Genomic DNA, 53,740 nt, shown 5'->3' on the forward strand with positions numbered 1-53,740 from the left:
GATATGACAGATGCCCAAAGGTATTCCTCTCGGCTATCGCTCTAGCAGCTACCGTGCTGTTCTGGCTGTAAATCAATGAGTCTGGAGCCTAAGCGGTGAGACCGTTACTCAGGAAAATTCAGGCATGACAGCGCGAGAGTGGCGCGAGTTCGAAGGCGTTATCCGCGAAAGCTGAATAGTCAGGAAAAAAGAAAATAGCGCGTCCCGAGGTGGGCGCGTTTATTAGGGGTAGCTAACGGTTAACGGCCGGAAATTGGCCGCCAACCTTATTTGTCTTTCCCGCCGGGGCGGGGCTTGCCTTACAGCGGCTTCAAATCAGACGCCATCTGTCGGCCATCACGTCCGTCTTCCAGCTCGTACGAGACCTTCTGATTGTCAGCGAGTCCGGTCAGGCCGGATCGTTCTACGGCCGAGATATGTACAAACACATCTTTGCCACCCTCATCGGGCGCAATAAAACCATAGCCTTTGGTTGTATTAAACCATTTCACGGTGCCAGTTGGCATTTCCCGTGTCTCCTTCTACTTACACGTTGTCCCACAAATTGGTGGGGGTAGTGGTTGGCAATACCGCAACACATCACTGTTCGCCCACACGATACAGCCCGGGTCGCGTGTTTCGCCTTTTTCAACATTGCACGGTGAAGTAAAAAATCAAGAATAACTGGGCCATACCAATGGAATTGCCCGATTTTGCAGCGAAGACAGGATCAATCAAACTATGCGGCTCTATGGATTGAAGAATTGCGACACATGTCGCAAGGCATTGAAATCGCTTTCGAATGCGGAGTTTGTCGACGTGCGGGGGCAAGGTGTTCCCGAAAATATCCTGTCGGAGGCGTATGAGACTTTCGGCAAAGCCTTGCTCAATACGCGATCAACTGCCTGGCGCGGATTGGATGAGGATACACGAAATCGGCCGGCGCTTGAGCTGTTGGTTGATCATCCGACCTTGATGAAGCGCCCATTGATCGAGACTGATGGCCGGATGTATTTGGGCTGGACGCCTGAAACGCGTCAGGCCCTTGGTCTTACCTAATCAATTGCCTATGTGACATGGGCAACAAGCGGAGACCTGTGAATGCGAAACGCTGCCATGATACTGGGTGTGATTGCCGGGCTAATCGGAATGGTCGTCGGATTTTTCGGCTATGGATTTGTGGAACTGATCGACCAATTTGGTGAGATCGAAGGGATTGCCGAGCAGGTCGATAACCCGGAACTGATCCAGACCGCTTCGATTGTGGCACCGCTATTGGCGATAGTGGGTGGAGCGATGGCCCATTCACGTGCTCTGGTCGCGGGCATATTACTACTTATTTCTGCGGCGGGCATGTACTACGCCTTTGGCTTTGGCGTCTTTACGATGTTCCCAATAGCCTTTGCCGGAGCAGCAGGAATGCTTGGGCTCGCGGCTGGAAAACCGGACGAGCCCAAGGCGCATTTCTAAGTCATTTCAGGCGCAGCAGCCGATCCAGCGAAAGCGGGCCTGCACCGTTGATGACAATCACTAGCAGCAGGAATGTCCACATCACGCGCTGATCCATCAGCGTGATTGCGTTGTCAAACAAGCCACCTAGTTTGACACCATGTCCGGTAACATCGGTGAGGGTCTGCACCCAGACAAATCCAATCATGCCAAGTGCGGCAAGACGGGTTAGGAGGCCGATCAGCAGCAGTACAGGCAATACAAACTCAGCCACGGTTCCAAAGAAGATGACAATCCGCTGGAAGAAAGTCATCTGGCTGACGTCATACAGGACGGCTTCGGCTGCCTTGGGGAAGATTTGCCCAAATGCCCCGGCGGATGGCGAAAAGATTGAGCCGTCAATCTTCAGTGTTGCCGAGTTCCAATAATAAACGAACAGGACAGCGATAAAGACGACCCGAGCGAGGGTAGGCGTCAGCCAGCCGGACGTGTTCGCCACTTTGTCCATCGTGTCATTGTAGGTTGAGATCAGGGCAGTCATGTGTCCAGCCTTTCGATAGTCACAGAAGTTATTGCACCGCCCTGCAAAAGCAGTGCCAGAGTGGTTCCAAGGTCAAATTCGGGCGTTTCCGCGACAGTGGCTTCAAATGCTTCGCCGATGCTTTGCCCGTTTCGAATGCGTGCGATCCATGCCGCGCCGCCCTGTGGCAGCGGTTGCGGGGCAGGATCGTATTCGGGACGTGTAATCAGTACATCCTGAGCACCCGCTTCAGGTTTCGGGGCGTCGTCTTCAGTGTTGAACAACCAGATCGCGTGAACAGGCCATTCAGACCTTAAAACAGTTGCCGCAGCGGCGAGGGTCAGCTTGGCGCGCATCAAGTCTTCTGGTGGAACGTTCAGAGCCTCAGGGTCAATGGGCTGACAATCGGCAGCGTGATAGGCCCGCCGCAACGCCAGCTCCAGCCGCGCTACATCTGGCAGGTATCCCAGATGCGACAATTGCTCCATGCCTTCCAAAAAGGCAGGGAATTCATCACCGTAAAACATCATAAGTGGTGAGGTAGGCGGGTGCTGGCGCAGGAAAATCCCGGCAAGCCCATCCATGTTCTGTGATCCCAGCAACTTGGAAATGACTGGAAACGCCTGATGCATTGCCTCGGTCAATGAAACGGCGACATTGTTGCGATACACGCTGAAACGACTTCCCGCCGCGTTTGCTTGCGCGTCCAGCAATCCATCCGGAACCGACTTGTTGGCGTCCAGCAAAGCGTCATGGAATGTGGTCTGAGACACGTTCATGCCGGAATCTTGTCCAACGCAGATTGGGCACGTTCGGCCTCGGCCCTCAGGATTGGCCAGTCAGGTACGTCGGTATCCCATTCAATCAGCACCGGCTTCGGTCCCGATTTTTCCAAAACGTAGTCCAGCAATGCCCAGACAGGATCAACCACCTCGCGCCCGTGGCTATCGATCAGCAAGGGGTGGCCATGATCGTCTTCGTCTTCGTCGTGACCGCCCAAGTGAATCTCACCCACCTGATCCAGCGGGTAGGCGTCGATATAGCCCTGAGGCGAGAAATCCAGATTAGTGGCAGAAACAAAGACGTTGTTCACATCCAACAGCAAACCACATCCGGTACGGCGCGTTATTTCGCGCAGGAAATCAGGCTCGGACCAGGTGCTTTCTTCGAAAGCCAAATAGCTGGAAGGATTTTCCAACAGCATTTGCCGTCCAACGACCCCTTGCACCTGATCAATATGATCGCAAACGCGGGTCAGAGTGGTATCGGTATAGGGCAGCGGCAGCAGATCATTCAGGAAGTGACTGTCATGAGTTGACCATGCCAGATGTTCGGAGAAGCTTGCTGGGTTCAGCCAACCAACCAAGTGTTTCAGGCGTGCGAGGTGATCTAGGTCCAGCGGTGTTTCACCGCCAATTGAGAGGCCAACGCCGTGAACGGATATGGGGAATTGTTCGGATAGATGGCGCAATTGTGCCAAAGGACGTCCGCCATCGCCCATATAGTTTTCAGCATGAATCTCAAGCCATTCTACTGGCTTCGCATGCTCAAGGATTTGCGAGAAATGCTGCGGTTTGTATCCGACGCCTGGGGCGGCGGGCAATCGATTTGATCTGAGAGCATTGTCTAACATGTGCAAATCCCTTGATCATCACAGAAAGGGCGGGCGATGGTGCCCGCCCTTTCCGGTTCATTCGGGCAGACTTATGCAGGCAGATCGCGTTCCAGCGGCTCGAGCGAGCCTTTGCGGTCCGCACCATCTGCTGTTTTTGGCAGCTCAATGTCCGCGCAGGTGCCTGCGTCAACCAGAGTCCATGCATTACCCTGATAATCTACAGTTGACGTGCCCGCGCAGGTCGTACCGGGACCAGCCGCGCAGTCGTTTTGACCGGCCAGCGAAACGCCATAGCATTTCTCTTTGGCCTGAGCGGTCGCCGTTGTTGCAGCGCCGGAAACGGCGGCGGCAACTGCGCTTGCGATAACCAGTGTTTTTGCGGTGTTCGACATCTCGGATTTTCCTTTTGCTGACTTTACGTGTCTGCTTGTGACAATGACAAAGGTAGTAGCTTGATGCTCAGAGTTGAATTCACGAGCCCGTGTCTCACAACCCCGTCAAAGACCGTCATGGCCCCTTGAAGGTTAACAAACTGTTTTTGAAATGAAAAATGGTATTTGTTTCAATCCGGCCCTAAAATCAGGGCCGGATTTTCGGCAATTTGGCACCGAATGTTACAGCAGATCTGGCGGCGTTGCGGCCTGACCCAGCTCTTTTGTTACAGATTCAAGCGACTGAACTTGTGTCTGTTTTTCACCGAGACGGCGGACACTGACCGTGCGCTCATCAACTTCGCGGTGACCGACGGCCAGAATGATTGGGACTTTGCCAACCGAATGCTCGCGGACCTTGTAGTTGATTTTCTCGTTACGAATATCAGCTTCGGCCCGAACACCAGCAGCGCGCAAGGCTTCAACCACTTCGGCTACATACGCATCAGCATCGGACGTGATCGAGGCGACCACGACCTGACGCGGGGCCAGCCAGAAGGGCAGTTTGCCTGCGTGTTCTTCAATCAAGATGCCGATAAACCGCTCGAAAGAACCCAGTGTCGCGCGGTGCAGCATGACCGGACGGTGTTTGCCGCCATCGGCGCCGATATATGTGGCGTCCAGACGCTCTGGGAGAACAAAGTCTACCTGATGGGTGCCGCACTGCCAGTCCCGACCAATCGCATCGGTCAGAACGAACTCCAGTTTCGGGCCATAGAACGCCCCTTCACCTGGGTTGAGTTCCGGTTCGATCCCTGCGGCACGGGTCGCACTGAGCAGGGCGGCCTCAGCCTTGTCCCATACCTCGTCGGAGCCAGACCGCTTTTCGGGGCGATCCGAGAACTTGACCGAGAAGTTTTCGAACCCGAGGTCTTTGTAGATCTCGGACAGGAACCGAATGAACTCGGCGGTTTCAGATTCGATCTGGTCTTCGGTGCAGAAGATGTGCCCGTCATCCTGGGTAAAGCCGCGTACGCGCATGATACCGTGCAGAGCACCCGAGGGTTCGTACCGATTGCACGATCCGAATTCGGCCATACGCAAAGGCAAATCGCGATAGGATTTCAGGCCTTGATTGAATATCTGCACGTGACAGGGGCAGTTCATCGGTTTCAGGGCGTTAATAGCCTTTTCCCGCGCATGTTCCTCGTCGACTTCGACGATGAACATGTTTTCCTGATATTTGTCCCAGTGACCCGAGGCTTCCCACAGCTTGCGGTCGACAACCTGAGGCGTGTTAACCTCGACATAACCGCCCTTGCGCTGCTGACGGCGCATATAGTCCTGAAGTTGGGTGTAGACGGTCCAACCATTGGGGTGCCAGAAAATCTGCCCCGGAGCTTCTTCTTGCATGTGGAACAGGTCCATCTCGCGGCCCAGTTTGCGGTGGTCGCGCTTGGCCGCTTCTTCCAGCATGTGCATGTGAGCTTTGAGCTTTTCCTTGCCAGTAAAGGCCACGCCATAGATGCGTTGAAGCATGGCGCGGTCGCTGTCGCCGCGCCAGTAGGCACCGGCGATGGACATCAGTTTGAACGCATCACCCGGCAGTTGACCAGTGTGCTGCAAGTGTGGGCCACGGCAGAGATCCTGCCAGTGGCCGTGCCAATACATGCGCAGCGGCTCATCACCCGGGATGGATTCGATCAGCTCAACTTTATAGGGCTCATTGTTGGCCTTGTAGAACTCGATCGCGCGGTCACGGTCCCAAACCTCGGTGGTCACCGGATCACGCTTGTTGATGATCTCTTTCATCTTTTTCTCGATTAGGCCGAGATCTTCGGGCGTAAACGGCTCCTCGCGGTCAAAGTCATAGTACCAGCCGTTTTCGATGACGGGGCCGATGGTGACTTTGGTAGCGGGCCAAATCTCCTGCACGGCGCGCGCCATGACATGCGCCAGATCGTGGCGGATCAGCTCATTGGCTTGCGCCTCGTCCTTCATGGTGTGAATGGCGATTTGCGCGTCGGCTTCGATGGGCCATTGCAAGTCCCAATGCTGGCCGTTCACCGTGGCAGAGATGGCTTTTTTGGCCAGCGAGGTCGAGATGCCGGCAGCGACCTGAGCGGGCGTGACGCCTGCATCGAAGGATCGGGAATTGCCATCGGGAAAGGTAAGGGAGACTGACTGTGAGTCCAAGGCCATATCGGCTCTCCTCGTCGGTTTGACGCCCACTGAACGCCCGGTTGCGGGTTATGTGTGTTCGGCTCATGTGGCAGGTGGGGATGCGCGTGTCAAGGGTGGGAACGAGGGGCGCTGCCCCTCGCGCACCCCGGGATATTTTTGGCCGGATGAAAAGGGATCGGGGAATTGCGAAGCGCGTGATGACGTGCATGATGCGGGAAAAGAAAAGAGGATTTCATGGCAGAGACGAAATTTCTTGAGACAGCGCAGGGGCGACGGCTGGCTTATCACAAGTCTGAAGGAACGGGGCCAACCATCGTTTTTCTGGGCGGATTGAAATCGGACATGGAAGGCACCAAGGCTGTGCATCTTGAGGCATGGGCCAAGGCGCGAGGGCAGTCTTTCTTACGCTTCGATTATTCGGGGCATGGTGAAAGTTCCGGTGAGTTTACCGACGGGTGCATTGGGGACTGGCACGAGGATACGTTAGCTGCAATCTCTCGGTTGACCGCGGGCCCGTTGATTATTGTGGGATCATCCATGGGCGGATGGCAGGCGTTGTTGCTTGCGCGGGTCATGCCCGAGCGGATTGCGGGTATGGTAACGATCGCTGCAGCACCGGATTTTACCGAGGACGGGTACTGGGCTTCTTTTTCAGATCAGCAGAAATCTGATCTGGAGATCGTTGGGCATGTTGAGCTGCCTTCGGACTATATGGAGCCCTACGTCATTACCAAGCGGATGATTGAAGATGGGCGGCAGCGTCTGGTTTTGCGTACGCCACTTGAATTGCCCTTTCCGGTGCGTTTCCTGCAGGGAACGGCAGATACCGCAGTAACCACCGAAACAGCAGTAGGCTTGCTTAACCACGCGTCGGGTCAAGACATGCAGTTACTGCTAGTCAAAGACGCGGATCACCGATTCTCGGACGGACCGTGCCTTGGTTTGATCGAGCAGGCCGTTCGGGGTGTAATAGGAGGCACCTGATGCAGCGCTTTGGCTGGATTTTGGGGCGTCTGCTGCTGGGATTGGCCCTGATTGGTGGGCTGGTCTACGTATTTGGGCCCCGTGAGCCGGTAGACCTGCATCCCCGTTTCGATCCACGCAAATTTGGTGAAGGCGTTCAGGTCTATTTTGAAAGCATCGAAACTGCCTATGACGACATCGTGCCGGGCGTTGAAAGGCGTGTGATCTGGCAGGATGGGTTTTACGAGCAGCGAACACCGTATGCGGTACTTTATATCCATGGGTTCTCGGCCTCGTCAGAAGAGATCAGGCCGGTGCCCGATCGAGTTGCCGAGGCGCTGGGCGCCAACCTTGTTTATACCCGGCTTCAAGGGCATGGGCGTGATGGTGAAGCGATGATCGAAGGGACGGCCTCGGGCTGGATGCGAGATGCGGCCGAGGGGTTGGCAGCAGCCCGGGCAGTCGGAGAGCAGGTAGTTGTAATCTCGACATCTACTGGCGGAACTCTGGCGGCAGCTGCTGCGCTGGATACCGAACTGAGTGCGGATGTGGCCGCGTTGATTTTTTTCTCACCGAACTTCGGAGTGAACATTGCTGCGGCCTGGGTGCCAACATTGCCATGGGCGCGAGATTGGTTGCCTCTTTTGATGGGGGCCGAGCGGGATGTATCCAGTTCTGATGCTGAAAAGAATAGGTATTGGACAACTATCTACCCATGGGAGGCAGTTGTGCCGATGTCTGTCATCGTAGATGCAGTCCATGGGTTGGACTTTTCAGGTGCACGGATCCCCGCGCTATTCTGGTTCTCGGATGACGATCAAGTCGTGCGGCCGGACAGAACGCATGAGGTGGCAAAGGCATGGGGAGGCCCGGCCTCGGTTGCATTGGTGACCATGGGCCCCGGGGATGATCCAGCCTCGCACGTTGTGGCGGGGCGGTTGATGTCGCCCGGTCAGACTGATGCAACGGTCTCAGGTATGTTGGAGTGGCTATCGGAGCAGGGGATTCAGTGATGGAGCAACGTGTAAGTCTGATCACGATCGGCGTGGAAGACTTGGAAACAGCCGCAGTTTTCTATGAGAAACTGGGCTGGCAACGTGTTGAAAGTCCCGATGGGGTGATTGCGTTTGATCTGATCGGGCAAACGCTGGGCCTCTATCCACTTGCCGCTCTGGCTGACGAAATGGGAGTGGACGTCGCAACTCTGGGACGTGGTGCGATGACGTTAAGCCATAATTGCCGTGCGAAAGATGACGTGGCGGCGCTGATTGACCAGGCGGAACGTGCCGGAGCGGAGGTGCTCAAGCCCGCATCGGACGTCTTCTGGGGCGGACATCACGGGTATTTTCGCGCTCCGGACCAGACGATCTGGGAAATTGCGTTCAACCCCTTCTCGACCTTGGCAGCGGACGGTTCCTTTCGCTGGAACGGGTACTGATCGTGCGTCGGCCGGGCAGCATGTGGAGCCTCGAGAACCTGGGTCGTGTGCGCCTTTCCCGGCATTTTTTCATGCGTGATTTCCTCTATTCCGAAATTGGAAACTTTCACGAGTTGCAGAACATACCTGACAACCCCGATCTTGCGATCGAAACGGGGCGCGCGTTTTGTGAAACACTGATGGACCCACTGGAAGAGACTTTTGGGCGGGTTGCTGTACGCTCGGGCTATCGTTCGCGGTCCTTGAACCGGTTCGGGAACGAGAACAGGTTGAACTGCGCCCGCAATGACAATCCATTAGAGTGCCACATCTGGGACTGGGGTGAAGGCGACGCGCGTGTCGCGGGTGCTTCGGTCGTTATACCATGGTTTGCCGACCGGTATGAGCAAGGGCGCGATTGGCGGGATCTTGCGTGGTGGATGCACGACCATCTGGATTACTCTGAGATCTGGTTCTTTCCGAAACTCTGTGCATTCAATCTGGTGTGGCGGCCCAAGCCTGTAAGGCGGATCGACAGCTATATTGCGCCGCGTGGCTGCTTGTTGCGGGCCGGGGCCGATCCGGAAGAAACGCTGGCACAAAGGCAAGCGCGGTACGCGGATTTTCCGCCATTCAGAGCGATCAATTATCCCTGAAGTTTTGCTTGCCCGCCACTGGCAAACTTCTCATCTTGTAACAAAACAATAAACAACGAGCGGAGGGTGCCAGGGCGATCGAGCCATTGGTTTTGCAGCCCGGATTGATGTGTGACGCGCGGTTGTTTCAGGCGCAGATCACAGCGATGTCGCATGATCGTGCGGTCACGGTTGCACCAATCACCGGTGGTAAGCGGATAGAGGAGATCGCGTCGGGTCTGCTGGATCAGCCACCGCATCGGTTCGCATTGTGCGGGTTTGGCCTGGGTGGAGGCATCGCGCTTGAAATTGTGCGATGCGCGCCCGAGCGGGTGACACGATTATGTCTGATCACGGCAGAGGTGCAGGCGGACACGCCTCAGATCGCTGCAGACCGCGAAGAATTGATCATAGGGGCGCAGGCGGGACGGTTGGACGACGTCATACGCAGAGTGGTCGGTTCAGACATGCTGGCCCCAGGACCGAAACGAATTCCGATTCTCGATGATGTATTGCAGATGCCCGGGGCGTTGGGGCCGGAAGTGTTTGTGCGACAGATGCGAATGTTGCAGCGGCGTCCGGATCAGCAAGGCACGTTGCGACGGATCAAGACGCCGACCGTGATCATGTGCGGTGCTCATGATGCCGAAAACACGGCGCAGAAACACACTTTCATGGCAGATCTCATTCCGGATGCGGTGCTGCATGTAATTGATGGAGCTGGACATTTCCCAACACTGGAAGCTCCTAACACAGTAACTGAATCGCTGCTGGACTGGATTCAAACTCCGCTACGGCTGACCTAGTCGTAGAAAGCTGCTCGTTCTTCTTTTGTTAAAATGGTCGGTGGAGCAACGGGGGTGCCCGTCTCGGAATCGAAAAACGGTGTTTTCTTCCAGCTTCCCGACAGGCGCGATTTTAGAACCCGCTTCAGCAATCCCATGGCCGCATAGCGAATTTTTTCATGAGATTGTTTGCCATCAGGCCCGGGCACAAATCCGCGTGTGGTAACGGGACCAAGACTGTTGCTGTCGAGGATGCGTTTCACAATAACCCCCGCGAATGGAAATTTGGGGGTCAATGGCGTTGTTGCCAATGGCGCGTTGCAGCATTTGGCATACCACCGCAACATGCCCTTGGGACTAAGCTGCATCACAGCCAAGTGCTCGGCTCCTCGGTTAATCCCGATTTCTTCCGGGGCCATCTGAAAAATATCGACAGGGCCGGGGGCCGGGTCTGGCTGTTTGAAATACAGTTGAGCTGCGCGACAATCATGGCAGAAGCAGACGACATGGGTGCCTGATTTGACGCCGCGCTCTGTGATGCGGCCAGAAAGCGCGCCGCAGTCGCAGCTGAAGGAGAGTTCCTTAGCTGCGGTGCCGCTCAGGCCACTTTGTTGCGATTGGCGGCGCGACGGCGTGGCTTACGGCTATTTTCATTCATGAAATCAATCACAAGCGGGCGGATGTTGTCACGCCAACTGCGGCCCGCGAAAATACCATAATGGCCAGCGCCAGGTTCGACATGGCTGGCTTTTTTGCTGTCCGGCAGGCCGGTGCACAAATCAAGCGCTGCAATGCACTGACCAGGTGCCGAGATATCGTCATTCGCGCCTTCAACCGATTTCACGGCGACATCGGTAATCTTGCCGATATCCACCTTGTGTCCGGCGACAACAAATTCGTTCCTCGCAATCTCGCGGTTCTTAAAGACCCGTTCGACGGTTGAAAGGTAGAACTCGGCCGTCATGTCCATCACGGCAAGATATTCATCATAGAACCGGTTGTGGGCATCGTGATCCGAAGCTTCATCCCGGATCACCCGCTGGATTTGGTCCGAAAACGCCTTGCTGTGACGCTCGGCATTCATCGACATGAACGAGGCAAGTTGCAGCAGGCCGGGATAGACCATGCGACCGACCCCTTTGTATTTGAAACCAACGCGCTGGATCATGGTTTCTTCCAGTTGGCCCATTGTTACGCGGCGACCAAAATCCGTGACCTCGGTTGGTGTCGCATCGGGATCGACCGGCCCTCCGATTAGGGTCAGTGTACTGGGCTGCGCTTTTGGTTCGACTTCGGCCAGATAGGCCGTTGCCGCCAATGTCAGAGGGGCGGGCTGGCAAACAGCGACAACATGTGTGTCGGGCCCGAGCTCTTTCATAAAATCGACAAGGTAGAGGGTGTAATCCTCAACATCGAATTTGCCTTCGGACACGGGGATATCGCGCGCATTATGCCAATCAGTGATGTAAACTTCACAATTGACCAACAAGCTTTTGACGGTCGAGCGCAGCAGCGTTGCATAATGGCCCGACATGGGTGCCACCAGCAGAACTTTGCGAGGCTGCTCTTCGCGCCCGTTGACGCGGAAGTGGATCAGATCGCCGAACGGGCGCTCAATCACTGTTGTGACATCGACCAAATGGTCCTTGCCATCTTCGCAGGTGAAGGTGCGAATACCCCAATCGGGTTTGACGATCATACGTTGGAATGTTCGCTCGGTTACTTCACCCCAAGCTGCCATCCAGTTGAAGGCCGGATTGGGTGTCATCGAAAACAGGGGGTAGGACGCCATCGCGCTTGCGGTTGCACCAAGCCATTGGTTGGTGTTACGCATGGTTTCCATCAGGTCGTAAGTCATCATGTAGCGCATCGAATGTGCCTCCTGAGTATCAGCCTGAGAATTCGGACCATTCGCCGCTTTGCCCCCCGACGCCTACGACGTTATTCTGCACAGCAGCGAGACTAGGGGGGAATTGTTAAAATGACAACTACCGACGACCAGACGCCAGAATTGACTGAAGAACATATTGAACGACTTAAAGAAAATATGGGCAAAGTCGAAGAATTGTCCAAACGCCTCGTCGAAGTCATGGCGGGAAAAACGCCGCATACCCCTGCGTTAGACGGCCCGAATCAAGAGCTTTTTGCAAAAGCAGCAACAGCCTATTGGGCTGATGTTATGCAAAACCCTTCAAAGCTGCTGGAACAACAGATCGAGTATTGGGGAAAGTCAGTACTCAACTTTGCCGAAGCGCAGAAAGCGATGACTTCTGGCGAAAGCGAAGAGCCGGACGCCCCAGTCAAAGATAAGCGGTTTTCCAACCCGATGTGGGACACCAACCCCTATTTCCGCTTGATCCGCCAGCAATACCAGACCAATGCTGATGCGATCGCTCAGGCTGTCGCATCTGTTGATGACCTAGACACCAAAGACAAACAGCGCCTGCGTTATTTCTCGCAACAGATCATCGATATGATGGCACCGACCAATTTTCTGGCCACCAACCCCGATGCCCTGGAGAAAGCCGTCGAGACTGAAGGTCAATCATTAATACAAGGGCTTGAAAACCTCGTATCCGATCTTGAGGCCAATGACGGCGAGATGGTTGTTCGGCTCGCCGACGAAAGCGCCTTTGAGATCGGTGGCAATATCGCGACAACGCCCGGAGACGTCGTTTACCGCAACCGGATGATGGAACTGATCCAATATAAACCGGTGACCGAGACGGTGCATGAAACCCCGATCGTGCTGTTCCCGCCCTGGATCAACAAGTTCTATATCCTCGACCTGAAGGCCCAGAACAGCCTGATCAAATGGGTGACCGAGCAGGGCTATACCCTGTTTGTGGTCAGCTGGGTGAATGCCGATAGCTCGCACGCCGATATCGGGATGGAGGACTATATTCAGGAAGGGTTCCTGACTGCCATCGAAGAGGTGAAGAAAATCTGCAAGGTCAAGCAGGTCAATGCAGTTGGGTATTGCATTGCTGGAACGACACTCAGCCTAACCCTTTCGCTGATGAAGCAGCGTGGCGACAAATCTGTCAAATCGGCTACCTTCTTCACAACCTTGACGGACTTTGGAGAGCAGGGTGAATTTACGCCGTTCCTGCAAAACGATTTCGTAGATGGGATCGAAGATCAGGTTTCAAAAGACGGGGTGCTGAAGGCCTGGATCATTGGCCGGACGATGTCTTTCCTGCGTTCACGGGATCTGATCTACACACCGGCGATCCGCAGCTACATGATGGGAGAGACGCCGCCCGCCTTCGATCTGCTTTACTGGAACGGGGATGGGGCCAATCTGCCAGGTAAGATGGCGATCCAGTATCTGCGCGGTTTATGTCAGGGCAACGGTTTGGTGACGGATGGGTTCGAATTGCTGGGGCATAAACTGCATATCAAAGATGTGGATGTGCCTCTGATGGCGATTACCTGTGAAACAGACCATATCGCGGCCTGGAAAGACTGCTATCGCGGTGTGCAGCAGATGGGTTCGAAATCAAAATCCTTTGTCGTGTCTGAATCCGGTCATATCGCAGGCATCGTCAATCCGCCCAGTAAGAAGAAATACGGCCACTATACCAACCCTGATCTTAAAGCGGATGCTGAGACTTGGCTGAAGGAGGCTGATTTCCATGAAGGTTCGTGGTGGCCGATGTGGGAAGCGTGGTTGAAGAAGCGGTCAGGTAAGCAGGTTCCTGCACGCGATACCGGCGATTCGAACCATCCCCGCCTTTGTCCAGCTCCGGGGACCTATGTTTTGGTCAAGGCAAACCGCTGATATCATTATGAAACTCAAAAATTGCTGCATCGCAGCAAGAAAAAACTTGCAATGCTGCGATGCAGCAATCATATTGCCTTCAAGCTGATGAGAACCGGGGTGGGCCCGGAACGGCTAGAAGGATTTAGGACAATGGCAAAGACCCAAGACTTTACCGCGACCCTGAAAGACATGATGGGCGCGTTCCCGGTTGACACAACCGCTCTGGAAGACGCATTCAAATCGACCGCTTCGCTGAACGAAAAGCTGTCGGGTGTTGCTCTGGACGCAGCTGAAAAATCGGCTGAAATCTCGAACAAATGGACCAAAGAAACTCTGGCCAAACTGACCGAGATGTCGAAAGCAAAAACCGAGCCTGCAGATTACGCAAAAGCCGCAACCGACTTCGCAAGCGCGTCGGCTGAAGTTGCTGCTGAAAACCTGGCTGCTTTCGCTGAGATTGCGAAAAAAGTTCAGACCGAAACCGTTGAGCTGCTGATGGCGGCTGGCAAAGACGCTGCAGAAGATGCAACCGCAGCTGTCAAAAAAGCCACCAACGAGGTGACTGCTGCAGCAAAGAAAGCAGCAACTGCAAAGTAAGATAAGACTGCGACTTAGCACCCATTCCTCCCAAATGGTGCAATCGCTGCGGGCAGGTCGCTTGACCTGCCCTTTCTTTTTGTTCTGCAGTCGCATAACCTCTGCTGCAACGCATCATCCTTGGGGAGGGTACAGGGTGTCGGAACAAGAAAAACCTCTGCTGATCAAGCGTTATGCCAGCCGTCGGCTGTATAACACTGAGACCAGCGATTATGTGACGCTTGAAGATATCGCGGGCTTCATCCGCGACGGGCGCGAAGTGCAGATTATTGACCTGAAAACCGGCGATGACCTGACCCGGCAATATCTGCTGCAAATCATTGCTGAACATGAAAGCCGTGGCGAGAATGTACTGCCGGTTAACGTCCTGAATGATCTGGTCCGTAGCTACATGGTGCCGGGCGGGGGTATGATGCCACAATTCTTGCAGAGCTCGTTCGAGATGCTGCGCGAAAGCCAGTCCAAGATGATGGAAAACATGAATGCGATGAACCCGATGTCACAGATGCCGGGTTTCGACGCGATGCAGGCGCAGCAAAAGGCTTTCCTGAAGGCCATGACCGGGGGGCTGGCTGGTAATTGGTCCAGCCCCGAACAAGAGGCTGAGGCACCGTCCGAGCCGAAAGAAGATCTGGACGACATCAAGAAGCAGCTTGCCGATTTGCAGCAGAAGCTTTCAAAGCTGAGCTGATTTTACCGATGCGCTGGCTGTTTGTGCTGTGCGCGTTGCTTTGGGCATTCCAGACTGCAGCACAAGGGCAGTTCACGTCGATCTGGGAACCTGTCTGCACATTAGGACAGGATTCCGCTGCGGGCTGCGATGATATCCGCGCGCGCGAAATTCTGGACGCTTCGACTGAACCTTGGCGCGCGATAGGGCGCGTCAATTTTGCCAGTCGTAGCCAACGCTCGCACTGCACGGGTGTTCTTGTCGCTGAACATTTGGTTCTGACCGCAGCGCATTGTCTGTTCAACACTGCCCGTCAGCGCTGGATCCCTCCTGGCAGCATCCGCTTTGCATCGGGTTATCAACGCGGTAAGGCCATTGCTGTTTCATCCGTCGCTGCCTACCGACTTGATGCAGAGCAGGGTGTTGGAGGTCGTTTCAACAATCGCGCTGATTTGGATTGGGCCGTATTGGAGCTGGACCAACCGATTGGAGCTCAGTTGGGCTTTTTCCCAATTTCCCAGACAGCTGAGAGGGGCGGTTCGGTCGTAGGGTATCCCGGATTGCGCCCGCATGTGCTGAGTCAAACGGGCTCATGTGCCCCAAACCCGTCAGGTGATGGGCTTTTCCATGGGATTTGCCCGGTCATGATGGGAGATTCTGGTGCACCGTTCCTCGTGCAAACCGATGCGGGCCTCGCCGTTGCAGGAATACTATCGCGTATTGCACCAACCCCCGATGGGATTGATGCATTGTTTCTGTCAATACAGGAGTTTGATCTGGGCAGGCGTTAGAGTTAGGTTCCATAAACCGGCATCGGACCAACAACTTCACCAATCGAGGCCAGTAGGATGTCGGCAATGACGTCCAGCTCTTCGCGTGTCAGGCGCACAGGCAGGCGCACATCACAGGCCTTCATCAACATCGCGCGGGTCTGCGGCAGATCAAACTGCTCGGGCAGGAATTGCCAGTTCCAGAAGGCGCGGGCATTGTCCTGACTCATGCCAAACACCTGCACTTTGACGCCACGCGCTTCGGAAGCAGCGGCGAAGGCGCGAATTTCTTCGTCGTTAAGGTCAACTAGATTGAACTGGATTGAATCCGGTGCGCGCTGCTCGGGTGCAAGCGGGGCAGGGACATTGATATAGGGTGAGGTGTTCAGGCGATCGGCCACGTAGTCATGGTTCGCCAGGCCGTCCCGCACGCGGCGCGCCAGTTCGGGAAGCTGAGGACGGATCACTGCGGCGCTGAGGTTGCTCATGCGCAGATTGTACAGTGGCAACCGGTTCTGCCAGCGGGCAAAGGCCTGTTCCAGCTCGGGCGAACCTGAGTGCTTTTTCCAGTTATGCTCGTACGCACCCGACATGATGACCGCCTGAGCAACCAGATCAGCATCATCGCTGACCAGAATGCCACCTTCACCGGCGTTGATCATCTTGTAGGATTGGAACGAGAAGCAGCCGACCTTGCCGATGGTGCCAATACTGCGCCCATGCCATGTGGTACCCAATGAGTGGGCTGCATCTTCGATCACCGGGATATCGCGTGCGTCACACAGCTCCATGATGGCGTCCATATCCGAAGTATGACCGCGCATGTGGCTAATGATCACCGCCTGCACGCTGTCGAGCTTGGCGGCGAAGTCGGCCATATCGACGCGATAATTGTCGCCGACTTCGCACAGAACCGGAATGCAATCCGCGTGCACGATTGAAGACGGCACGGCCGCAAAGGTAAATCCGGGAATCAGAACCCGCGCATCGCGGGGTAAGCCCAACGCTTTGAGCGACAGAAATAGCGCTGCGGAACAGGACGAAACAGCGAGCGCGTATTTCGTGCCGAGTAGTTCTGCGAACTCTGTTTCCAGCAGGGCGACAGGCGCATCCTGCGGTGCGGTATAGCGGAACAGATCGCCTGACTTCATCAGGGCGTCAATGGCGTCTCTTGCGGCTGCGGGGATAGGTTCGGCTTCATGAACGTTGGGTACAAGCGTCATATTTGGATTTCCCGAATTTTATCTTTGGGAAATATAAATTCGATGCACAGACAAGCCAAGTCCCAATTCGCATCGTCAGCGAGATTTCACCAATTCGTCGTATGGAATGTGTTCAGATACCCAGCCTGTCGCGCATCGCGTACCAAGTCATCGCCAAGATCAACAGGGGCGTTCGCAATGCGGGTCCACCAGGGAATGGCAGCGCAGGAACGCGGGCCATGGTATCGAATCCCTCAGCCTGTCCCTGAATAGCCAGTGCCATTAGTTGCCCCGCATGGGTCGCAGTGCCAACGCCGTGACCGGAATAACCCGAGGCGGACAGAATATTCGGTGCGATCCGGGCGAGGTAGGGCATACGCCGCATGGTGATACCGAGGGTTCCACCCCAAGCATAGTCAATCTTGACGTCTCGCAGATGCGGGTAAATCTCGGTCATCGGTTTGCGCACCTTGGCGGCGATGTCCTCGGGGAAACGATAACCATAGCTTTCGCCACCCCCAAACAGTAGCCTTCCATCTGCGCTTAACCGGAAGTAGTTCACCACGAATTTCGTGTCAGCAACGGCGATATCCTTGGCCAATACCTTTTGCGTCTCAGCGCCCAGTGGTTCGGTTGCCGCGATAAAATTGTTGATGGGCATCACGCGCGATGCAACTTGTCGGTTCAGATCGCCGAGATATCCGTTGCAGGCCAGAATAACCTGATCTGCGGTGATCTTGCCTTTTTCCGTGCGCACAGTCACGCGAGCGCCCTGATCGATGCCAAGAACCTCGGTGTCTTCATGCAGTCGTAACCCCGCTCCGACCGCGGCGCGCGCAAGGCCAAGCGCATAGTTCAACGGATGCAAATGCGCCGCACCATTGTCCAGATACCCACCCGCATAGGCAGGTGAGGGACAAAGCCCGCGCGCAGCATCGGCATCCAGGGCGTCGATTTGGTCGTATTTGTATCTGCCCGACAGATGCGCCGCGTGATCATGTAGCTCAGCGCGCTCCGAGTCGTTGAAGCCAAGAACCGCAATTCCTGGCTTCAGATCGCAGTCGATCTGATGCTTTGAGATCAGTGATTTGACCAGATCCTTTGCATCTTCGGCCAGATCCCAAAGCTTTAAGGCGTCGTCATCGCCAACGAGCCGCTCAAGATCCTCCTGGTCCATCCGCTGTGCGCTGCCCAGTTGGCCTCCGTTGCGACCCGAAGCGCCAAAGCCCGCGCGGTGAGCTTCGAGCAGGACAACATCGAACCCGGCCTCAGCTAAATGCAAAGCGGCCGAAAGGCCGGTATATCCGCCCCCGACAATGCAGACGTCCGCGGTGTGGTCGCCTACAAGTGCCGGATAGCGGTCGAATGGATGCGCAGTCGCGGCGTACCAGCTCGGCGGGTACTCCGCCTTGCGATCATTGGAATACAGCAGGTTCATCGCGTCGTTGCCTTAGACGTTCATCAGCAGATGCTCGCGTTCCCATGGGGAAATGACCTGCAAGAACTCTTCGTACTCAGCACGCTTGACGATGCCGTAGACGCGGGCGAATTCAGGACCCAGAACTTCGTGCAGGGCGGTGGCTTCATCAAACAAGTCCAGGGCTTCACCCATGATCTGAGGGATATCGCCGTCGCCTTCATAGGCGTCACCGTAGAATTGGCGGCGTGGGCGTTCTTGCTGAGTCAGCCCCAAATAGCCGCAGGCCAGTGACAATGCGATGCCCAGATAAGGGTTGCAGTCCATGCCTGCGATGCGATTCTCGACCCGTCGCGCCTCGGGGCCGGACAGAGGTACGCGAATGCCGGTTGTGCGGTTGTCGCGCGCCCACTCCAGATTGATCGGAGCCGCGTGGTCTTTGACGTAGCGGCGATAAGAATTCACATACGGCGCCATCACCGCAAGCCCTGCGGGCAGGTGGTTTTGCAAGCCGGCGATGAAGTTGTAGAAGGCGTCCGTTTCTCCGCCCTGAGGGCCCGAGAAAATATTTTGACCCGATTCCATGTCGATAATCGAGTGATGGATGTGCATGGCCGAGCCCGGCTCATCTTCGATCGGTTTCGCCATGAACGTCGCAAAGCAGTTGTGACGCAGCGCGGCTTCGCGGATCAGACGTTTGAAGTAGAATACCTCATCGGCCAGTTTTACAGGATCGCCATGACGCAGATTGATCTCTAATTGACCGGCCCCGCCTTCTTGCGTGATCCCGTCGATTTCAAACCCCTGAAACTCGGCAAAGTCGTAGATGTCGTCGATCACCGGCCCGAATTCATCGACCGCCGTCATCGAATAGGCCTGCCGCGCCGCCGCCGGACGGCCCGAGCGGCCCATCATCGGCTTGATCCCTTGCGCAGGGTCTACATTCGGCGCGACAAGGAAAAATTCCATCTCAGGGGCGACAACCGGCTTCCAACCCTTGTCATGGTACATCTTCACAACGCGTTTAAGCACATTGCGCGGGCTGAAGGGGATCGGTTCCCCATCCCGGTCGAACGCGTCGTGAATCACCTGCAACGTCCAGTCACCCGTCCAGGGTGCAGCCGACGCAGTTGAGAAATCAGGCTTCAGGATCATGTCGCGTTCAATGAAACCATCTTCACCTGCGGCTTCGCCCCAATCCCCAGTAATAGTTTGGTAGAAAATACTGTCGGGTAGGTGAAAATAGGATTGCTTTGCGAATTTCGACGCCGGGACCGCCTTGCCGCGGGCGATGCCGGGCAGGTCAGAGATGATGCATTCAACCTCATCCAGCCGTTTGCCTTCGAAATAGGTGCGCGCCGCTTCAGGCAGCTGATCTGTCCAGTCGGCCATCAGGCCCTCGCTTTCTTTAGGAATTCTGCCATGTGGCGACCGATTTTGGCATTGTCATCCGGGGCATCATGCCGGTTCGCGGCCTCCTGCATCAACGCATCAGGAACCACGCCTTTGCCTCGGGTCTCCATCAAGCCCTGAATGAAGTCATTTCCATATTCAGGATGGGCCTGCACGGTCCAGATCGTATCGCCATAAGTGACCATGGCGTTTTGGCAAAAGTCATTCGTGCCAGTGACCACAGCACCTTCGGGCAGTTGGGTCACCTGATCCTGATGCCATGCGTTCAGGGTGACGGTTTGATCGCCAAAACGATAATCGGTGCGTCCAATGGCCCAACCATCTTTGAACTTTTCCACTTTTCCACCAAGGGCTTGCGCGATGATCTGGTGACCAAAGCAGACACCGATCAGCGGGTTTCCGGTTTTCTGAATGTCCCGGATCAATTGCTCGAGTGGTGGTATCCACGGGTGATCTTCGTAAGCACCATGGCGTGAGCCCGTGATGACCCATCCATCCGCCTGATGTGCGTCCTCAGGAAACTCGCCATCGACGACTGCGTATGTCTGGAATTCGAAGCCGTTGCCGCCCAGCAATGCACGAAACATTCCATCATATTCCCCGAATTGATCATACAATTCGTCGGGTGGGTGGCCGGTTACAAGGATGCCGATTTTCATAGTTCACCAAATTTGATCAAATTTATTCTAGCGGAGCAGAACGAGGCGGGCAAGAGGCTCATACGCTCTCAAGATAGCTAAGCCAGTGGCTTTCTGGGGGCCGCTCTGCGAAGCGCGCGATTTCCTGACGTTTTGTCATCGCCATGTTGCGGATCAGGTCAGCAGGGAAGATGCGCGCAACCAACGGGTCTGTCTCAAATGCGGAAATTGCCGAGGACCAGTCGGGAGCAAGCTGCGGAAGGTCTGCAACCTCATAAGCATTTCCGGATATCGGAGCAGGGGGCTCTAAGCCGTCTTCGATACCAAGCAGCGCGGCACCTAACACGGCGGCCAGCATGAGATAGGGGTTGATGTCTCCCCCAGCGACGCGATGTTCGATCCGTCGGGCGGCAGGGGCACCGCCCGGAATGCGCAGGGCGGCTGTGCGGTTCTCATAGGCCCAGCTTGCCCCGGTGGGGGCGTGCGCGTTGGGTACAAGCCGTGTGTAAGAGTTTCCGTGCGGCGCGAAGATCAGGGTTGAGCCGGGCATTGCGGCCAGACATCCCGCAACCGCTGAGCGCAGCAATTCGGTGCCTTCGGGCCCCCCGTCGTCAAAGATATTTTGGCCATCAGCGTCTATAACCGAGAAGTGCACATGCATCCCGTTGCCAGCATCCTCGGCGTAAGGCTTGGCCATGAAGGTCGCAGTGAATCCGTGTTTCCGTGCAAGACCCCGCGTCAAGCCTTTGAAAAGCCACGTATCATCGGCGCAGCGCAAGGCGTCCTGATGATTCAGGTTGATCTCAAATTGGCCAATCCCGCTCTCAGAAATGGCGGTTTGGGCCGGGATGCCCATTGCGGTGCAGCCATCATAGAGATCGGTGAAAAACGCATCAAAGGCATCCATCTCGGCCATCGACAGAACGGCCTCGTCCTGCAGCCTGCGACCGGTGACCGGGTTGATAGGAGCTTGCGGTTGGTCGCCTGAAGCGTCGAGCAGAGTGAATTCCAGCTCAGTGGCGGCAACAACCGACCAGCCTCGTTCTGCATAGCGGTCCAGTACTGAAGATAGCGCGTGCCGGGGATCGCCTGCAAAGGGTGTACCATCATCGTGATAGAGACACATGGGCACCAGAGCCGTGGCTGTGTCGAGCCAGGGCACCGGCACTGGGCCACGCCCCGTCGGACGCAGGACGCCATCGGCATCTCCGCTTTCGAAGACCAGCGGGCTGCCATCAATATCGGCTCCCCAAAGATCGACATTGAGCGCTGAGAACGGCATTCGAACAGCCCCCTTATCCAGCTTGGTGGCATAGGAGGGCGGCACGCGTTTGCCGCGCATCTGTCCGTTCAGGTCACAGGCGGCGACGCGAAATGTGTGCAGGGCGCTCAGGTCCATTGGGGGCTCCGTGGTCTTGTCACGAGAGGTTTAAATCAGGATTAGGGCCTTGTCACTAAATTTGATCAAATTATGAGTCAACGCTTTTTGCGATAAGGGCCGAAGCTGGAAATCTTCCAACTTGTACAGGGATCAAAACCGCTTTCTTCCGAGTTGTACAACATTCAGGCACCTGATTGTGCCTGGCGCGGTGATCCCTATAGTCTCGGGTATGTTCATCCTTCTTACTATTGCGTTACTGGTCGCAGGCGGGATCGGCTATTACCTCTGGTCCAAAAAGCAGGCCCGCGCGGCACTGCTGGCGACCCATCTGACCTCGCATCAGGGTGACATCATCGAACAACAGGTGCCCATCATCCGGCGGCTACCCGCCTCATTGCGCAGCCACCTGGATGGCAAAGTGAATCTGTTTCTGGATCAGGTCAGCTTTTATGGCTGCGACGGGCTGGAAGTGACCGAAGAGATGGAGCTGTCGATTGCGGCGCAGGCCTGTCTTCTCGTGATCAACAGCGATCTTTGGTATGACAATCTGACGACCATTCTGATCTATCCCAATGCGTTCAAGTCAAAGCAGCAGCGACGCTCGGGTTATGTAGTCTCGGAGAAAGAGATCGTACGAACCGGAGAAAGCTGGGATCGCGGGCCGGTCATTTTGTCATGGGCACACAGCCGGCAGGGCGCGCTGGATGATCGCGATGGGCAGAATGTGGTGCTACATGAATTTGCGCATCAGATTGATGATCTGTCCGGAGGTACGAATGGTGTGCCGATCCTGAGCGAAGGGCAGAGTTTTGCCGAATGGGAAAAGGTTTTCCTGACCGCCTATGACGCGCATGTCCACGCTGTTGAGAGCGGGCGGCGTACGGTAATCGACCCCTATGGTGCGACGGGGCATGAAGAGTTCTTTGCGGTCTCGGTCGAAGTATTCTTCGAGCGCCCCCGTGCGTTGAAGCACGAGGTGCCAGAAGTCTACGAGCAGCTTTCGAAACTGTTCCGACTCAATCCAGTGGACTGGGCTTAGCGGGCAAGGTTCAGGCGGAACCGCATCTTTGCTTTTCGCTCGGCTGGCAGGTGGCGGTTCAGGCGTTTGTTGATCATGCCAAACCCCCAAACGATCACCAGCGTCAACAGGATGAAATAGAATGCCAGAATCGGGTAGGGGATGAACGGGTTGAACGTCTTGTCCGCGAAATAGCTGGCGTAGTACAGCGCATCGCCCCTTTGCTGCCAGGCCGGGAAGGCCGAGAAGAAGACCAGCGTAGTTGCGTGGAACAGAAAGATCGCCTCGTTCGTATAGGCGGGCCATGCCAGCCGCAGCATGGTGGGCCAGACGATGCGGCGGAACCGGGACCAGCCCGACATGCCGTAGGCATCTGCCGCTTCGATGTCTCCCTTGGGGATCGAGCGTAGGGCGCCATAAAAGATCTCGCCCGAATAGGCGGCTGTGTTCAGGAACAGCACAATCAGGGCGCCCAGCCAAGCCGAGGTCAGAGCGTCGAACATCGGGTAAGTTTTCTTCAGCGACAGGAAGAAGAAATACGCAAAGAAGAACTGAATGAAGAGCGGCGAGCCACGGAACAGGAAGATGAACCACTCGGACGGTTTGCGCAGCCATTTGTTGGTGGACGCTTTTCCAACGGCCAGTGCCGTGGCCAGAAAGAACCCGGTCGCCAGCGCCATCGCACCGAAATAGACGTTCCAGATCATGCCCGAGCCGATCAGGGTGAACTGCTCACACAATGTGAAATCGGTCTTGGGCAGAAGGCGTTCACCGAAGCCAAGCGAACGGAGGCCATAATCCTGTATGGTCTGGATGCAGCTCATGCGGTGGTCTCCTTACGCAGAAGCTCGCCGCCTGATGTGGCCTGACCGTGGGACAGGCGACGCATCAGTTTTTCAAGCCCGAGTTCGGAGAAACGCGTCATGCCAAGGTAGAAGATCAGCAATCCAAGGAAGTACCACATGCGCCAATCGCCATGGGGGTACTGCGTGAATTTCGAAGTTTTTGTGCCGCCCAATTCGCGGGCCCAATAGACGATATCTTCGACCCCCAGCAGGAACAGCAGGGGGGTCGCCTTGATCAACACCATCCAAAGGTTGGACAGACCGGGCAGGGCATAGACCCACATTTGAGGAACAAGGATTTTCCAGAATGTCTGGCGTCGGGTCATGCCGTAGGCTTCTGCCGTTTCCAGCTGAGCATGCGGCACGGCGCGCATGCCTCCGAACAGGACATTGGCGGCGAATGCGCCGAACACGATGGAAAATGTGATGACCGCGAGGAAAAAGCCGTAGGTTTCGTGCACCCATTCAGGGGCGCTGCCCAGTGGCAGTTTGGCGGCCTGGCAGACCAGGAAATCGTTGCCCTGACGGATCGGATCGGTCCAGTCGGGGCAGAGAATCTTGTGTCTTACCCACTCAAAACCTTGATCCAGAGCGATCACGAAGAACATGAAAAAAGCAATATCGGGCACGCCGCGTACGATCGCGATATACCCTTTGCCCAACCAGCTAACCGGCGGGATATGCGAGCGCGCTGCCATGGCTCCGACAAAGCCAAAACCCAATGCAACCGGGGCGGTGACCGCCAGCAAGGCCAGCACCTTGAGGAATGAGGCGTAGAACGACCAGTGGACGCCGTTGGTCAGGTAGCATGAGAACCAACGGAATGTACCCAGCGTATCGGGATCGGAGCAGTACGAGAAAATGGCGGGCCTCTTAGACTGGCAAGGGCGCTGTAGCGACGCGCCCAGCGTTCAGGGCGCGCCACTTGGATCATTAGATTAGAAGGTCGAGGACACTTCCCACTTGGTGATCAGCTCGTTCAGGCTGCCATCATCCTTCATGGATTGGATCGCTGCGTTGAACTTTTCTTTCAGTTCACCGTCCGATTCACGGATGCCCATGCCGACGCCACCGCCCAGCGGTACGTCATCGGCAACAAATTTCAGCTCACCGTCTTCTTCGACGATCGGTGCGAGGAAGGATTTGTCAGCCAGCACAGCATCGGCTTCGCCGTTGCGGACGGCTGCGATGGTTTCTTCAGGGCTGGCGAATTCGACCAGAGTTGCACCGGATTCAGCAATGTAACCTGCCTGAATGGTTCCGGTCTGAGCTGCGACAACGCCACCAGCGACGTCAACGTCATCGGACAGCGCAACATAGGCAGACGGATCCGGTGGCGTATAGTTCTGGGTGAAGTCGATGACTTCGTCGCGCTCGTCGGTGATCGACATACCTGCGATGATCACGTCATAGTTGCCCGACACCAGGTTCGGAATGATCGAATCCCAGTCGTTCTTGACCCATTCGCATTCCAGATTCGCGCGCTTGCACAGCTCATCGCCCAGTTCACGTTCGAAACCGTCGATCTCGCCCGCGTCGTTGATGAAGTTCCAAGGCGCATAGGCGCCCTCGGTGCCCATGCGCACGGTATCGGCCATGGCGATACCGGCGGTCAGCGCCAGTGCTGCAGTGGTCAGAATCAGGTTTTTCATTTTTACTCCCCTTATTGGTTCTGTCCGTTGATTAAGCCGCCTGAGTGGCGGAGAGAAAGCCCTGAAGCCGTTCGGATTCAGGGGTGGTGAATAGATCTTCTGGCAGGCCCTCTTCTTCGATCAGGCCCTGATGCAGGAAGACGACATGGCTCGAGATATCCGCAGCCATCTTCATGTCGTGGGTCACGATTATCATGGTGCGACCTTCCGCGGCCAGATCCTTGATCACCTTGATCACTTCCTGTTCCAGTTCGGGATCGAGCGCCGAGGTCGGTTCATCGAACAGCAGCGCCTGCGGTTCCATGCACAGCCCCCGCGCTATGGCGGCGCGCTGTTGCTGTCCGCCCGACAGCTGTGCCGGATAAACATCGCATTTGTCGCCGATGCCGACCTTTTCCAGATACCTGCGAGCGCTGTCCTCAACCTCGGATCGATCTCGGCCCAGAACGGTGACGGGGGCCTCCATCACGTTTTGCAGGATGGTCATATGCGCCCACAGATTAAACTGCTGAAACACCATCGACAGATTGGTGCGGATGCGTAGCACCTGTTTGGGGTCGGCTGGACGACGGTGATTGTGGCTGCCGGTCCAGCGGACTGGTTCGCCTTTGAACAAAATCTCGCCTTCTTGGCTGTCTTCCAACAGGTTGCAGCAGCGTAATAGGGTGGATTTCCCCGAGCCTGAAGACCCGATCAGCGAGACAACGTCGCCGCGATGCGCGGTGATATCCACGCCCTTGAGCACCTCAAGTTGGCCAAAGCTTTTGTGAAGGTTCTTGATCTCGATGACGGGAGCGGCGTCTGTCACGGGCTGTCCAGATATGATTGGTGTTGGTGCGGTAATAGGGCTGAAAAATCGGGCTAATGCAATGCGCAAATAACAAGTTCACGCTGAGAAATAGCCAATTTGGCCAATGACGCTGTCAGAATTGTCAGTTGGTTGGGCGATTTGCGTGCCGTTAGGGCGAACAGACAGGTAAGCTTATGAGATTTGCAGTGACGGTTCTCAGGCTATCGACACCACCATCATATGAACGATATCCAATGCCGACATTGCGGGACTTACCGGCCGTTCGTCTAATCGCTCACGCTTTTGAGAACTTGTTGATAGAATGCGACGTTTCCATCCTCACCAGTAGGCCGTGCGACCCATTCCAAATCCAAACTCAGTGCTCCTGCGGGTACGATTTGCCGCGCGATATCGGGCGGTGTGGTTTCGTCAGACGTTCCATTCTTCCAGTCGTGAAAGGCTGATGAGTATCGAACGACCGCTCCGCTAACCGGCAAATCGAGCAACCCGCCCTCGGCAAAGAACATCAATCCGTCACCCATTTCTTCTCCAATGAGTTTGAACCTGTTTCCCAATCGATGTCTAAGGATGGCTACAAACACTATCGCTGCGGAAAACGTGAATTTATCGACAAGCACAACAACCTGCTTGATTGCGCTTTCCGAGATCGCGTCGATCAAGGGCATCGTTAAAAGAAAGTCGCCACCAGTATTTCCGCGAACGTCAATCAGAAGTGTTTTGGTCGAGCCGGCGCGCACATGTTCCACTGCGGCTGAGATGGCTTTGGGTAGCGCACTTTCGTTCGGATCAAAGAAGCTTGGTAACACTATTGATAGCCCAAGCTCTTGCCAGTCCTGTATTTCCACAAAAATCTCGGGTTCCCAAGCTGGATCAGCCTTGCCGTGCTCGTTTCTCGGGTAGAGCATCGATCCGGGAACCGTCTGTTCATTTGCCAATTTCAGATTCGCTATCTGCCCATTTTCGTCCTGCACATGATATTCGGTCACTTTGCCGTTTGACGAAAAACCCAGATGTGCCAAAGCGTACGGCCACGCAAAAAGGATCGGACCGATGACCCTTTTCCTCTGGCACGTTCCCGCCAGAAAATTCTCTGCCGTGGCTTCAATTTGGCTCAAAGCCGCACCGTTGATTGCGATCAATTTTCCTCGCGGTGCAATTACTCCTGGTGCCGCCCCCATGACTTGCACTGAACGCCCCACGCTCACGAACCTCAGCGGCAGCACCGAGATCGCATCATTCGGGATCAGCCTTGTGTGCCCATTTTGGGGGAGCGCCAATAGGCGCATCGCGGACATCAAGAAGGCTTCGATGCAGCCCCCCGAGGCGTATCGCCGGGTTTCACTAAGGCAGCTGTCTATCACGGCGTTATCGATCCAACGAAAGCTGGGATCGGTTGGCAGAGCAGTTTCTAGAATTTGTTTCAGGTCTTCCGTCAGCGCCATGATTCACAGTGCGCGTAGCCACTCGTCAATGTCTAGATTGGACTCGAAGCTGACATCAAGATTTCTCAGCTCAGGTAAAATTATCCAGCAGCTTCGTAGTTGGGCTTTTCGCTTGGCTGTGCTGCAATTGGCTCAGGCCTTGGCTGCTTTTTGCCGTGCCAGTGCCGAATCCACGTCGCTGACACCCAATAGGCTTACGACGAGACGCAGCAGCGAATCCTCTTCTCCGCTGCGGTGTCCATCTGCCAATGCAACCGACCACATTGCCTGCACCACGGCTAGGCGATCATCATAGGCAATGGCCTCTTTGATGGCGCGGGTAAAGCGGACGGTGTCGGGGGCTTCTGCCTCAAGATCTTCAGCACGGGCGCGCAGGGCGGCGGCTTCGAACGGGGACAGGCCAAAACGTTCAGCCGAGATGCGGTCGATCCGGGCCATTTCGGTATCGGCATAGTCATTATCGGATCGTGCAATGCGCACCAACAAGGAGGTGAGGGCCAGACGGGCGTCATCTTCGACAAGCGGGTCGGGCTGCGGCTGCGTGAGCCGGGACAGGAAATCACTGAACATGGTCAGATATATAGAGGCTGCTTAGGTCGCTTCCAAGCGGCTTTGTATCCGTTCGCGTGCGGCCTTACTGTCGTTGAAGCTGAGACCCATGGCAATGCGGGCTTCTTCGACGATCTTGACTTCGCCCTCATCCGTATTGCCGTCGGCCAGCACCACCTCCCAAAGCGCGTCCAGAGCCGCCAGACGTTCGTTCAGGTTGGTGGTTTCGCGGATCAGTTTGCCGAACGTGTCGGTTTCGGGGGCGGCTGCGTGCAGCTTCTCACAAGTGGCGCGGACCTTGGCGGCCTCGATCGCGTTGTGCTGGTAGAGACGCGCAAGGATGCGGTCGATCAGGCTGATCTCTTCCAGCTTATAGTCGCGATCGGCCTGCGCCACGCGCACCAGCAGCGCCCCCAAAGCCAGTTCGGCATCAGGATCGGGCAACTTGTCATGTTGCGGCGGCCGGAAGGCCTGGAAGAATTTTTTCAACATGAGGTCAAGATATTCCGTAATTCGAGGCGCGCCAAGCGGTGCTAGCCCTCATAGCCTTGAATAATCACAAGATCAGCGGTTGAAACCGGATCGCGAAGGGCTTTGGCGGCCTGATATCCTGCACTTTCATAACAGGCCAGGGCCTGTTCATAGCTGGGAAACTCGATCACGACTGTACGGGCGCGGGCTTTGCCCTCGACCTCGGTTCTTTCACCGCCACGCACCAGAAATTTGCCGCCATATTCGGCAAAAGGGGCCGCGTTGGCAGCGACATACGATTTGTAGGTTTCGATGTCGTCTACATCGACATGGGCGACCCAATAACCTCTGGCCACGGCAATTCCTCCGCTGGTATCTGATGCAAGGTGCGGAGGAACCGCATAAAATGCAATCCCTTAAAAGTGGATCAACCGCCTGTTTGCAGCGCCTCGCGGGCTTTGTCCTGCAGCCAAGCGATCATTTGCCGATAAGGCACCGGGCCATAGCTGATCCGCGCCACGCCGAGTTTTGCAAGCGTTGGCGTATCCGGCGTGCCGGGCAGGGCGATGATGTTGACGGGCAGGTCGGTGGCTTCGCAAAGCTGGCCAATCATCGCTTCGTCTTTCAGTCCCGGTGCAAAGAAGCCGCTAGCCCCAGCATCGGCATAGGCTTTGGCGCGGGCCATGGCATCATCCAGCATCGCCTGTTCATGCGTTTCCGGAGCGGCCTTGAGGAAAATATCGGTGCGCGCGTTGATGAAAGCAGGCACACCCGCAACATCGCAAGATTCGCGCATGGCGGCGACACGCGCGGCTTGGGTTTCAATGTCATAAAGCTCTTTAGTACCAACAATTTGGTCTTCGAAGTTGAAGCCGACTACGCCGGTTTCCAGCGCGCGTTTGACATTGGCCGATATGCCAAAAGTATCTTCGGCATAGGCGCCTTCAAGGTCCATCGTAACCGGGATATCGACCGCCTCAACAATGCGGCGGGCGTTGTCCAGCGCCGCATCAAAGGGGATGTTCTGCCCATCCGAAAACCCCTGTGCCATCGCGACCGGAGCACTGCCGGTCGCGAGTGCCTTAGCCCCTGCATCGCGCACAGCGGCGGCGCTGCCGGGGTCCCAGATATTGTAAAGGATGACCGGATCGCCCTTCTTATGCAGGGCGGCAAAGGTCTCTGCTTGGGTAATCTTGTTGGTCATGGCCGGTCTCCTGTCGCTGCTATGGCGGCAGTTAACCGTGTAACTGGTCGGCGCGTAAAGATATTTCGCGCCGAGGGGTACAATACTGTTATCGGTCCGTGATCAGACCAGGCGCGAGGTGTCTTTCGCGGCGCGCACGAACTCGCGGAATAGGGGGTGCGGATCGAAGGGTTTGGATTTCAGTTCCGGGTGGTACTGAACGCCGATGAACCATGGATGATCCGACCATTCGACGATTTCCGGCAGGCGGCCATCCGGCGACATGCCCGAGAAGTTCAGGCCCGCTTTTTCCAGCTTGTCGCGGTACTTGATGTCAACTTCATAGCGGTGTCGGTGGCGCTCCTCGATCTGGGTGCTGCCATAGACATCTGCGACTTTCGAGCCTTCGGCCAGGACGGCGTTATAGGCGCCTAGGCGCATGGTGCCGCCCTTGTCATCACCGACTTTGCGTTCGACCTTGTGGTTGCCCTGCACCCATTCCTTGAGGTGGTAAACAACGGGCTCAAAACGCTTTTTCCCGGCCTCATGGTCGAATTCTTCGGACCCGGCCTCGGTGATTCCCGCCGCATTGCGTGCAGCTTCGATCACCGCCATCTGCATGCCCAGACAGATGCCCAGATAGGGCACCTTGTGCTCGCGCGCGTATTGAGCGGCCTTGATCTTGCCTTCAGTGCCGCGTTCGCCAAAGCCTCCGGGGACGAGGATGGCGTGGAAACCTTCGAGATGGGGGGCGGCGTCTTCGGTATCGAACACCTCGGCATCAACCCATTCGACCTTGACCTTGACCCGGTTGGCCATGCCGCCATGCGTCAACGCCTCGGCGATTGACTTATAAGCGTCTTCCAACTGCGTGTATTTGCCGACGATCGCGACCTTCACTTCGCCCTCTGCGTTGTGAATGCGGTCGCTGACATCCTCCCATTTGGCCAGATCGGGCTTGGGGGCAGGGCTGATCTGGAACGCGTCCAAAACCGCCTGATCCAGACCTTCGCGGTGATAGGCCAACGGGGCGTCGTAGATCGTGCTGAGGTCCTGCGCAGCGATCACACTATCGGGGCGGACGTTACAGAATAGGGCAAGCTTTTCACGCTCTTTGGTTGGAATTGGTCCTTCCGAGCGACACACCAGAATATCGGGGGCCAAACCAATCGATCGTAGTTCCTTGACCGAGTGCTGGGTTGGCTTGGTTTTCAACTCGCCCGACGCCTTGATGTAGGGCAGCAGCGTCAGATGCATGAAAAGGCACTGACCGCGCGGCTTGTCTTGGCTGAACTGACGAATGGCTTCAAAGAAGGGCAGGCCTTCGATATCGCCCACTGTGCCGCCAATTTCGCAGAGCATGAAATCAACCTCATCCTCCCCAATGGCGATGAAATCCTTGATCTCATTGGTGACGTGCGGGATCACCTGAATGGTTTTGCCGAGGTAATCTCCTCGGCGCTCTTTCTCCAGCACGTTGGAATAAATCCGTCCTGAACTGACCGAGTCGGTTTTGCGTGCGGCCACGCCGGTGAATCGCTCATAGTGGCCTAGGTCCAGATCGGTCTCGGCCCCGTCATCAGTCACGAACACTTCGCCATGTTCGAACGGCGACATCGTGCCCGGATCAACGTTCAGGTAGGGGTCCAGCTTGCGCAGACGCACCGAATACCCTCGGGCCTGCAACAGCGAACCCAGAGCCGCCGAAGCCAGTCCTTTGCCCAAGGATGAAACCACACCACCAGTGATGAATATAAAACGCGCCATGTTGTTCGGCTGCTCCCGTGAGACGTCATTATCAGCTGCCCGGCGGCTTACAAAAAAGCCGCTGCATCACGGGACTTCATATATAAAGGATTCGCGCACATAGCGCAAGAGAACCGCAAGATGCTGTTGCAGTTCCCTTATGAATTTCTAGGTTTTGTGGCTTAGTCGGCAGCCTGCGGGATCAGCGGAGCATCGTCGCCTTGTGCTGGCGGCAGCAGTTCATCCGCAGATGGAACCGCCGGAGCGCTTTCCTCAGCCGGTGCCGGAGCAGGTACGCCCAAACGATCAATTACTGAGCTGCCCGAAGATTTTTGAGCGGCCAGAATCGTCAGCGTGATCGAGGTTACGATGAAACACGCAGCTAGGATCCAGGTCAGCTTGCCCAGAGCGGTCGCTGCCGCGCGGCCGGTCATGGCCCCGCCGCCACCGCCACCCATGCCAAGGCCACCGCCTTCGGAACGTTGCATCAGCACAACGACAATCAGGCCCAAAGCCAGAAGAAGGTGGATGATGAGAACGACGTTTTCCATGGTGGTCCTGTACAGCGTGGCGTGTATCGCGTGGTACTTATGCAAGTTTGATGCTGGGGGCAAGTCACGAGTTGGCATCACGTGCGGTGATGTTTCATATCACACCAAAGAGACTGGACAGAGCGCCGTTCTGTCGCGCAGGCTGCGCCCCATGCCACATGATGATCACGACCACCCGCACGCCCTGTTGCCCCCTGAACCCGCGCTTCGCGTCAAGGCGCTTGAAACGATTCTGACCCGCAAAGGCCTGATCGATCCGGCCGCTTTGGATGAGATCATTGATACCTATCAAAACAAGATCGGCCCGCAAAACGGCGCGCGAGTCGTTGCCAAAGCCTGGAGCGATCCCGATTTCAGGGCCGCGTTGCTGGAAGATGCCACTTTGGTCGTGGCTGATCTGGGGTATTACGGTCGGCAGGGTGAACACTTGGTTGTGGTGGAAAACACGCCCGAGCAGCACAACATGGTCGTATGCACTTTGTGCAGCTGTTATCCGTGGCCGCTGCTGGGTATCCCCCCCAGCTGGTACAAATCCGACGCCTACCGCGCCCGCGCCGTGCGCGAGCCGCGCAAGGTTCTGGCCGAATTTGGCGTGACGCTGCCCGAAGATACATCCGTACGGGTGTGGGACTCGACCGCTGAGATTCGCTATCTTGTCCTGCCGATGCGTCCGGACGGGAGCGAGGGGCTGAGCGAGGAAGAACTCGCCGCGCTGGTCACCCGTAACAGTATGATCGGCACCGGGCTGCCCAAGGTGCCATCATGACGCGGGTTCATGACATGGGAGGGCGTTTTGGCGATGGCGCGGTTGTGCCGGAGGCTGAGGACGCTCCGGTCTTTGCGGAAGACTGGCACGCGCGGGCTTTGGCCGTGACAGTGGCTTCAGATTTTCTGGGTCAGTGGAACATCGATATCAAACGCCATGCTCGAGAATGCTTGTTACCACAAGACTACAGCCGTTTCTCGTATTATGAGAAATGGATATCTGCGTTGGCGGACATGCTGGTTGATAAAGGCGTGCTGACATTGGATGACCTGCGTGGAGTGGAACGGGAAACTACGCACCCTTTGGCCGAGCGAGCCATAAAGGCGGAAGAGGTAGCAAGTGCGTTGGCCAAGGGCGGACCCTCAGAACGCCCGTCGGACATTGCCGTTCGGTTTCAGTCGGGCGACGCGGTGCAGACTTTGCGACGCTCGGCCAACCGTTTGGCTGAGGGCGGTCACACCCGTTTACCCGCCTATGCCGCGGGCGCGACCGGGCGCGTCGTTAGGCTGCATGGCACCCATGTGCTGCCGGATTCCAACGCCCATGGATTGGGTGAGGCTCCTGAACCTTTGTACGCAGTCGCGTTTCCCGCATCGGAGCTTTGGGCCAATCCTGAGCATCCGTCAGACGAGGTCGTATTGGATCTGTGGCAATCTTATTTGGAGCCGGCATGAGCGACTGCACCACGCATTCAGCCCCCGAACCGGTTTTTGCCGAACCCTGGCACGCGCAGGTTTTTGCGGTCACCGTTGCGTTGAACGAAGCGGGCCGGTTTGGTTGGTCGGACTGGGCAGAGCGGTTTTCCATTACTTTGAAACGGAACGGCCTCAAAAAAGAACTGGATGGTGGTGACGATTACTTTCACGCTTGGTTGGAGACCTTGGAGGCGCTGCTGGCTGAGCAGGGAGAAGCACCCACTGATGATGTCCAAGATATTCGCAATGCATTGGAAGAGGCCTATCTGTCAACACCCCACGGGCAACCCGTTCACTTGCGCTAAAAGCAGAAGGGGCGCTGCCCCCGCCGCCCGTTCGGGCGGCTCCCCCGAGGTACTTTTGGCCAGATGAAGCAGGGGATCCGTTTTTCATCTGGCCCAAAACACCTCCGCCGGAGGCATCGCGCGCAGCGCGATTTTCAACTGCGGCGAAATATCGGTTTCCCTGCCGTCTGTGCCCCGCTATATGAGCCGGGTTTGATTATTCAGCGCAAAAGGACCGGATATGGCCAACGTGGTTGTTGTCGGCGCCCAGTGGGGTGACGAAGGAAAAGGCAAGATCGTCGACTGGCTCAGCGAGCGTGCAGACGTGATCGCGCGTTTTCAGGGTGGACATAATGCCGGGCACACACTGGTCATTGAGGGCGAGGTATACAAACTGCACGCGCTGCCTTCGGGCGTGGTGCGCGGCGGCAAGCTGAGTGTGATCGGCAATGGTGTTGTTCTTGATCCGTGGCACCTGATCAAAGAGATCGGAACAATCCGTGCACAAGGCGTCGATATCACGCCTGAGACGCTGATGATTGCTGAAAACACTCCGCTGATCCTGCCGTTCCATGGCGAGTTGGATCGTGCGCGCGAGAGCCAGAATTCGGTCGCCAAGATAGGGACGACCGGTCGCGGGATCGGTCCGTGTTATGAGGACAAGGTCGGGCGTCGCGTGATCCGCGTGGCTGACCTGGCCGATGATGCAACGCTGGCGCTGCGGGTGGATCGGGCGCTGGTCCATCACAACGCGCTGCGCAATGGTTTGGGGCTTGATCCGATTGATCGGGATGCGTTGATCGCGCAGCTGAAAGAGATCGCGCCGCAGATTTTGCCTTTCGCAGCACCGGTGTGGAAGGTGCTGAACGAGAAGCGCAAGGCGGGCAAGCGTATCCTGTTCGAAGGCGCGCAGGGCGCGTTGCTGGATATTGATTTCGGGACCTATCCGTTTGTGACATCGTCAAATGTGATTGCAGGCCAGGCCTCAACGGGCGTCGGAATCGGACCGGGCTCGATCGACTTCGTTCTGGGCATCGTCAAGGCTTACACGACCCGCGTGGGTGAGGGGCCATTCCCCACCGAGTTGGATGATGCAGATGGCCAGCGTCTGGGCGAACGGGGACATGAGTTCGGCACGACGACGGGTCGCAAGCGACGCTGCGGGTGGTTCGACGCCTGTCTGGTACGCCAAACCTGTGCGACCAGCGGTGTGAACGGCATTTCGCTGACCAAATTGGATGTTCTGGATGGGTTCGAGACGTTGAAAATCTGCGTTGGATACGAGCTGGATGGCAAACGTCTGGACTATCTTCCGACGGCCGCCGACCAACAGGCGCGATGCACTCCAATCTACGAAGAGATGCCGGGGTGGAGCGAATCAACCGAAGGTGCACGCAGCTGGGCTGATCTACCGGCCAACGCAATCAAATATGTGCGCCGGGTCGAGGAACTGATCGATTGCCCGGTTGCCCTATTGTCCACCAGCCCGGAGCGGGAGGATACCATTTTGGTGACCGACCCGTTTGCAGACTGATGAGCGGCGGCGAAAAACCCGGCCTCAGCTACAAAGCACGGCGGCGCTGGTCTCTGGTACTGCTGCTGGTCGGGTTGCCAGTCTATATCGTTGCGGTTGTGACTATCGTGAACTGGCTGGACCGCCCGCCAATCTGGCTGGAGCTTTTGGTCTATGTCGCGTTGGGCATTCTATGGGCATTACCCTTCAAGTTTGTCTTTCGTGGTGTGGGTAAAGAAGACCCAGATCAGGATCAAAATTAGACTTTCCGACTGCCGGTGCGTCATTCGCGAGGCACGCTGACTGCAGCTTAAACGCGTTGCAGATAAGGGCGGTTAGGGCATGAACAAAGGGCTTTTCGCGGCGTTCGCCGCGTCTTGTGTCGCATACGGCGCTCAGGCTGGAGACTGGAGCTACACGGTTGCACCCTTTTTGGGGGGCTGGAATTCAGGACCTCCCTTGAAGTGGGGCCGAACCCGCCGGTGAACGGGGATACCTCGATCTTCAATATTTCAAAGGGGGCAATTCTGATTGTAGGCGAGGCCCGGAATGGCGGATGGTCCATTGGATGCGAGTTCAACTACCTGAACCTAGGTGACTATGTTTCCATCGGACTATTTGACAACGCAGCCAGTTGAGAGCTTGAGGGCACCATGACCTCGCTGGTGGCCGGTTTCGCGGTTTATGAAGATAATCAGTCGCGGCTGGAAGCGATTGCCGGGCTGCGCCATTGGGATCTTTATGTTTCAACCACGGTGCTGGATCGCACATTCAGCATGGATCAAAGTTGGACTGACCCATTGGTTGGAGCGCGCTACAGTTGTGCTCTGAACGGTCGATGGAGTGTCACCGCGATGGGAAACATTGGCGGCTTTGGTTATTGTTCAGAGTTACAGTGAGATGCGCTGGTACAAGCCAGCTAGAAATGGCGACCTGGCATCAGCGTCGCCGGTGGGTGCCGCCATCTGGATGTTGTGTTTCAAGATGGACGTGAAGTGATCGATCTGATCCTGACCGGCCCCTACGTGGCGTTGGCCTTATTATTCTAATCTGGTTGGTCGCGCCGAAGCCGCGCTATTAAAAGAATTAGGGCCAGAGTATCCTCTGGCCCTACTACGACTCGAGGGGGGTAATGGATTCGCTGGGACCTAGCCCGCAGCGCGTTCGTTGTCATTGGGGCGGAAGCCGATGTCGGTTGAGGCAGCGAATCGACCACCTCCAGCTTTCTCGATCTTGCCATCGCGAAGCAACTGACCGAAGGAGCGCAGGCTTTCTTCGCGATTAAACGCATCTTGCTTAAGCGAGCGGACCTTGTTCATAAGTTGCGGGCGCGAGAACTGCTCTTGACCTTCGATAAAGGACAGATAGGCAGCTGCAGCTTCAAGCAGATCAGGCAGCGACTGGGCGCCCTGCTCCTGTGCGAAAGTGGCAAATCCGCCTTCTTCTTCGCCCGTGTCTTCGTCAGCCGAAGTGATCCGGCGCGGCGTAACGGGGCCCGTATCGGCATTCTCGGTATCGATGCGCTGTTCGGCAACCAGCTTCAAAGGGGCGGCCGATTCTGGGGTCGGGCGCTGGCTGGTGACTTCAACCGCGGGACGACGTGGATTGACGACTGAGGCCAGATCGCCGCGAAAATCATCTTCGGGTGTCTTTGTCTTGTCGCCTACGGCTTCGCGTTCGGCCTCGGTCGCGGCGACCGCAGCGCGCAAGTGCGAGTAGGTTTCACGCTGATCGCTAGTAGCGGGATCGTCCAGCTGAACATCTGCTTCGTCCATTAGGCGCGAGACGTCCTCATCTGGTCCGGAAATACTGGGCACGTCAGCTTCAGCAATTGCTTCGAGTTCGGATTCAACAAGCGCGATCTCATCCAACAAAAGCGCTTCTTCCTCGACCGAGATGATGCCGTGCTCGATTCCGGTCAATGCCTCAGAGGCAACACTGCTGGCTTCATCGCCTAGAATGTTTGATGGGTTTTCTTCCTCGACTTCAGGCGCCTCATCATCCAGATCAGAAAACAGAACGTCTTTTTCCGTTACATCAGCTGTGGCAGGTTCCGACGCTTCGATTTCTTCAGCTTCATTCGCCGATTCCGCGGTAGCGACCAATGCACTTAGATCGTCGGAGGTCTCCTCAACCGTTTCATCTGAGGTCTCTTCAACCAATTCATCTGAGCTTTCTGGTTCCGTAACATGAGCCGCCTCGTCGGCCTGTGCTTCGGCTAACTCTTCGACGTGTTCCGGTTCAGCAGTCAGCTCGGGCTCGGGCGCAGGGAAGGTATCTTCTTCTGTTTCCTGCAAGTCGGCGGGATCCAGTGCGCCTGCTTCAAAGGCGGCAGAGATGGCATCAACCTTAGGCTTCACAGGCTGAAGATAGCTGGAGTCTTCGTCCTCTGAATAGCCGGGGGAGACTTCTTCGGAATGCGAAACCACAGCCCGGATGCGCTGGAGTTTGGCCGCAATACTGTCCGCCGCTGGGCTGTCCACTGCAGCAGCGGATTGTGCTGCGACGGGCGCAGGGGCGGGGGGAACAACATCGGTGGTCTGTACAGGTGCAGGCTCAGGCGCACTCGCGACTGCAGCAGGGGTCGGTACTGCAGGGGCGTCTGTCTCGGTTGCGCGTAGCAGCAGACCGGTGTCGTTCTGACTGGCTTCTACCTTTCGTGCGACATCGCGCTGGGCTATGCGGGTCAGCATCTCGGCATCGGGCTGAGGGGGCTCAGAACCAAAATAGCGGTCGTCCGCCGCGAGATCCCGGAAATACTCGGCTATGGCTTTCATCGTTTCAAATGAATCGTCGAAGCCTTCGAGCGTGCATGAAAAGGTTCCGTAGGAAACGGTAAGTACCTTGTTGTTCTGTACCATCAGACGCATGTCCTTTACAAACTACCAGGCCGATCGCCAGACACAGCAGCAGCAATCGACTCGAAACTCTAGTCATGAAGCTACCATTTTGTGGTTTCATTATGTCCAAAACCGGGAATTATGGTCAATCTTGTGGAATCTGGGGTGATTGTTCAGGCTGAAATGCCAATCGGTCTGTTTGGCGGGGGGGAAATCACATCTGAAGATGTGAGTCTGGTCCTGAATCGCGTCAAAAGCGCTGTTGCAGCGGATGGGGGCGCTGCCGCGTTGATTGATTCGGGTCGAGTTCCGGATGCGGTGATCGGTGATTTCGATTCGCTTTCATCCAGCCATCGCGCGCAGATACCTGCTGATCGGCTGCATCCAATATCCGAACAGAACAGCACCGATTTCGACAAAGCCCTTCGAAATGTCAGTGCCCCGGTCGTCCTTGCAGCGGGATTTCTGGGCGCTCGGGTTGATCACCAGTTGGTCGCGTTCAATACGCTCGTTCGTTTGCAGGACCGGCCCTGTATTTTGCTGGGTGCGCAAGAGATCGTTTTTCATGCGCCGCCCCGCATCGCGTTGGAGCTGATACCGGGAGACACCGTGTCATTGTTTGCTCTGCAGCGAGTGACCGGACGCAGCAACGGCCTGGAATGGCCAATCGATGATCTCGTGCTTGAGCCGGATGGGCAGGTCGGGACCTCGAACCGCGCACTGGGCGCTTTCACGCTGGAAATTGACGGACCGGGATTGCTAACGATCCTGCCGCGTGCGGCGCTAGATCAGGTCATGCAGGCGTTTCTGTCGGGCCAGACCGGGCATTGGCCCGCTCGTGCAGGATGACATAAAGCCCGGCAGCGATGGTGATGCCGATGCCAATCGCCGCCAGCCCGTTGGGCAGGTCGTGGAAAATCAACCAGCCGATCAGGGTGGCGACAGGAATTTCAAGATATTGCATCGGGGCGAGGGTCGCGGACGGTGCATAGCGCAGCGACCACGTCATCAGAAGATGTGCCACAGTGCCCAGCACGCCGATGCCCAGCAGCAGCCAAAGCGTTTCACCCTTGGGCATCGTCAATGACATGGCGGGCAGGTCAGCCTGAGAGCCCACATAGACGATCGGCAACAAGAGAGCTGTCGCCATAGCCCCCGAAACCGCTTGCAGCGCAACCGGGTCTGTTTCTTTGGCAATCTGGCGTGTGACCAGCATAAACAGGGCAAAGACCACGGCGACGATCAAAGGCAGTAACGCAGGAGCGCCAACCTGCGCAAAGCTAGGTTGGATGACGAGCAAAGTGCCGATGAAACCCACGACACAGGCAATCAGGCGGCGCGGACCGACTTGTTCGCCAAGAACGTACTTGCCCAGCAGCAGCATGATAAACGGCATCACAAAAGCAATGGCGACAGTATCGGCCAGCGGCATATATTGCAGCGCGGTAAACATCGCCGCGATCCCAACAATGTGCAGCAGCGTACGGACCATCGTCAGACGCAGGACCATTGATGTCATCCGCCACGGTTTGCCGGTCACAGCGATGAGCGGGATCAGGATCATCGCTTGCACACCGAACCGCACCAGAACCAACAAACCCAGAGCAATGGTTTCGCCCAACAGCTTCGCCATCCCGTCACCAAGCGGAGCGAGCACGCAAAAGCCGAGCATCAATACGATGCCAAAAACGGGACGATCCTGAGTCATGTGCGCGACGCTAGCGTTTTCGCGGCAGAGGGGGAAGCTCTGATCTCAGGTGTCGGATAGGGGTTGGACTTTGGTGTAATCCGGGCCGATGCAGGTGGGCAGGCCATCACCAAGCTGCAGCCAGCTTAGCTTTTCCTCGTGCGCGACATGCAAGGTCGGGGTCAGCGCTTCGGGGTTTTCTAGCGTTGCCACATAGAGGTGCATCACATCCGACATCACGGTAGACCGAAAGGATATAGGCGTACCGCAATGGGGGCAAAAACAGCGCTCGACCCCGGGGGAGGAGTTAAACCTTGTCGGCTGTTCTCCGGTCCAGCGCCAATTGCCGTCGCGCACCCCGAAATAGGTGGTCATCGGGGCCGCGCATTGGCGACGGCAGCTATCGCAATGGCAGGTGACACAGGATAGAACCGGAGGGTCAACCTCGTATCCGATCTTGCCGCATAGGCAATGTCCACGCATGTCACCCGCTCTTTCTCGCTGTCAGATCAGCAGTTCGGCACGTTGACGGCCAGCCCGCCCAATGAGGTTTCCTTGTACTTCGCGTGCATATCCTCGCCGGTCTGGCGCATAGTTTCAATGGCTGCGTCCAGGGGCATGAAGTGCTTACCGTCACCGCGCAGGGCGAGTGACGCTGCCGAAACGGCCTTGATCGCGCCAAGGCCATTGCGTTCGATACAAGGCACCTGCACCAAGCCCGCGACCGGGTCGCATGTCATGCCGAGGTGATGTTCGAGCGCGATCTCGGCGGCGTTTTCCACCTGCTCGGGCGTACCACCCATCACAGCGCACATGCCGGCGGCAGCCATGGCCGAGGCACTTCCGACCTCTGCCTGACAGCCCGCCTCGGCGCCCGAGATCGAGGCGTTGAACTTGACCAGACCGCCGATGGCGGCCGCGGTGAGCAGGAAATCCTCGACATGGCTTTCGGACGCGCCGGGGACATGATCGAGGTAATAACGCAAGACTGAAGGCAGCACGCCTGCCGCGCCATTGGTGGGGGCGGTTACAACCTGACCTCCAGCGGCGTTTTCCTCGTTCACGGCCATCGCATAGACGCTCATCCAGTCATTGATCGTATGCGGCGCGTTCAGGTTCATGCCGCGTTCGGCCAGCAGGGCATCGTGGATCCCCTTGGCCCGGCGGCGCACGCTAAGGCCACCGGGCAGGATGCCGTCAGTTTTAAGGCCACGCTCGATGCAGTCATTCATGACCTGCCAAAGACGTGCCGTGCCTTTGGCAAAGCTATCCGCGCAACCGCGCGCGATTTCATTTTCGCGCTTCATCTGAGCGATGCTTTTGCCGTTGTCCTTGGCCATCTGCAGCATTTCCGCCGCGGATTTGAACGGGAAGGGCACAGGCGCACCTTCGTCGGTTGCCTTGCCTTCGGCCAGTTCTTCTTCGGTCAGGACAAAGCCGCCACCAATGGAATAATAGACCTGACGCAATATGACATCGCCTTGTGCGTCGGTGGCCATCAGGATCATGCCGTTGGCGTGGCCGGGCAGATTGTTGTCGTAGTCAAATATCAGATCGGCCTTAGGATCGAAGCTTAGCGTAGGCAACCCTTCTGGGGTTACCGTATGCGTATCGGAAATCTGCGTCAGCGCGGCCTCGGCCTTATCGTTGTCATACGTGTCGGGCACGAACCCGGCGAGACCAAGGATCGTAGCGCGGTCAGTCGCGTGGCCGACGCCGGTGAAAGCAAGCGATCCATGCAATGAACCGCGCAACCCCGCAAATTCAAACGGTGATGCACGCATCAGATCAAGAAACCGTGCGGCGGCGACCATAGGGCCCATGGTGTGTGACGACGATGGGCCAATGCCCACTTTGAACATATCGAAAACTGAGAGAAACATGTCAGGTAGCTGAGCCTTCTGGAGGGGTGGCGTAGGTTGGAGATGTGAACGGCGTCGCTCCCAAACCCTCGGCGGCGATGACCGATCGGGTTGCCGGGCGAAATTCGAGTTGATGCAGTATCTTTTGCAAATAGGGTGTGTCGGCCAGCTGATACCAACTGCGGTCAGCCTTGGCGGGATAAAGCGCCATCCAGCGCATCATGCAGGCGACATAGACGGTCAGGGCCGAGGGCACCTGCGTGTTGAACCAATCGGGCGCGCCTTGGGCCAAATCATCCAGCCGCTTCAGATGCTGGCGCAATCTGGGGCGAATACCGGCACGCAACGCTTCGGCCTGTGCTGCGTCAATGTATTTCTCAGCGTAGAACAGGATGCGCAGATCGGCGTGCAACGTGTTTGAAGCAAAGAACAGCCATTTCAGAAACGCCGCCCGATCGGCGCTTTCGGGCGCGGGGGCCATCTGTCGGTGCGTGTCGGCCAGCCACAACAGGATTGCGGCAGTCTCGAAAATTGGCCCTTGTGGTGTTTCCAATACGGGAATCAGCCCATTGGGATTCAGTGCACGATAAGCGGCACTGTCTTGTGCGTTACGTGTGCGATCGACCAGCGCCGTCTCATACGTCAAGCCCATCTCTTCCAAAGCCAATCGGATTATCAGCGAGGCATTGTCGGGGGCATAGTGAAGGCGATAAGTCGATTCCATGACGTCTTTCTAGAGTGTCTGGCGACCAGTATAGTGATCGATTACGACGTTTCCTATAGGAAACTCGTCGTTAAGTGTTAAGTTAGCGCTGCGATCGAGTGAATTGCCTCTCGCAGTTGCGCGGGGCATTCCCTATAAGTCCGACAATATTCTGAGGGGAAGCTGCCATGATCAAGGATTTGTCGCCCATCGACAAAGCAAAATATGTTGCGGCCTGCCGTGCCGCCGATCTTGTCCAAAGTGGAATGCGCGTGGGCCTGGGGACCGGGTCGACCGCCGCGTGGCTGGTCCGCCGTCTAGGCGAGAGGGTGCGCGACGAAGGTCTGTCGATCAAAGGCGTCCCGACCTCGACCGCGACCGCGCAATTAGCGCGGGAAGAGGGGATCGAGGTTATCTCGCTGGATCAGGCTGGATGGTTGGACCTGACCATAGACGGCGCGGATGAATTCGATGGTGAATTCAATCTGATCAAGGGCGGCGGTGCTGCGCTGCTGCAGGAAAAGATCGTGGCCACGGCCAGCGACCAGATGGTGGTGATCGCCGATGCCGGCAAAGAGGTCGAGACCCTGGGCGCGTTCCCCCTGCCGGTTGAGGTGATCCCATTCGGCTGGCAGACCACCCGCACGCTGATCGAAGAAGCGCTGGACACGATGGATGTGCTGGGCACGTCGGTTACTTTGCGGATGAATGGCGAGGCCCCCAAGGTCACGGATGAGGGCAATCACATCTTGGACCTGCACCTCAAACGGATCGGAAATGCGCGGCAGTTGGCGCTGGTGATGAACCAGATCCCCGGCGTAGTCGAGAACGGGTTGTTCATCGACATTTGCGACAAAGTAATCGTCGGCCATGGTGACGGGCGCGTTGAACTGCGCGACCTCAATGAAGGCACTGTGCTGACCAACATGCTGGGTGAGGGGGGGGACAACCTGTTCTCCGATCTGGCAGATTAAGGTCGGGTCAGATAGCGCGGCGGGTATCTGATGAAATCTTGATATTTCAGCGCTCAGGGGTTGGCAGTTTGAATTTTGCTCCCAGATATCCACTGAATTTTAGCCACGCGGCAAGCAAAGGAACGCATGTATGAGCTTTGACTATGATCTGTTCGTCATCGGAGGTGGTTCGGGTGGTGTACGCGCGGCGCGTGTAGCTGCGGGTGAGACCGGTGCCAAAGTGGCGCTGGCAGAAGAGGATCGTTACGGCGGAACCTGCGTGATCCGCGGCTGTGTGCCTAAGAAATTGATGGTTTTTGCCAGCGAATTTTCTGGGATGGTTGGAGATGCTCAGGCATTCGGTTGGGATATTCGGCCCGGTGAGTTCGACTGGAACTTATTCCATGGCAAGTTGGTGACTGAGTTGGACCGTTTGGAGGGCGTCTATCGCAACATCCTTAAAAACAACGGTGTCGAAAGCTTTGATCAGAGGGCCGGTGTGGTCGATCCGCATACGGTTGAACTGGCTGACGGGACGCGCAAGACCGCCAAGCACATCCTGATCGCCACGGGTGGGCGTCCGGTTGTGCCCGAGTTTCCCGGCTCGGATCTGGCGATCACCTCAAACGAGATATTCCATCTGGAAAAATTACCCGAAAACATCCTGATTGTGGGTGGCGGCTATATCGCAAGTGAGTTTGCCGGCATCATGAACGGATTAGGGGTGAAGACTACCCAGTTCTATCGTGGACCTCAGATTTTGCGCGGCTTCGACGAAGAAGCGCGCGGCCTGATCTGCGACGAGATGCGCCAGAACGGCATTGATGTGCGTCTGGAAACCAACGTGGTCGAAATGACCAAAGCTGGCGACAAGATCCGTGTCAAAGCCACCGATGGCAGTGAAGATCAGTTCGATGTGGTGATGTATGCCACCGGCCGCGCACCCAATGCAGATGATCTTGGGCTCGAGGCGCTGGGTGTCGAACGCGGCCGCAAGGGCGAGATCATCGTAGATGAATACAGCCAGACCGGCGTGCCATCAATCTACGCCATTGGCGACGTGACGGATCGGGTGAACCTGACTCCGGTTGCGATCCGGGAAGGCATGGCCTTTGTCGAGACGGTTTTCAAGGGCAACCCGACCCCAGTGGATCACGAACTGATCCCGACCGCGATCTTCACGCAGCCAGAAATGGGCACAGTAGGCCTCAGCGAAGAAGAGGCGGCTGCGCAGGAATCGATCGAGGTTTATGCGACTTCGTTCAAGCCCATGCAGAAGTCATTTGCAGGTGGCTCGCAGAAGGTTCTGATGAAGCTGATCGTGTCGCAGACCACCCGCAAGGTGTTGGGCTGTCACATTGTGGCTCCGGGCGCGGGCGAGATGATCCAACTGGCTGGAATTGCCGTGAAGATGGGGGCCACCAAAGAAGATTTCGACCGCACTGTTGCAGTTCACCCAGTCATGGCCGAAGAACTGGTGACAATGCGGCAACCTGTGCGCACGGCTTGATTTGCAAGCGCGCGCACACACGTTACAAGGGAACCCGTGATCACACGGTCCAATATAAGGGAAAAGATACAAATGGCGGGCAACAGCGGCGGCCCCTGGGGGGGCGGAGGCTCATCTGGAGGCGGAGGAAATCGGGGTAACAACGGGGACGGGCGCAAGCCCCCCGAAGGCGACGGCCCGCAGATCCCCGAGATCGACGAGCTGATGAAAAAAGGCCAGGAGCAGCTGCGCGTCCTCATGGGCGGTCGCGGCGGCGGTGGCCGTGGGACCAATGGCAAAGGCGGCGGCGGTGGTCCGGCATTTACCAAGGGCACAATTGCAATTGGTGTGCTGGTGGCAGCAGGTCTCTGGGCTGCGGCAAGCTTCTACACCGTTAAGCCCGAAGAACAGTCTGTTGAGCTGTTTCTGGGCGAATTCTCGGCTGTTGGAAATCCAGGCCTGAATTTCGCGCCTTGGCCTCTTGTCACCGCAGAGGTGATTCCGGTCACCCGCGAACAAAACGAAGACATGGGTGGTGCCCGCGGCAGCGACGATGGTCTGATGCTGACCGGGGACGAAAATGTGGTCGATATCGACTATCAGGTCGTCTGGAACATTAACGACCCGGCCAAATATCTGTTTAACCTGCGCGATCCGCGGCAGACGATCCGTGCCGTTTCGGAATCGGCCATGCGTGAGATCATTGCGCAAAGCGAGCTGGCACCAATCCTGAACCGGGATCGTGGCATTATTGCCGACCGTTTGCAGGAACTGATTCAGGCGACAATGGACAGCTATGATTCAGGTGTGAACATCGTCCGTGTGAACTTCGACAAAGCCGACCCGCCGCAGGACGTGATTGCCGCGTTCCGTGATGTTCAGGCCGCCGCGCAGGAACGCGACCGGTTGCAGAACGTGGCGGATGCTTATGCCAACCGCGTTCTGGCCGAAGCGCGGGGTGAAGCCGCTCAGGTTCTGGAAGAGGCTGAGGCCTATCGTGCCCAACAGATCAACAGCGCAATGGGTGAGGCCAGTCGTTTCAGTGCGGTTTTGGAAGAGTACTCCAAAGCGCCGGATGTAACCCGCAAACGTCTGTACCTGGAGCGGATGGAGCAGGTTCTGGGCGATGTTGACAAGATCATTCTGGATGAAAACTCCACAGGATCAGGGCAGGGCGTCGTCCCGTATCTGCCGCTGAATGAACTGCGCCGTAGCCCTGCAGGGGAGAGCAACTGATGCGTAAATCGACAATCATTCTGCCGATCGTATTCGTCGCAATCGTCGGCATCCTATCCTCGATCTTCATCGTGGATGAGCGCGAGCGCGCGCTGGTTCTGCAATTTGGCCGCGTTGTTGCCGTGAAGGAAGAGCCGGGCTTGGCGTTCAAAATCCCGTTGATTCAGGAAGTGGTGCGCTATGATGACCGCATCCTGTCGATCGATGTGCAGCCGCTAGAGGTTACGCCTTTGGACGATCGCCGTCTGGTGGTTGACGCCTTCGCGCGCTACCGGATTTCGGACCTGAACCAGTTCCGTCAGGCTGTCGGTGTCGGTGGCATCCCGGTTGCCGAGGATCGCCTTGACCGTATCCTGCGCGCTGAAACGCGTGAGGTTCTGGGTTCGGTATCGTCCCGTGATATTCTCAGCTCGGACCGTGCTGCGCTGATGCTGCGAATCCGCAACAGTGCGATTGCCGAAGCGCAGGCGCTGGGCGTTAACGTGATCGACGTGCGTCTGAAAGCCACCGATCTGCCGCAAGCGAACCTCGAAGCGACATTTGACCGGATGAAGGCCGAACGTGAACGTGAAGCCACTGACGAACGTGCCCGTGGTAACGAGGCGGCGCAGCGTGTACGCGCGCAGGCCGACCGGACCGTGGTTGAACTGGTGTCCGACGCAAATCGCGAGGCTGAAATCATTCGCGGTGAAGCTGATGCCGAACGGAACTCGATCTTTGCCGAAGCTTATGGCGCAGACCCGGAATTCTTTGAATTCTATCGCTCGCTGACAGCTTACGAAAACGCCCTGCAAGGCGGCAACAGTTCGTTGATCCTGAGCCCGGATTCAGAGTTCTTCAACTACCTTGCTTCGCCGACCGGACGTCGGGCGCCCGCCGCTGCGGCTTCCGAGTAATGGGTATGATCCTTCTGGCCTTTGGGCTGGTACTGATTGTTGAGGGGCTGGCCTATGCGCTGGCCCCTTCGCTTATTGAGCGCATGCTTGAGGCGCTGAGAACTCTGCCTGAACAGGCGCGGCGTTTGGCTGGATTGCTATGTGTTGTCAGCGGTTTGATCCTGTTGTGGGGCGCATATCAGGTCGGTTTTTGATGCGATGGTTTCACGCACCGGTGATTTCCCCGCGATCCCGAGTTGCGGGCTTGGCCAAACTGACTACATTGGTTGCTAAGAAGGGTGATCTTTGGTTGCCCGCAAAAGAAGTGTCGACAAGGAGACCCCAAGTGCAGGCGAAAGCGCGCAGTGTGTCCGTCCGGCGGGACGATGTTATGGTAATGATGCGGCTTATGTGGCTGGCCTTTTTGGGGATGCTGCTGGTTCTTGCACAGTCAGTGGCCGCGCAGTCGCGCGGTGACAGTCTGGCACCGCTTGCTGAAAAGATCAGCCCCGCGGTGGTCAATATTACCACCTCGACCCTGATTGAAGGTCAGACCGGTCCGCAGGGGATCGTGCCCGAAGGCTCTCCGTTCGAGGATTTTTTCCGCGAGTTTCAGGACCGCAATGGCGGGGATGACGAAAACCGCCCGCGCCGCAGCAACGCGCTGGGCTCGGGGTTCGTGATTTCGGAAGACGGGTATATCGTCACCAACAACCACGTCATCGCCGAAGCCGATGAAATTCTGGTCGAGTTCTTTCCTGGTGATGGGCAGCCTGCAGAAGAACTGGTTGCTAAGGTGATCGGAAGGGACGAAAAAACCGATATCGCGCTGCTGAAAGTCGAAGCCGAAGGGCCTTTGAAATATGTCCAATTCGGAGACAGCGATACAGCGCGCGTCGGGGATTGGGTGATTGCGATGGGCAATCCGCTTGGGCAGGGATTTTCGGTCTCGGCCGGGATCGTGTCGGCGCGAAACCGGGCGCTGAGCGGGTCGTATGACGACTATATCCAGACAGACGCGGCGATCAACCGAGGGAACTCGGGCGGTCCGTTGTTCAACATGAATGGCGAAGTGATCGGTGTGAACACAGCGATCCTGTCGCCCAATGGCGGCTCGATCGGGATCGGGTTCTCGATGGCCTCGAACGTGGTGATCAAGGTTGTCGATCAATTGCGCGAGTTTGGTGAAACCCGCCGCGGCTGGCTGGGCGTGCGCATTCAGGACGTGACCGAGGATATGGCCGAGGCAATGGGTCTGGACAAACCCGGCGGCGCGCTGATCAGCGATGTGCCCGAAGGTCCCGCGAAGGAAGCCGGACTGCTGGCCGGAGATGTGATCATCAGTTTCGATGGTGTCGAGGTTGAAGACACGCGCGGCCTTGTACGGCAGGTGGGTGAGACCACGGTGGGTAAATCCGTGCGCGTAGTTGTGCATCGTGACGGCGGTACGCAAACCGTGCTGGTGACGCTGGGGCGTCGCGAGGATGCCGAGCGCGCCGAAGAAGGTGATGAGCCAGAAACCGAAGCACCGGTGGAAGAGGATAAAGACATTCTTGGTCTGACCATCGCTCCGTTGGGCGACAGCCAACGCGAGGAATTGGGGTTGGATGCCGATGCCGAGGGCCTGTTGGTCACCAATGTGGATGAAGCTTCGGAAGCCTTTGAGAAAGGCCTGCGCACCGGCGATCTGATCACAGAGGCGGGGCAGCAAAAAGTGACCTCAATTGCTGATCTTGAGGCCCGCATGGAAGAGGCGCGAGAGGCTGGGCGTAAATCGCTGCTGCTGCTGGTACGGCGTGGCGGAGAGCCTCGTTTTGTGGCGCTGAGCCTGGAACCGTAAACAGCATTCCAATCAAATTTGTGAAGGCCGGGTGAATATCCCGGCCTTTCTTCATTTATTCATACTTTGTTAAGAAAGAAGCCATATGCCGGGGAAGGCATATGGCTCTTGTACAGGGAGAGGTCGGTGGACAGATATCGGGGATGATAAAACCGACCTCCTACGGTAACAGGATTGACCTTAGGGCAATCTTGATGCCGCGTATGTGAAGCGGATCACATCCGTGCAAATTTAGATCAGATCAGATTCGGCAAGTTGCCGTAGTGCGTCGAAATCGTGGATTTGCAGACCTCCACGCGAGGCTTCGACCACATTGTCGCGTTTCCAAGTCGATATGGTTTTTGACACCGCTTCACGCGTTGCACCGACGAATTCAGCCAGCTCGCTTTGTGACAGCGTGATCCGAGCCGTCGGTTTGTCTTGTTGACCTGCCAAATGCAACAGCTTGCGCGCCAGTCTGATCGGCATTGGCAGGAACACCTGCTCGTTCAACTGATCGCCCATCCAACGCATGCGCACACCCGCGAGGCGGATCAAGTCGACCGCGAGATCGGGGTTCTTTCGGATCTGTTCCATGACATCCTTGTGACGAACGCGAAGGACTTTGGCAGGCTCTGCTGCGGTGACAGTGGCGGTCCGGGGACCGCTGTCGAACAGAGCAATCTCGCCGAACACTTCGCCAGCGCGCATCAGCCTAAGCGACAGTTTACGTCCACTCATGGCCAAAAAGGATACCTCGAGCTTGCCGGACAGGATTGCATAAAGGGCTTCTCCTGGGTCGCCTTGTTCGAACAGTACATCGCCCCGGTCGAGCGTCAATTCTGTGGCCTGGGCCGCCAGCATTGTGCGCAGCTCTTCAGAGGCTTCGGATAGGAATCCGCTATTGGGGAAAGCCATCATGCGGGCGATTGTCTCCGGAGTTGAGTGGTGCGGGTGGTGCCCCAGCTTTCCACAGCTTGCGTTCTAAGCCAAGAAAATTCATCAGATATTAACGCTGAGTGATCCGACCGGTTACTGATCCGGGTCATCCATATAGCGTTGCAGCATGCTGAACTGCATCATCAGGAACGCCATCAGCGCGATGGGAAAGCCGAAGGTTTCGATCTTGACCCAAAGGTCGGTCGACATTGTTCTCCAGACAAGTTCATTGGCGACCGCAAGCACCGCAAAACAGGCACACAGTCGGCGCGTCAGGATCATCCAGCCTTCGTCACGCATGGGCAGCATTTCGTCCAGAACGTAAGCCAGGTAGGACTTTCCCTGCAAAAGACCGATCCCAAGGATCGCAGAAAAGAAGCCATAGACCAGCGTGGTTTTCATCTTGAAGAACCGCTCGTCATTGAACCAGGCGGTAAGGCCACCGAAGAAAATCACCATGAACGCAGTGAAAATCTGCATGCGGCTGAGCTTGCCGGTCAGGTACCAGAGGATGCCCATGGCTGCCAGCATCAGAGGCACAAACAGGATGGTGGCGACGATAAAGCCCGAATACTCGGCGCCGCCGATCACGAAATTGTCATCACGCAGGCGCAGGTAGATGAAAAAGAAGGCAAGCGGAGGCCCAAGTTCCAGTACCTGTTTGAGGAAAGGGTTGATGTCTTTTTTCTCTGCCATGATTCCAACCTGCTGCTTACCCGCCCATTTCAACTATTACGGCACCGAGTGCAATCAATGCCATTAACGCAATGCGCCTGGGGCCGACGGTTTCTTTTAGCACTAGCCACCCGATGAGCGCGGCGAAGACGGTTGAGGTTTCGCGCAGGACGGCTGCTTCTCCGACCTTGTCGAGCCGCGTGGCCAACATGACCGCACCAAAAGACAGCGGTGCGACGATACCGCCGACAAAACCGCGTAGCATCAGGGGGCCGAGTGCTGGTCGGTGAATCATGGCACGGTATCGAAGCGCGGCGTAAATCGGCATGGCGGCTCCGTCGATCATGAAGAACCACGCGAGGAAGGTGAACGGGTCGGCTGTGGCGCGTATGCCGTAGGCGTCATAGGTCGTATAGAGCGCGACAAAGAGGCCAGTGGCAAGCGCCAGTACCAGCGCGATATGTAGCGTGTCACGATTGGTCTCAAGATAGCGCAGGTTATAGGCGGCGAGTCCGAAGATACCTGCCAGCAAAGTGGCCACACCCAGCCATTGAACACCTGTGAACGTCTCGCCAAACAGAATATAGGCCCCGATTACAGTAAAGAGCGGACCAGTGCCACGCACGACCGGATAGACAACCGTGTAGGAGCCTTTGGTATAGGCCATCGCCTGCAGGACCTTGTAGCCGATATGGATCACCCAAACGACGCCAAAGATGGGCCACATATATGGTTCGGGCCATGGGACGACGAAAAAGGCGAAGGGCATCGCCATAAGGCAATAGCAGGCATCGATCGCCCCACGCGACATCCACGGGTCATGGCGCCCCTTTTGCAGCGCGCCGAAGACCGCATGCAGGAAGGCCGCCATCAGCGCGAGGGCGAGGGCGAGGTGGTGGCCAGCTTCGGTGCCTTCGAGGGAGATCAGCCAGTCGCTCAAATCAGGGCTTTCGCTTGGGTGGAGAGACCGGGGGCTCTGCCCCCGGACCCCCGAGATATTTTTGGCCAGATGAAGGGGCGGATCAGGATTGCAGGCCGGTGAGGGCGGCGGCGAATTCTTCGGGATCGAAGGGGGCGAGGTCGTCAATTTGCTCACCGACACCGATGGCGTGGATCGGAAGGCCGAACTTGTCGGCGAGGGCGACCAGTACGCCGCCTTTGGCTGTTCCGTCCAGTTTGGTCATCACAAGGCCCGAGACATCGGCGAGTTTGCGGAAGGTTTCGACCTGGCTAAGGGCGTTCTGACCGGTGGTGGCGTCCAGTACCAGCAGCGTGTTGTGCGGCGCGGTGTCGTCGACCTTGCGGATGACGCGGACGATCTTGGCCAGTTCCTCCATTAGGTCAGCGCGGTTTTGCAGGCGACCTGCAGTGTCGATCATCAGCAAGTCGGCACCTTCGTTTTGCGCTTTGGTCAGGGCATCGAAGGCCAGCGAAGCGGGGTCTGAGCCTTCGGGCGCGGTCAGCACGGGCACGCCAGCGCGGTCTCCCCAGACCTGCAACTGCTCGACGGCGGCGGCGCGGAAGGTGTCTCCGGCGGCGATGACGACCTTTTTGCCTGCGTCTTTGAACTGGCTGGCGAGCTTGCCGATGGTCGTGGTTTTGCCTGAGCCGTTCACGCCGACGACCAGCACCACTTGTGGGCGCTTGGGATAGATTGGCATTGGTTTGGCCACAGGGTCCATCACACGCGCGACTTCCTGCGCAAGCAGCTGCTTGATTTCCTGGGTCGAGAGTTTGCGGCCAAAGCGCCCCTCGGCCATGTTGGACGTAACACGCAGCGCAGTGTCGACGCCCATGTCCGAGGCGATCAGAAGCTCTTCGAGTTGTTCCAGCATGTCGTCGTCCAGCGTGCGGCGGACGACGGTCTTGGATTCATTTCGGCCGAAAAGGCGACCCATCAAACCCTTGGATTCTGGAACCTCTGGTGGGGGAGGGGCCGGTGTAGGATCAGTTGGGATCGGAGCAGGGGGCTCGACCGGTTGCGGCGCGGGCGTAGGTTCCGGAACCTCGGGAACCGGTTGCGGTTCGGGTTCTGGTTCGGGGATCACCGGGTCGGGATTTGGGGTTTCCTCGCCGCCATCCTCGACAATCGCATCCAGCCCCTCTTCGAGGCGCGATGAGGATTTGAACAGCTTGTCCTTGAGCTTTGAGAAAAACGCCATTTTTGGTCTCCGCAGGTGTTCCCCTCACCTAATGCGGATTGGCGGCAGTTGCAAAGGGTCAGGTGAAGGCGATCAGAAACCCGGCTTGCGCCCCCCAATAGAGCGGCCAAACCAGATAGGGCGTAAGCTTCAGGGCCGGGTGTTTGGCGGGCAGCAGGAATTTTTCAGTCGCAAGGATCAGGTCAGAGGCGATGAAGGCCATAGCGGCGGGCAAGGCCCAGCGTAATACACCAGTATCAGGAAGGGACAGAACGGTTATGCCCATGCCCAGGATGATCGGGATATAGGCGAGGACGGGGATCTTGAGTTCTCCGGCGCGGGGGGCGAGCAGCGTGGCCATAACGATGCCAAGAATGATCAGGGACCAGAAGGTCGCGGGGTGGTCGAAGATCAGTTCCAGGTTGCTATCGGGATGGGTCAGGAACAGAGCAATATAAGCCAGATGGCCAGCCGCAAATGTGCCGATGCCTGCCATGAATGTGCTGTCGGTTTCGCGTGACAGAAGGGCATCCCCGATGGCGCAGAGGGTGAGCGCAAGGATCAGAAGCCATGGTGCATTTGCCAGTACGGCGATTCCGGCCAGCAGGGCGACCGACGCTGTTTTCAGCGTGCTGCGCAGGGCGCTGGCAGGGCGCGGGGTTAGTGGCAGGTAGGCCAGCGCGCAGGCCCCTGCGATCCAAAACAGAAGTGTCGTCATGGTGCATCCCCGATGTTTTTAAGGCAATCATCGCCATGATCACCGCGGTGCATCAAGGCGTGACGTTGAGTTATCTTGCCGATTTGGCAGAGCCGGAAAGGTTGAATGGTACTCGGTAGCAGCATCTGACAGACTGAAGACATGTTCAGAGCTATTATGATTCTGCTGACCTTCGTGGCGCATTCCGTTGCGGCGCAGTCGCCTCTGACTGCGACTGAGTTCGATGCGTATACCCGTGGGAAGACGTTGTTTTACGGGTTCGGTGGGCAAGCCTATGGGGTCGAGCGGTATCTTCCTAATCGTCGTGTGATCTGGTCATTTCTGGATGGCAAATGCATGGAAGGGGTCTGGTACGAGCAGGAAGATCAGATCTGCTTTATCTATGAGGATCAGCTGGCGCCGCAATGCTGGGTGTTCACGGAGTTTGGCGGCGGGCTGATCGCGCAATTCGAAGGTGATCCGACTGCGACGGAGCTGTACGAGGCTGAGGATATTGGCGAAGAGA

Annotated in this window: 61 protein-coding genes (1 of these 61 cut by a window edge); 27 read left to right on the forward strand and 34 right to left on the reverse strand. The window is 56.9% G+C overall.

Annotation, left to right across the window (positions count from 1 at the left end):
• Positions 1-299: 299 nt before the first annotated feature.
• Positions 300-506: a cold-shock protein gene (locus tag ACR0MQ_RS00005; RefSeq protein ID WP_010439113.1), complete on the reverse strand. Its 207-nt coding sequence runs from the start codon at positions 504-506 to the stop codon at positions 300-302.
• A gap of 214 nt (positions 507-720) precedes the next feature.
• Between ACR0MQ_RS00005 and ACR0MQ_RS00010 the strand changes: the two genes are divergently transcribed.
• Together ACR0MQ_RS00010 and ACR0MQ_RS00015 are read left to right on the forward strand one after the other, a co-directional pair.
• Positions 721-1,038: an ArsC/Spx/MgsR family protein gene (locus tag ACR0MQ_RS00010; protein WP_480603642.1), complete on the forward strand. Its 318-nt coding sequence runs from the start codon at positions 721-723 to the stop codon at positions 1,036-1,038.
• Between the two features lie 42 nt (positions 1,039-1,080).
• Positions 1,081-1,449 carry a hypothetical protein gene (locus tag ACR0MQ_RS00015; protein ID WP_170770290.1) on the forward strand — a complete coding sequence of 123 codons (369 nt, stop codon included), beginning with the start codon at positions 1,081-1,083 and terminating at the stop codon, positions 1,447-1,449.
• Between the two features lies 1 nt (position 1,450).
• On the opposite strand, the gene ACR0MQ_RS00020 is transcribed toward ACR0MQ_RS00015, so the two are convergent.
• The 5 genes from ACR0MQ_RS00020 to thrS all read right to left on the reverse strand — a co-directional run bounded on the left by ACR0MQ_RS00020 (position 1,451) and on the right by thrS (position 6,136).
• Positions 1,451-1,969 carry a DoxX family membrane protein gene (locus ACR0MQ_RS00020; RefSeq protein ID WP_170770292.1) on the reverse strand — a complete coding sequence of 173 codons (519 nt, stop codon included), beginning with the start codon at positions 1,967-1,969 and terminating at the stop codon, positions 1,451-1,453.
• Positions 1,966-2,727 (reverse strand): HvfC/BufC family peptide modification chaperone, encoded by a 762-nt coding sequence (locus ACR0MQ_RS00025; protein ID WP_480603645.1) that lies wholly within the window; start codon positions 2,725-2,727, stop codon positions 1,966-1,968. The genes ACR0MQ_RS00020 and ACR0MQ_RS00025 overlap by 4 nt, the downstream gene beginning before the upstream one ends.
• Positions 2,724-3,581, reverse strand: a complete 858-nt coding sequence (gene bufB, locus ACR0MQ_RS00030) for an MNIO family bufferin maturase (protein WP_170538927.1) — start codon at positions 3,579-3,581, stop codon at positions 2,724-2,726. Before bufB ends, ACR0MQ_RS00025 begins: the two co-directional genes overlap by 4 nt.
• Positions 3,582-3,652: 71 nt before the next feature.
• Positions 3,653-3,955 carry a BufA1 family periplasmic bufferin-type metallophore gene (locus ACR0MQ_RS00035; protein WP_010439128.1) on the reverse strand — a complete coding sequence of 101 codons (303 nt, stop codon included), beginning with the start codon at positions 3,953-3,955 and terminating at the stop codon, positions 3,653-3,655.
• A 222-nt stretch (positions 3,956-4,177) separates the two neighbouring features.
• Positions 4,178-6,136 carry a threonine--tRNA ligase gene (gene thrS, locus ACR0MQ_RS00040; RefSeq protein ID WP_170770296.1) on the reverse strand — a complete coding sequence of 653 codons (1,959 nt, stop codon included), beginning with the start codon at positions 6,134-6,136 and terminating at the stop codon, positions 4,178-4,180.
• Between the two features lie 216 nt (positions 6,137-6,352).
• On the opposite strand from thrS, the gene ACR0MQ_RS00045 reads away from it, so the two are divergent.
• The 5 genes from ACR0MQ_RS00045 to ACR0MQ_RS00065 all read left to right on the forward strand — a co-directional run bounded on the left by ACR0MQ_RS00045 (position 6,353) and on the right by ACR0MQ_RS00065 (position 9,939).
• Positions 6,353-7,102, forward strand: a complete 750-nt coding sequence (locus ACR0MQ_RS00045) for an alpha/beta fold hydrolase (RefSeq protein WP_170770298.1) — start codon at positions 6,353-6,355, stop codon at positions 7,100-7,102.
• Positions 7,102-8,094: an alpha/beta fold hydrolase gene (locus ACR0MQ_RS00050; RefSeq protein WP_170770300.1), complete on the forward strand. Its 993-nt coding sequence runs from the start codon at positions 7,102-7,104 to the stop codon at positions 8,092-8,094. The genes ACR0MQ_RS00045 and ACR0MQ_RS00050 overlap by 1 nt, the downstream gene beginning before the upstream one ends.
• A complete protein-coding gene (locus ACR0MQ_RS00055) occupies positions 8,094-8,519 on the forward strand; it encodes a VOC family protein (protein ID WP_170770302.1) in 426 nt (141 codons plus the stop codon). The genes ACR0MQ_RS00050 and ACR0MQ_RS00055 overlap by 1 nt, the downstream gene beginning before the upstream one ends.
• A 20-nt stretch (positions 8,520-8,539) precedes the next feature.
• Positions 8,540-9,154: a hypothetical protein gene (locus ACR0MQ_RS00060; RefSeq protein WP_480606135.1), complete on the forward strand. Its 615-nt coding sequence runs from the start codon at positions 8,540-8,542 to the stop codon at positions 9,152-9,154.
• A 107-nt stretch (positions 9,155-9,261) separates the two neighbouring features.
• Positions 9,262-9,939 (forward strand): alpha/beta fold hydrolase, encoded by a 678-nt coding sequence (locus ACR0MQ_RS00065; RefSeq protein ID WP_170770304.1) that lies wholly within the window; start codon positions 9,262-9,264, stop codon positions 9,937-9,939.
• Here ACR0MQ_RS00065 and ACR0MQ_RS00070 read toward each other — a convergent pair.
• Positions 9,936-10,520 (reverse strand): DUF6151 family protein, encoded by a 585-nt coding sequence (locus ACR0MQ_RS00070; protein WP_170770306.1) that lies wholly within the window; start codon positions 10,518-10,520, stop codon positions 9,936-9,938. The two genes, ACR0MQ_RS00065 and ACR0MQ_RS00070, sit on opposite strands and share 4 nt — an antisense overlap.
• Positions 10,517-11,788 carry a polyhydroxyalkanoate depolymerase gene (gene phaZ / locus ACR0MQ_RS00075; protein ID WP_170770307.1) on the reverse strand — a complete coding sequence of 424 codons (1,272 nt, stop codon included), beginning with the start codon at positions 11,786-11,788 and terminating at the stop codon, positions 10,517-10,519. The genes ACR0MQ_RS00070 and phaZ overlap by 4 nt, the downstream gene beginning before the upstream one ends.
• A 111-nt stretch (positions 11,789-11,899) precedes the next feature.
• Here phaZ and ACR0MQ_RS00080 point away from each other — a divergent pair, with 111 nt between their 5' ends.
• From ACR0MQ_RS00080 to ACR0MQ_RS00095, 4 genes are all read left to right on the forward strand, one after another.
• Positions 11,900-13,702: a class I poly(R)-hydroxyalkanoic acid synthase gene (locus tag ACR0MQ_RS00080; RefSeq protein ID WP_170770309.1), complete on the forward strand. Its 1,803-nt coding sequence runs from the start codon at positions 11,900-11,902 to the stop codon at positions 13,700-13,702.
• Between the two features lie 132 nt (positions 13,703-13,834).
• Entirely contained in the window at positions 13,835-14,281 is a 447-nt protein-coding gene (locus tag ACR0MQ_RS00085) for a phasin family protein (RefSeq protein WP_029621740.1), read from the forward strand.
• 136 nt (positions 14,282-14,417) lie between these two features.
• Positions 14,418-14,972 (forward strand): polyhydroxyalkanoate synthesis repressor PhaR, encoded by a 555-nt coding sequence (gene phaR / locus ACR0MQ_RS00090; protein ID WP_170538939.1) that lies wholly within the window; start codon positions 14,418-14,420, stop codon positions 14,970-14,972.
• A gap of 8 nt (positions 14,973-14,980) precedes the next feature.
• A complete protein-coding gene (locus ACR0MQ_RS00095) occupies positions 14,981-15,742 on the forward strand; it encodes a trypsin-like serine protease (protein ID WP_170770311.1) in 762 nt (253 codons plus the stop codon).
• Between the two features lie 2 nt (positions 15,743-15,744).
• On the opposite strand, the gene ACR0MQ_RS00100 is transcribed toward ACR0MQ_RS00095, so the two are convergent.
• The 5 genes from ACR0MQ_RS00100 to ACR0MQ_RS00120 all read right to left on the reverse strand — a co-directional run bounded on the left by ACR0MQ_RS00100 (position 15,745) and on the right by ACR0MQ_RS00120 (position 21,790).
• The gene (locus tag ACR0MQ_RS00100) at positions 15,745-16,944 is read right to left on the reverse strand and encodes a DegT/DnrJ/EryC1/StrS family aminotransferase (protein WP_480603651.1); all 1,200 of its coding nucleotides are present in this window, start codon (positions 16,942-16,944) and stop codon (positions 15,745-15,747) included.
• Positions 16,945-17,056: 112 nt separating this feature from the next.
• Positions 17,057-18,361: an NAD(P)/FAD-dependent oxidoreductase gene (locus ACR0MQ_RS00105; RefSeq protein WP_170469160.1), complete on the reverse strand. Its 1,305-nt coding sequence runs from the start codon at positions 18,359-18,361 to the stop codon at positions 17,057-17,059.
• Between the two features lie 12 nt (positions 18,362-18,373).
• Positions 18,374-19,732 (reverse strand): glutamine synthetase family protein, encoded by a 1,359-nt coding sequence (locus ACR0MQ_RS00110; RefSeq protein WP_010439152.1) that lies wholly within the window; start codon positions 19,730-19,732, stop codon positions 18,374-18,376.
• Entirely contained in the window at positions 19,732-20,412 is a 681-nt protein-coding gene (locus tag ACR0MQ_RS00115; RefSeq protein WP_170770315.1) for a type 1 glutamine amidotransferase, read from the reverse strand. Before ACR0MQ_RS00115 ends, ACR0MQ_RS00110 begins: the two co-directional genes overlap by 1 nt.
• Positions 20,413-20,470: 58 nt before the next feature.
• Positions 20,471-21,790 (reverse strand): glutamine synthetase family protein, encoded by a 1,320-nt coding sequence (locus ACR0MQ_RS00120; protein ID WP_480603655.1) that lies wholly within the window; start codon positions 21,788-21,790, stop codon positions 20,471-20,473.
• 211 nt (positions 21,791-22,001) lie between these two features.
• Here ACR0MQ_RS00120 and ACR0MQ_RS00125 point away from each other — a divergent pair, with 211 nt between their 5' ends.
• Complete coding sequence (locus ACR0MQ_RS00125) at positions 22,002-22,811, forward strand: M90 family metallopeptidase (protein ID WP_480603658.1); 810 nt, start codon at positions 22,002-22,004, stop codon at positions 22,809-22,811.
• On the opposite strand, the gene ACR0MQ_RS00130 is transcribed toward ACR0MQ_RS00125, so the two are convergent.
• From ACR0MQ_RS00130 to secG, 11 genes are all read right to left on the reverse strand, one after another.
• Positions 22,808-23,614, reverse strand: coding sequence for an ABC transporter permease (locus ACR0MQ_RS00130; protein WP_010439160.1), 807 nt, complete (start codon positions 23,612-23,614; stop codon positions 22,808-22,810). The genes ACR0MQ_RS00125 and ACR0MQ_RS00130 overlap by 4 nt on opposite strands.
• Positions 23,611-24,498 carry an ABC transporter permease gene (locus tag ACR0MQ_RS00135; protein WP_029621742.1) on the reverse strand — a complete coding sequence of 296 codons (888 nt, stop codon included), beginning with the start codon at positions 24,496-24,498 and terminating at the stop codon, positions 23,611-23,613. The genes ACR0MQ_RS00130 and ACR0MQ_RS00135 overlap by 4 nt, the downstream gene beginning before the upstream one ends.
• 75 nt (positions 24,499-24,573) lie before the next feature.
• On the reverse strand, positions 24,574-25,287 hold the full coding sequence (locus tag ACR0MQ_RS00140) for a transporter substrate-binding domain-containing protein (protein WP_010439165.1): 714 nt from the start codon (positions 25,285-25,287) through the stop codon (positions 24,574-24,576).
• Positions 25,288-25,318: 31 nt separating this feature from the next.
• Positions 25,319-26,095, reverse strand: a complete 777-nt coding sequence (locus ACR0MQ_RS00145) for an ABC transporter ATP-binding protein (protein WP_010439167.1) — start codon at positions 26,093-26,095, stop codon at positions 25,319-25,321.
• A 269-nt stretch (positions 26,096-26,364) separates the two neighbouring features.
• Positions 26,365-27,540: a S41 family peptidase gene (locus ACR0MQ_RS00150; protein ID WP_170770320.1), complete on the reverse strand. Its 1,176-nt coding sequence runs from the start codon at positions 27,538-27,540 to the stop codon at positions 26,365-26,367.
• Positions 27,541-27,672: 132 nt separating this feature from the next.
• Positions 27,673-28,110, reverse strand: a complete 438-nt coding sequence (locus ACR0MQ_RS00155; protein ID WP_170770322.1) for a tellurite resistance TerB family protein — start codon at positions 28,108-28,110, stop codon at positions 27,673-27,675.
• A 21-nt stretch (positions 28,111-28,131) separates the two neighbouring features.
• Positions 28,132-28,581 (reverse strand): tellurite resistance TerB family protein, encoded by a 450-nt coding sequence (locus ACR0MQ_RS00160; protein ID WP_170469179.1) that lies wholly within the window; start codon positions 28,579-28,581, stop codon positions 28,132-28,134.
• Positions 28,582-28,622: 41 nt separating this feature from the next.
• On the reverse strand, positions 28,623-28,916 hold the full coding sequence (locus ACR0MQ_RS00165) for a DUF1330 domain-containing protein (protein WP_170469182.1): 294 nt from the start codon (positions 28,914-28,916) through the stop codon (positions 28,623-28,625).
• Positions 28,917-28,987: 71 nt separating this feature from the next.
• On the reverse strand, positions 28,988-29,764 hold the full coding sequence (locus ACR0MQ_RS00170; RefSeq protein WP_170770324.1) for an isocitrate lyase/PEP mutase family protein: 777 nt from the start codon (positions 29,762-29,764) through the stop codon (positions 28,988-28,990).
• Positions 29,765-29,866: 102 nt separating this feature from the next.
• The gene (locus ACR0MQ_RS00175) at positions 29,867-31,510 is read right to left on the reverse strand and encodes a CTP synthase (RefSeq protein ID WP_170770326.1); all 1,644 of its coding nucleotides are present in this window, start codon (positions 31,508-31,510) and stop codon (positions 29,867-29,869) included.
• A 161-nt stretch (positions 31,511-31,671) separates the two neighbouring features.
• Complete coding sequence (gene secG, locus ACR0MQ_RS00180; protein WP_170469190.1) at positions 31,672-32,040, reverse strand: preprotein translocase subunit SecG; 369 nt, start codon at positions 32,038-32,040, stop codon at positions 31,672-31,674.
• Positions 32,041-32,191: 151 nt separating this feature from the next.
• Between secG and nthA the strand changes: the two genes are divergently transcribed.
• The 7 genes from nthA (at position 32,192) to ACR0MQ_RS00215 (ending at position 36,197) form a co-directional block, all read left to right on the forward strand.
• Entirely contained in the window at positions 32,192-32,806 is a 615-nt protein-coding gene (nthA, locus tag ACR0MQ_RS00185) for a nitrile hydratase subunit alpha (RefSeq protein ID WP_170770328.1), read from the forward strand.
• Positions 32,803-33,480 carry a nitrile hydratase subunit beta gene (gene nthB, locus ACR0MQ_RS00190; protein WP_170469196.1) on the forward strand — a complete coding sequence of 226 codons (678 nt, stop codon included), beginning with the start codon at positions 32,803-32,805 and terminating at the stop codon, positions 33,478-33,480. The genes nthA and nthB overlap by 4 nt, the downstream gene beginning before the upstream one ends.
• Positions 33,477-33,806 (forward strand): nitrile hydratase accessory protein, encoded by a 330-nt coding sequence (locus ACR0MQ_RS00195; protein ID WP_170770330.1) that lies wholly within the window; start codon positions 33,477-33,479, stop codon positions 33,804-33,806. The genes nthB and ACR0MQ_RS00195 overlap by 4 nt, the downstream gene beginning before the upstream one ends.
• 220 nt (positions 33,807-34,026) lie before the next feature.
• On the forward strand, positions 34,027-35,319 hold the full coding sequence (locus ACR0MQ_RS00200; protein WP_010439192.1) for an adenylosuccinate synthase: 1,293 nt from the start codon (positions 34,027-34,029) through the stop codon (positions 35,317-35,319).
• Positions 35,319-35,561, forward strand: a complete 243-nt coding sequence (locus ACR0MQ_RS00205) for a DUF2842 domain-containing protein (RefSeq protein WP_170538968.1) — start codon at positions 35,319-35,321, stop codon at positions 35,559-35,561. The genes ACR0MQ_RS00200 and ACR0MQ_RS00205 overlap by 1 nt, the downstream gene beginning before the upstream one ends.
• A 201-nt stretch (positions 35,562-35,762) precedes the next feature.
• Positions 35,763-35,936: a hypothetical protein gene (locus ACR0MQ_RS00210; protein WP_170770332.1), complete on the forward strand. Its 174-nt coding sequence runs from the start codon at positions 35,763-35,765 to the stop codon at positions 35,934-35,936.
• Positions 35,937-35,951: 15 nt separating this feature from the next.
• Entirely contained in the window at positions 35,952-36,197 is a 246-nt protein-coding gene (locus ACR0MQ_RS00215) for a hypothetical protein (RefSeq protein ID WP_480603667.1), read from the forward strand.
• Between the two features lie 249 nt (positions 36,198-36,446).
• Here the strand turns inward: ACR0MQ_RS00215 and ACR0MQ_RS00220 are convergent, their stop codons facing one another.
• Positions 36,447-38,159: a hypothetical protein gene (locus ACR0MQ_RS00220; protein ID WP_480603669.1), complete on the reverse strand. Its 1,713-nt coding sequence runs from the start codon at positions 38,157-38,159 to the stop codon at positions 36,447-36,449.
• A 120-nt stretch (positions 38,160-38,279) separates the two neighbouring features.
• Here ACR0MQ_RS00220 and ACR0MQ_RS00225 point away from each other — a divergent pair, with 120 nt between their 5' ends.
• Positions 38,280-38,987, forward strand: coding sequence for a thiamine diphosphokinase (locus ACR0MQ_RS00225; RefSeq protein WP_480603670.1), 708 nt, complete (start codon positions 38,280-38,282; stop codon positions 38,985-38,987).
• Here the strand turns inward: ACR0MQ_RS00225 and ACR0MQ_RS00230 are convergent.
• The 4 genes from ACR0MQ_RS00230 to ACR0MQ_RS00245 are packed head-to-tail and all read right to left on the reverse strand — an operon-like array spanning position 38,932 to position 42,411.
• Positions 38,932-39,846, reverse strand: a complete 915-nt coding sequence (locus ACR0MQ_RS00230) for a DMT family transporter (RefSeq protein WP_170770340.1) — start codon at positions 39,844-39,846, stop codon at positions 38,932-38,934. The genes ACR0MQ_RS00225 and ACR0MQ_RS00230 overlap by 56 nt on opposite strands.
• 45 nt (positions 39,847-39,891) lie before the next feature.
• The gene (locus ACR0MQ_RS00235) at positions 39,892-40,308 is read right to left on the reverse strand and encodes a GFA family protein (RefSeq protein WP_170770342.1); all 417 of its coding nucleotides are present in this window, start codon (positions 40,306-40,308) and stop codon (positions 39,892-39,894) included.
• A gap of 26 nt (positions 40,309-40,334) precedes the next feature.
• Positions 40,335-41,708 carry an L-serine ammonia-lyase gene (locus ACR0MQ_RS00240; protein ID WP_010439206.1) on the reverse strand — a complete coding sequence of 458 codons (1,374 nt, stop codon included), beginning with the start codon at positions 41,706-41,708 and terminating at the stop codon, positions 40,335-40,337.
• 1 nt (position 41,709) lies between these two features.
• Positions 41,710-42,411 (reverse strand): glutathione S-transferase family protein, encoded by a 702-nt coding sequence (locus tag ACR0MQ_RS00245; protein WP_170770344.1) that lies wholly within the window; start codon positions 42,409-42,411, stop codon positions 41,710-41,712.
• Between the two features lie 167 nt (positions 42,412-42,578).
• Between ACR0MQ_RS00245 and rpiA the strand changes: the two genes are divergently transcribed.
• From rpiA to ACR0MQ_RS00275, 6 genes are all read left to right on the forward strand, one after another.
• Positions 42,579-43,364 (forward strand): ribose-5-phosphate isomerase RpiA, encoded by a 786-nt coding sequence (gene rpiA, locus ACR0MQ_RS00250; RefSeq protein ID WP_010439210.1) that lies wholly within the window; start codon positions 42,579-42,581, stop codon positions 43,362-43,364.
• Between the two features lie 130 nt (positions 43,365-43,494).
• Complete coding sequence (gene gor, locus ACR0MQ_RS00255; protein WP_480603675.1) at positions 43,495-44,853, forward strand: glutathione-disulfide reductase; 1,359 nt, start codon at positions 43,495-43,497, stop codon at positions 44,851-44,853.
• A 72-nt stretch (positions 44,854-44,925) separates the two neighbouring features.
• Entirely contained in the window at positions 44,926-46,068 is a 1,143-nt protein-coding gene (hflK, locus tag ACR0MQ_RS00260) for an FtsH protease activity modulator HflK (protein ID WP_170538986.1), read from the forward strand.
• A complete protein-coding gene (gene hflC / locus ACR0MQ_RS00265) occupies positions 46,068-46,964 on the forward strand; it encodes a protease modulator HflC (protein ID WP_010439217.1) in 897 nt (298 codons plus the stop codon). The genes hflK and hflC overlap by 1 nt, the downstream gene beginning before the upstream one ends.
• Positions 46,964-47,158, forward strand: coding sequence for a DUF2065 domain-containing protein (locus ACR0MQ_RS00270; protein WP_010439218.1), 195 nt, complete (start codon positions 46,964-46,966; stop codon positions 47,156-47,158). Before hflC ends, ACR0MQ_RS00270 begins: the two co-directional genes overlap by 1 nt.
• Positions 47,159-47,334: 176 nt before the next feature.
• Entirely contained in the window at positions 47,335-48,783 is a 1,449-nt protein-coding gene (locus ACR0MQ_RS00275) for a DegQ family serine endoprotease (protein WP_480606138.1), read from the forward strand.
• Between the two features lie 231 nt (positions 48,784-49,014).
• On the opposite strand, the gene ACR0MQ_RS00280 is transcribed toward ACR0MQ_RS00275, so the two are convergent.
• The 5 genes from ACR0MQ_RS00280 to ACR0MQ_RS00300 all read right to left on the reverse strand — a co-directional run bounded on the left by ACR0MQ_RS00280 (position 49,015) and on the right by ACR0MQ_RS00300 (position 53,235).
• Complete coding sequence (locus tag ACR0MQ_RS00280) at positions 49,015-49,683, reverse strand: Crp/Fnr family transcriptional regulator (protein WP_170538990.1); 669 nt, start codon at positions 49,681-49,683, stop codon at positions 49,015-49,017.
• A gap of 111 nt (positions 49,684-49,794) precedes the next feature.
• Entirely contained in the window at positions 49,795-50,397 is a 603-nt protein-coding gene (locus tag ACR0MQ_RS00285; protein WP_170770350.1) for an inner membrane-spanning protein YciB, read from the reverse strand.
• Positions 50,398-50,413: 16 nt separating this feature from the next.
• The gene (locus ACR0MQ_RS00290) at positions 50,414-51,316 is read right to left on the reverse strand and encodes an EamA family transporter (protein ID WP_010439225.1); all 903 of its coding nucleotides are present in this window, start codon (positions 51,314-51,316) and stop codon (positions 50,414-50,416) included.
• Between the two features lie 82 nt (positions 51,317-51,398).
• Positions 51,399-52,538 (reverse strand): signal recognition particle-docking protein FtsY, encoded by a 1,140-nt coding sequence (gene ftsY / locus ACR0MQ_RS00295; protein ID WP_170770352.1) that lies wholly within the window; start codon positions 52,536-52,538, stop codon positions 51,399-51,401.
• A 58-nt stretch (positions 52,539-52,596) separates the two neighbouring features.
• Positions 52,597-53,235 (reverse strand): lysoplasmalogenase, encoded by a 639-nt coding sequence (locus ACR0MQ_RS00300; protein ID WP_170770354.1) that lies wholly within the window; start codon positions 53,233-53,235, stop codon positions 52,597-52,599.
• A 141-nt stretch (positions 53,236-53,376) separates the two neighbouring features.
• On the opposite strand from ACR0MQ_RS00300, the gene ACR0MQ_RS00305 reads away from it, so the two are divergent.
• Positions 53,377-53,740, forward strand: the 5' portion of a protein-coding gene (locus tag ACR0MQ_RS00305) for a hypothetical protein (protein ID WP_029621749.1). The gene runs 32 nt beyond the window's last position; only the first 364 of its 396 coding nucleotides appear in the window; its start codon is at positions 53,377-53,379; the stop codon falls past the right edge of the window.

The sequence above is a fragment of the Ruegeria sp. AN6 genome (assembly GCF_056540425.1).

What these genes read in the sequence shown, in the direction of transcription:
- ACR0MQ_RS00225 (WP_480603670.1), top strand. Translation starts at nt 38,280, where the DNA reads ATGGTCAATCTTGTGGAATCTGGGGTGATTGTTCAGGCTGAAATGCCA.
- ACR0MQ_RS00300 (WP_170770354.1), bottom strand. Translation starts at nt 53,235, where the DNA reads ATGACGACACTTCTGTTTTGGATCGCAGGGGCCTGCGCGCTGGCCTAC.
- ACR0MQ_RS00285 (WP_170770350.1), bottom strand. Translation starts at nt 50,397, where the DNA reads ATGGCAGAGAAAAAAGACATCAACCCTTTCCTCAAACAGGTACTGGAA.
- ACR0MQ_RS00115 (WP_170770315.1), bottom strand. Translation starts at nt 20,412, where the DNA reads ATGAAAATCGGCATCCTTGTAACCGGCCACCCACCCGACGAATTGTAT.
- ACR0MQ_RS00280 (WP_170538990.1), bottom strand. Translation starts at nt 49,683, where the DNA reads ATGATGGCTTTCCCCAATAGCGGATTCCTATCCGAAGCCTCTGAAGAG.
- ACR0MQ_RS00140 (WP_010439165.1), bottom strand. Translation starts at nt 25,287, where the DNA reads ATGAAAAACCTGATTCTGACCACTGCAGCACTGGCGCTGACCGCCGGT.
- ACR0MQ_RS00155 (WP_170770322.1), bottom strand. Translation starts at nt 28,110, where the DNA reads ATGTTCAGTGATTTCCTGTCCCGGCTCACGCAGCCGCAGCCCGACCCG.
- ACR0MQ_RS00005 (WP_010439113.1), bottom strand. Translation starts at nt 506, where the DNA reads ATGCCAACTGGCACCGTGAAATGGTTTAATACAACCAAAGGCTATGGT.
- nthA (WP_170770328.1), top strand. Translation starts at nt 32,192, where the DNA reads ATGCCACATGATGATCACGACCACCCGCACGCCCTGTTGCCCCCTGAA.
- ACR0MQ_RS00015 (WP_170770290.1), top strand. Translation starts at nt 1,081, where the DNA reads ATGCGAAACGCTGCCATGATACTGGGTGTGATTGCCGGGCTAATCGGA.
- hflC (WP_010439217.1), top strand. Translation starts at nt 46,068, where the DNA reads ATGCGTAAATCGACAATCATTCTGCCGATCGTATTCGTCGCAATCGTC.
- ftsY (WP_170770352.1), bottom strand. Translation starts at nt 52,538, where the DNA reads ATGGCGTTTTTCTCAAAGCTCAAGGACAAGCTGTTCAAATCCTCATCG.
- ACR0MQ_RS00020 (WP_170770292.1), bottom strand. Translation starts at nt 1,969, where the DNA reads ATGACTGCCCTGATCTCAACCTACAATGACACGATGGACAAAGTGGCG.
- ACR0MQ_RS00010 (WP_480603642.1), top strand. Translation starts at nt 721, where the DNA reads ATGCGGCTCTATGGATTGAAGAATTGCGACACATGTCGCAAGGCATTG.
- secG (WP_170469190.1), bottom strand. Translation starts at nt 32,040, where the DNA reads ATGGAAAACGTCGTTCTCATCATCCACCTTCTTCTGGCTTTGGGCCTG.
- ACR0MQ_RS00275 (WP_480606138.1), top strand. Translation starts at nt 47,335, where the DNA reads ATGGTAATGATGCGGCTTATGTGGCTGGCCTTTTTGGGGATGCTGCTG.
- bufB (WP_170538927.1), bottom strand. Translation starts at nt 3,581, where the DNA reads ATGTTAGACAATGCTCTCAGATCAAATCGATTGCCCGCCGCCCCAGGC.
- ACR0MQ_RS00045 (WP_170770298.1), top strand. Translation starts at nt 6,353, where the DNA reads ATGGCAGAGACGAAATTTCTTGAGACAGCGCAGGGGCGACGGCTGGCT.
- ACR0MQ_RS00195 (WP_170770330.1), top strand. Translation starts at nt 33,477, where the DNA reads ATGAGCGACTGCACCACGCATTCAGCCCCCGAACCGGTTTTTGCCGAA.
- ACR0MQ_RS00175 (WP_170770326.1), bottom strand. Translation starts at nt 31,510, where the DNA reads ATGGCGCGTTTTATATTCATCACTGGTGGTGTGGTTTCATCCTTGGGC.
- gor (WP_480603675.1), top strand. Translation starts at nt 43,495, where the DNA reads ATGAGCTTTGACTATGATCTGTTCGTCATCGGAGGTGGTTCGGGTGGT.
- ACR0MQ_RS00080 (WP_170770309.1), top strand. Translation starts at nt 11,900, where the DNA reads ATGACAACTACCGACGACCAGACGCCAGAATTGACTGAAGAACATATT.
- ACR0MQ_RS00150 (WP_170770320.1), bottom strand. Translation starts at nt 27,540, where the DNA reads ATGGCGCTGACGGAAGACCTGAAACAAATTCTAGAAACTGCTCTGCCA.
- ACR0MQ_RS00100 (WP_480603651.1), bottom strand. Translation starts at nt 16,944, where the DNA reads ATGACGCTTGTACCCAACGTTCATGAAGCCGAACCTATCCCCGCAGCC.
- ACR0MQ_RS00230 (WP_170770340.1), bottom strand. Translation starts at nt 39,846, where the DNA reads ATGACTCAGGATCGTCCCGTTTTTGGCATCGTATTGATGCTCGGCTTT.
- ACR0MQ_RS00130 (WP_010439160.1), bottom strand. Translation starts at nt 23,614, where the DNA reads ATGAGCTGCATCCAGACCATACAGGATTATGGCCTCCGTTCGCTTGGC.
- ACR0MQ_RS00125 (WP_480603658.1), top strand. Translation starts at nt 22,002, where the DNA reads ATGTTCATCCTTCTTACTATTGCGTTACTGGTCGCAGGCGGGATCGGC.
- ACR0MQ_RS00160 (WP_170469179.1), bottom strand. Translation starts at nt 28,581, where the DNA reads ATGTTGAAAAAATTCTTCCAGGCCTTCCGGCCGCCGCAACATGACAAG.
- ACR0MQ_RS00050 (WP_170770300.1), top strand. Translation starts at nt 7,102, where the DNA reads ATGCAGCGCTTTGGCTGGATTTTGGGGCGTCTGCTGCTGGGATTGGCC.
- ACR0MQ_RS00065 (WP_170770304.1), top strand. Translation starts at nt 9,262, where the DNA reads ATGTGTGACGCGCGGTTGTTTCAGGCGCAGATCACAGCGATGTCGCAT.
- phaZ (WP_170770307.1), bottom strand. Translation starts at nt 11,788, where the DNA reads ATGCGCTACATGATGACTTACGACCTGATGGAAACCATGCGTAACACC.
- ACR0MQ_RS00055 (WP_170770302.1), top strand. Translation starts at nt 8,094, where the DNA reads ATGGAGCAACGTGTAAGTCTGATCACGATCGGCGTGGAAGACTTGGAA.
- ACR0MQ_RS00220 (WP_480603669.1), bottom strand. Translation starts at nt 38,159, where the DNA reads ATGGTACAGAACAACAAGGTACTTACCGTTTCCTACGGAACCTTTTCA.
- ACR0MQ_RS00060 (WP_480606135.1), top strand. Translation starts at nt 8,540, where the DNA reads ATGTGGAGCCTCGAGAACCTGGGTCGTGTGCGCCTTTCCCGGCATTTT.
- ACR0MQ_RS00215 (WP_480603667.1), top strand. Translation starts at nt 35,952, where the DNA reads ATGACCTCGCTGGTGGCCGGTTTCGCGGTTTATGAAGATAATCAGTCG.
- ACR0MQ_RS00270 (WP_010439218.1), top strand. Translation starts at nt 46,964, where the DNA reads ATGGGTATGATCCTTCTGGCCTTTGGGCTGGTACTGATTGTTGAGGGG.
- ACR0MQ_RS00205 (WP_170538968.1), top strand. Translation starts at nt 35,319, where the DNA reads ATGAGCGGCGGCGAAAAACCCGGCCTCAGCTACAAAGCACGGCGGCGC.
- ACR0MQ_RS00245 (WP_170770344.1), bottom strand. Translation starts at nt 42,411, where the DNA reads ATGGAATCGACTTATCGCCTTCACTATGCCCCCGACAATGCCTCGCTG.
- rpiA (WP_010439210.1), top strand. Translation starts at nt 42,579, where the DNA reads ATGATCAAGGATTTGTCGCCCATCGACAAAGCAAAATATGTTGCGGCC.
- ACR0MQ_RS00105 (WP_170469160.1), bottom strand. Translation starts at nt 18,361, where the DNA reads ATGAACCTGCTGTATTCCAATGATCGCAAGGCGGAGTACCCGCCGAGC.
- ACR0MQ_RS00035 (WP_010439128.1), bottom strand. Translation starts at nt 3,955, where the DNA reads ATGTCGAACACCGCAAAAACACTGGTTATCGCAAGCGCAGTTGCCGCC.
- hflK (WP_170538986.1), top strand. Translation starts at nt 44,926, where the DNA reads ATGGCGGGCAACAGCGGCGGCCCCTGGGGGGGCGGAGGCTCATCTGGA.
- nthB (WP_170469196.1), top strand. Translation starts at nt 32,803, where the DNA reads ATGACGCGGGTTCATGACATGGGAGGGCGTTTTGGCGATGGCGCGGTT.
- ACR0MQ_RS00235 (WP_170770342.1), bottom strand. Translation starts at nt 40,308, where the DNA reads ATGCGTGGACATTGCCTATGCGGCAAGATCGGATACGAGGTTGACCCT.
- ACR0MQ_RS00095 (WP_170770311.1), top strand. Translation starts at nt 14,981, where the DNA reads ATGCGCTGGCTGTTTGTGCTGTGCGCGTTGCTTTGGGCATTCCAGACT.
- thrS (WP_170770296.1), bottom strand. Translation starts at nt 6,136, where the DNA reads ATGGCCTTGGACTCACAGTCAGTCTCCCTTACCTTTCCCGATGGCAAT.
- ACR0MQ_RS00025 (WP_480603645.1), bottom strand. Translation starts at nt 2,727, where the DNA reads ATGAACGTGTCTCAGACCACATTCCATGACGCTTTGCTGGACGCCAAC.
- ACR0MQ_RS00200 (WP_010439192.1), top strand. Translation starts at nt 34,027, where the DNA reads ATGGCCAACGTGGTTGTTGTCGGCGCCCAGTGGGGTGACGAAGGAAAA.
- ACR0MQ_RS00170 (WP_170770324.1), bottom strand. Translation starts at nt 29,764, where the DNA reads ATGACCAACAAGATTACCCAAGCAGAGACCTTTGCCGCCCTGCATAAG.
- ACR0MQ_RS00110 (WP_010439152.1), bottom strand. Translation starts at nt 19,732, where the DNA reads ATGGCCGACTGGACAGATCAGCTGCCTGAAGCGGCGCGCACCTATTTC.
- ACR0MQ_RS00085 (WP_029621740.1), top strand. Translation starts at nt 13,835, where the DNA reads ATGGCAAAGACCCAAGACTTTACCGCGACCCTGAAAGACATGATGGGC.
- ACR0MQ_RS00120 (WP_480603655.1), bottom strand. Translation starts at nt 21,790, where the DNA reads ATGGACCTGAGCGCCCTGCACACATTTCGCGTCGCCGCCTGTGACCTG.
- ACR0MQ_RS00240 (WP_010439206.1), bottom strand. Translation starts at nt 41,708, where the DNA reads ATGTTTCTCTCAGTTTTCGATATGTTCAAAGTGGGCATTGGCCCATCG.